Genomic DNA, 40,848 nt, shown 5'->3' on the forward strand with positions numbered 1-40,848 from the left:
CCCGCCGACCTTCCTATCTACCACTATAATTCTTGCGGCCCGGCGCGTAAATCCCATCAGGACTGGGGTCCCCCCCCCTCCCCGACTTCGGGGAGGGGCGGCGACCGTTTGCCGCCGTCAGGGATTGATGTGGGTCAGCTCGCTGCTGATCGGCAGATCGGCCCGGCGGGTGATGTTGAGTTTGCGGTAGGTGTGCGTGAGATGCTGCTCGACCGTGCTCACCGTGATGAACAACTTGGCGGCGATCTCCCGGTTGGCGTAGCCGATGGCGGCCAGCGCGGCGACGCGCCGCTCGGCGTCGCTGAGCACCGCGGTCACCTCCGTGCCGGGGGTCCTGGCGGCGGCATCCTCGGGCGCCGGCTCCTTCGACAGGGACCTGAGCAGCGGCTCCGCCCCGCACTCGCGGGCGTACGCGCTCGCCTTGCGGCCCATCATCCCGGCCCGCCGGAACTCGCCCAGCGCGTGGTATGCCTCGGTGAGGTCGCACAGCGCCCTGGCCAGCTCGTAGCGGTCGCCGCCTGCGGTCTGGAGCACTTCGGAGGCGCGCCGGAGCAGCGCGGGACGCTGCGGCAGCTCACTCGCCGCGGCCTTCAGCCGCAGGGTCATCCCCTGTACGCGGGGCGCGCCGGGGCCGCAGCCGCGCAGTTGCTCATCGATCAGCTCGGCGGCCTGTCCGCGGAAGCCCAGGCGCAGGCAGGCCTCGGCCGCCTCGGCCCGCCAGGGAATGAGGCCCGCGACGTCGAGCCGCCACTCCCCCAGGAGCCGGCCGCACTCCTCGAAGTCGTTGAGCGCCGGTCGCGCGTGCCCGGTCGCCAGGCTGTAGCGGCCCCGCGCGTGCAGGTAGTGCAGGCCGTACCGGGTCCTGAACATCGCGTCGGGTACGGGCTGCTCCAGAAGGTCGTTGGCCTCGGCGAACCGGCCCATGGCCGTGGCCGCGATCACCAGCGTGCTCAGCGGACCGCCGGCGGCCACCCCCCAGCTCGCCAGCGGCATGATCTCCAGTGCGAGCCTGGCGTGCCGCTCCGCGCTGGGCAGGTCGCCCTGACGCAGCGCGATCTCGGCGCGGACCGCGAGCAGCCGGGCCTGGCGGCTGGGCGCGCGGCGGGTGATCGCCTCCTCGATGAACAGGTCGCACCACGGCGCCGCGGCCTCGGGCGAGCCGCCGTAGGTGAGCGCGAGCACCGCGTTCTCCACGGTGTCCAGCGAGATGCCGTCCAGCCTGGAGCTGCGCAGGATGCGCTCGACCGTGGCGATCAGGTCCGCGTCGGGCCCCCGGGTCAGCACGGTCTCCAGCGCGGCGGCGGCCTCCCCGCGCCGGTTGGCCGACACCGAGGAGATCGTCATCCGGCTCGGATCGGCGGCGGGGCCCAGGTGCCCGAGGAAGGACGGGCAGACCGAGCGCAACCAGGAGCGCGCGGTCAGCAGCTCCGCGAGCGCGGCCTGGTCCGGCTCGGCGCCGGAGTCGCTGATGTGGTCGAGCACCTGACGCGCGTCGTCGAACCGGCCGTGCCAGAGCAGCGCCTTGGCCAGCACCACCGCGTCGTAGCCGGGCAGGATGCCCCGGTGCATCGCGTCGGTCAGCTCGGGGAAGTGCCCGGCGGAGGCGCTGGGGTTGATCCGCCACTCGGCCCGTACCAGCGCGGTGGTGATCGCGACGCGCTGCTCCTCGTCGGTGCAGGCCTGCCAGGCCAGCTTGAGGTAGGCGACGGCCGGCTCGACCTGCCCGTCGCGCAGCGCCTGCTTGGCGGCGGCCTCCAGCACGGAGACCGCCCACGGCATGGGCGCCTGCCCGGCCCGCAGCAGGTGCTCGGCGACCACGGCCGCCGGGGCGCCGTTGCCGTGGGTCAGCTCCGCCGCCCGGTGGAACAGGCCGGCGCGCTGCCCCGGCTCCATGCCCTCCAGTACGGCGGCGCGCGCGGCCGGATGGCGGAACCCGTCGCCCGCGAGCAGCCCGGCGACGCCCAGCGCGTGCACGGCCCTGGTCACCTCGCCGTGCGGCAGGTCGAGCAGCTCGGCGACGAGGCCGGCCGAGCCCAGCACCGCCAGCCCGCCGGCCACCTGGAGCATCTGCGGGTCGACGCGATGCAGGAGCGAGAGCACGGCCTGGCCGTACCGGTCGCCGGCGACCAGGCTCGCGGGGGGCTCTTCGGCCATCCGCGCCGCGTCCTGGTAGTCCTCGGTGAGCGCCTGCGCCAGCAGCGGGTTGCCGCCGCTGCCGGCGAACCACCCGGCCGCGAACCGCTCCGCCGTCTCCCGCCCGAGCCGCTCGGCGACCAGGTCCAGCACACCGGTCCTGGACAGCAGGGAGAGCTGGATCTTGCGGCAGTGCGGCTGGCGCAGCAGCTCGGTCTGGAACGGGGTCTCGGTGTACGCGCCGTGGTCGGCGTGGCCGAACACCACGAGCACCTTGGCGAAGCGCACCCGCCGGCACAGGTAGGCCAGGCAGGTCAGCGAGGCCGCGTCCGCGTGCTGGGCGTCGTCGACCACGATCAGCAGCGGGTAGCGCTCGGACAGCTCCAGCAGCACGGTGCACAGGGCGTGCACGATCTGCGCGTCCACGTGCTCCAGCCGCTCTGACGACAACGCCGCGTTCTCGCCCTCGTGCAGCAGGTCGAGCGCGCGCTCGCGCTCCTGCGGCTGGAGCGGGGCGTCGTGGATGAGCTGGCTCAGCACACCGAGGGGCAGGCCGCGCTCGGCGTGGGAGCCGGTGGCCGTGATGGCCAGCGCGCCCAGGTCGATGGCCTGCTCCGTCAGGGTCAGCAGCAGGTCGCTCTTGCCGGTGGCGACGGTGCCGTTGACCGTGGCCAGCCGCCCGCGTCCGCCGACGGCGTCGGCGAGCGACCCCGCAAGGGAGGCCAGTGCCTCGTCGCGTTCGATCAGGGCCATGTCAGCCTCCCTTTTTCCGTAGGGTCCGGTCCTCGGGGCCTAGAACTTCAGCGTCTTGCCGCTTGGAGTGCGAAGGTCCAAGGCCGCCCACTTCGACGATTTCGGCCTCTTGATTCTGATCTGCTTCATCACCGCTCCTCTGGGTGCCGTTTCATGCTGACAATGGGACCGTAGAAGAGCGTGCTTTCGAACGTTTATCCGACGGCTATCGGAGCGGGCCGCCGGACGATGTCCGCGGCGCCGGTCCCGCGGATGACGGCGGAGCGGACCGCGGCGAGCGCGGCGGCCGCCACGTCGGCGTCGATGCCGGCGCCCCACCACCGCCGGCCGCGCACCTGGCACTCCGCGTAGACGGCCACCTTCCGGCCCGGCTCGGCGAAGGGCGTGCGGTACACGGCGCGCACGTCGACGCCGGCCGCCGCCAGGCTCCGCGTGGCCTCGGTGCGCCCGCCGCCGACGTCGAACGGCATCCCGTCGATGTGCAGCTCCGCCGTCACCGGCTCGCCGTCCAGCGTCATGGGGGTCGCGGACACGTACTCGGCGTCGAACAGCTCCTTGACCCGCCCGGGGCCGATCTCGCCGCCGGCCGCGTCGGCGTCGGCCTGGACCGTCTTGGCGAACTCCGCCTGCAGCGGGCGCGGCAGGCGCAGGCCGTGCCAGGCGTCCATGATGTAGGCCACCCCGCCCTTGCCCGACTGGCTGTTGATCCGCACGACGGCCTCGTACGTGCGGCCGACGTCCTCGGGGTCCAGCGGCAGGTACGGCATCGCCCACGGCAGCTCGTCCATGGCGGTCCCGCGCCGCCGGGCCTCGCGCTCCATGGCGTCGAAGCCCTTCTTGATGGCGTCCTGGTGCGAGCCGGAGAAGGCGGTGTAGACGAGGTCGCCGCCGTAGGGGTGACGCGGGTGCACGGGCACCTCGTTGCAGTACTCCACGGTGCGCCTGATCGTGTCGATGCCGGAGAAGTCGATGCCGGGGTCGACGCCCTGGGTCAGCAGGTTCAGCCCCAGGGTGACGAGGTCGACGTTGCCCGCCCGCTCGCCGTTGCCGAACAGGCACCCCTCGACGCGCTCGGCGCCGGCCAGCATCGCCAGCTCGGCGGTGGCCACGCCGGTGCCGCGGTCGTTGTGCGGGTGGATCGACAGGCAGACGTGCTCCCGCCTGCTCAGGTTCCGGTCGAGCCATTCGATCTGGTCGGCGAACACGTTCGGCGACGAGCTCTCGACCGTGGTGGGGAAGTTGAGGATGATCCCGCGGCCGGGCTCGGGCTGCCAGACGTCCATGACGGCCTCGCAGACCTCCAGGGAGAAGTCGAGCTCGGTCTGGTTGAACAGCTCGGGTGAGTACTGGTAGCCGAAGTCGCAGTCGCCGAGCGTCTTCTCGGCGTACTTCATCAGCAGCCGGGTGGCCTGCACCGCCATGTCCTTGCACTCGTCCCTGGTCATGCCGAACACCATCTGGCGGAACATGGGGGACGTGGCGTTGTAGACGTGCACGGTGGCGCGGGCGGCCCCTTCCAGGCTTTCGACCGTGCGGTGGATCAGCTCGTCACGCGCCTGCGTCAGCACCGAGATCCGCACGTCGTCGGGGATCAGGTCCCGCTCGATGAGCAGCCGGACGAAGTCGTGGTCGTCCTGGCTGGCCACGGGGAAACCGACCTCGATCTCCTTGTAGCCCATGTCCAGCAAAAGGGTGAACATCGCCAGCTTGCGTTCCGGGTCCATCGGGTTGACCAGCGCCTGGTTGCCGTCCCGCAGATCCGTGGAGAGCCAGCGCGGCGCGGTGGTGATCGTCCGGCCCGGCCACATCCGGTCGGGGAGGTCGACAGGGGGGAACGCCGAGTAGCGGGCGGCGACTCGTCTGGTCGTTCTCATGCTCTCTCCCTCAACTGGCGGTGCCGAAATATGTGGAGTACGAATGCGGGGCCAGCAGCACCTGGACCTTGCACGCGTCCGCCTCGCTGTGCATCCGGAAGATCACGCAGATCTCGGGGTAGGCGGCCACCACTCCGAGGCCGACGAAATATTGATCGCTGTCGAAGATGATGCGATAGAGCCCGCGAGCCAGGGTCAGCGCGGCCCATTCGCTGATGCGGCCGTCCGTGTCCGTCTCCGAGTTCGCCAGGGGCAGCCACAGTCCGTCCATCGCATGCTCCAGGCTCGCCCGGAGACCGCTCACCGATCGGCCGTAGACCCCGTCCACGGCTTCCGCGACGATGCTCATCAGTGGCTCACCCACCTGCCGGAACGTCCGTGACGGGCTCTGGTGCCCGGACGGCGGAGGGGTCCACGGCGCTCAGGGCGCTTGGCTCAGACGACATGACGGCTTCCGATCTCCAGGCATCGGTCTGCCTCAGCTTCACGCGCCCGGTTATCGATCCGCCTTTGCCCCACTATTGCCGGGGGGAAGGTACGGCGATAGCGAAACGATAGAGATCATCAAGGGTGCGGGCGCCTGTCACTCGTCGGCGGTCGCGTCCGCGTGCGCGTCCATGCGCTCGGCGAGCTGGGCGCGCAGGCGCTGCGCCACCACCGTGTCGATCTTCCAGGTGACCTCGACCGCCCTGGCCCGCGCCTCGCGGGACTCCTCGACGTGCCCGAGTGCGGCGTGCGCGTCGCCCAGCATGCTGAGCACCCGGGCCTCGTCGAGCGGCACGCTCACCATGCCGAACTGCTCCAGCGCCTGCCCGAGACAGGTCACGGCCTCGGCCGGATTCCCCTCGGCCAGGAGCAGCTCGCTCAGCCCGGCCAGCGCACGGCCCTTCGCGAGCCGGTCGCCCGAGGTGTTCGCCAGCAGCAGCGCGTGCCGCAGCCGGCTGCCCGCCTCCTCGAACTCGCCGAGGTTCAGCCAGGCCAGCCCCATGCAGTGCAGCACGTACGCCTCGCCCCGGGGATCGCCGGTCTCCTGGATGGCGGCCAGCGCCTCCTCCAGCACCTCCACGGCCCGGCGCGGCTCGTCCTGGCGCAGGTGCGCCTGGCCCAGGCGGAACAGCACCAGCGACTGCACCCGCGAGCCCACGCCCTGCGGCACCAGCTCCCGCGCCTCCGACAACAACCGGGCGGCGGCTTCGGCGTCGTCGCACTCCAGCTTGACCTGCGCCAGGTTGTTCAGCACGTAGATCGTGATGCTGGGGGACCCGGAGCGGCGCGACAACTCCAGCGCCCGCTCGAAATGGGTGGCGGCCTCCTCGAACCGGCCCGTCATCAGGTCCAGGTAGCCCCGGTTGGCCAGCACCACGCCGAGACCCCGCTCGTCGCCGATCTCGGCGAACAGGTCGATCGCGGACTCGAGATCGTGGCGCGCGTCGTCGTAGCGCTGCTCGGAGCTCGCCAGGCCGCCCGTGTTGTAGAGCATGATCGCCTGGCCGCGGCGGTCTCCGGCCTCGCGGGCGGCGGCCAGCGCGATGCGCTGGGTGTCGCGCCAGTCGTCGAAGTAGACGCGTGACTGGAAGAACGTGGCCGCGCCGATGGCCAGACCCCAGCAGATCTCCGTGAACCCCGCCTGCGCCGCCTGCCTGATGCCGGAGACGAGGTTGGTCCGCTCGCGCTCGAACCAGGCCAGCGGCTCCTCGACCAGCCGCTCGACGAGGGCGTCCGGCAGGGACCAGGCCATCGGCGCGCCCAGCAACATCCAGTCCTCGTACTCGCGGCGGCGGGCCGCGTCCACCAGCGAGAGCAGCCCGCTGAGCACGCGGGCCAGCGCCGCGCCGCGCTCGGCGGCCGTCTCCTCGGCCGCCAGCCGCTCGCGGGCGAAGACCCTGATGAGGTCGTGGAAGCGGTATTGGGTGTGCAGGCCGCGCCCGGTGCCGGTGGTCTCCACGAGCTGCGCGTCGGCGAGCTCGTCCAGCAGGTCCTGGCCCTCGTCGATGCGCCGGTCCAGCAGGGCGACGGCGGTCCAGGCGGAGAAGATCGGCGAGTCCAGGATCGCGAGCCGGCGGAACAGCCGCCTGGCGTCCTCCCCGACGCTCTCGTACGTCAGCGAGATGCTCGCCCTGATGCCCATGTCGCCGTGCTTGAGCTCGTCGAGCCGGCGGGTCTCGTCCAGCAGCCGGTCCACGAGCTGCTCGACGCTCCAGTGCGGCCGGGCGGCCAGGCGCGCGCCGGCGATGCGCAGCGCGAGCGGCAGGTGACCGCAGAGCGTGGCCAGCGCCATCGTGGCCTCCGGCTCCGACTGCACGCGTTCGGCGCCGGCGATGCTGGAGAGCAGATCGAGCGACTGCGCCGAGTCGAAGATCTCGACGTCGATGTGGATCGCGCCGGGCAGGCCGGCCAGCCGGCTGCGGCTGCTGATGATCACGGCCGAGCTGTGGGCGCCGGGCAGGAGCGGCAGGACCTGGCTCTCGGAGCCGACGTCGTCGAGGACGGTCAGGACCCGCCGGTCGGCGAGCAGGGCGCGGTACATCTCGGCCCGCTCCTCCAGGCCCTCCGGCATCGCCTCGCCTCTGACGCCGAGGGCGCGCAGGAAGCGCTCCAGCACGTGCCTGGGGCTGACCGGGCGCGAGGAGCCGGCGTGCAGGTCGGCGAAGAGCTGGCCGTCGGGATAGTGCTCGGCGACGCGGTGCGAGGCGTGCACGGCGATGGTGCTCTTGCCGATGCCCGGCTTGCCGACCAGGGCGATGATGGGCACGGCGTACCCCGAGCGGTCTCCCGCCACCGTCACCAGCCGTTCGAGGATCTCGTCGACCTGCTTGGTGCGGCCGGAGAAGTCGGCGATGTCGGTGGGCAGCAGCCGCGGCACGGCCTGCTGCACGTCGGGCGTGAGCACGACCGAGGGCGCGGGCGCCGGCGGGTTGAGGCTCGGAGCCGAGGTGAGGATGGCGTGCTCAAGCTGCTGCAACTGCTCGTTGGGCTCGATCCCCAGCTCGTCGACGATGGTCTGCCTGGCCCGGCGGTAGGCCTGCAGGGCCTCTGCCTGCCGGCCCGAGCGGTAGAGCGCCAGCATGAGCTGGCCGCGCAGCCGCTCGCGGAGCGGCTGCTCTTCAACCAGCGCGGTGAGCTCGCTCACCAGTTCGTGGTGCCGGCCGAGGTCCAGTTCGAGATCGATGCAGTCCTCGTTGGCGGAGACGCGGTCCTCGTCGAGCCGGAGCGCCATGGATTGCACGAGCCGGCTCTGTATGCCCTCCAGCGCGGGTCCGCGCCATAGGGCGAGAGCTTCGCGATAGCGCGTGACGGCCTCGTCGAGCTTGCGCTCCTTGCGCTTCTTGCGCGCCTGGGCGATGAGAATCTCGAAGCGACGGGCGTCGTACTCGTCGTCGGGCACGCTGACGGCGTAGCCCTGAGGCTGAGTGATGATGATGTCGGGCCTGCCGCGTGAGGCGAACAGGCGTCGCAGCGCGGAGATGCAGATCTGGATCTGTGCGCGGGAGGTCGTGGGCGGATCGTCGCCGTAGACGGCTTCCATCAGCCTGGCCATGCTGACCGCACGACCGGTGTCAAGCAGGAGCAGGGCCATCGCCGTCTGCTGCCTGGTTCCCCCGAGGTCCACCCTCCGGCCGTCCAACGTGACTTCGAGGGGACCTAAGATGCCAAATCCCACTCGCATCTCCCGTCGATGCCAGCGCGACCCTTGAACATTTGCGCTTTGTGCCTAGATGATACTTCTTAACGCTTGTCTCGGCTACCGGAATATTAATTACCATCAGCGACGAGAAGACCACCGATTAGGGATAGGTCGAGCAGCAGGCGAGACGGACGATGGACAGCGAGATCTGCGGACCGTCCGTGCTGTCCGCCGACGCGGGGGTGCTCATGCTGGGGACGACGACCATGGCTACGGCGATGATGGCGGCGAGTCTGGCGACGCGGCTGCGCAGGGTCTTCTTCATTGTGGGCCTCGGCTCTTTCTTTAACTTTCACCCGGTTTGCTGTGCTGTATTGAAGGTAAGAAAGAGCGCCATCGACTCGATATCGATTCGCTTCTCCTTCGCCACTCTCTCCAGCGGAATTCAATAACCGCAGGTCAGCCGGGCAATCTCGGAACGCTTGCCACCAGACGGCGGGTGTACGGATGCTCCGGCGCCCCCAGCACCATCGCCGTGGGCCCCTGCTCGACCACCCGCCCCCGCTCCAGCACCACCGTCTCCTCACACAACGACGCCACCACGGTGAGGTCGTGGGAGACCATCACGACCGTCAGCCCCCACCGTTTCCGCAGCTCGGCGACCAGGTCGATGAGGTGGGTCTTGGTGGTGACGTCGAGGGCGCTGACCGGCTCGTCGGCCAGCAGCACGCGGGGCCCGCACACGATCGCCCGCGCGATGGCGATCCGCTGGCGCTGCCCGCCGGAGAACTCGTGGGGATAGCGGCGCGCCGCGTCCTCCGGCAGCCCGACCCAGCTCAGCGCCTCGGCCACCCGGCGGGCCAGCTCCGCGCGCCGGCCGGGCCCCCGGACCACCCCGAGCGAGCGCAGCGGCTCGGCGACGATGCCGTCCACCCGCTGCCTGGGGTCCAGGGAGGAATAGCAGTCCTGGAAGACCGGCTGGACCGAGCGCCGCAGGTGCCGCTCGCGTCCGCGCAGCGCCGCCCCGTCCAGCAGCACCTCTCCCGAGGTGGGCTTCAGCAGGCCCAGCAGGAGGCGTACCAGGGTGGTCTTGCCCGCTCCCGACTCGCCCACGAGGGCCAGGCTGCGGCCCTGGGCGACGGAGAAGGAGACGCCGCTGAGCACGGCGGGGCCGCGCCGATAGGCGAAACCGGCCTCCCTGACCTCCAGCACCGGGCTGTTCATCCGGCGATCCCGTCGAGTGCGCGGTGCAGCCGCCTGGCGCCGTCCACCAGCTCCCGCGTACGGGGATGGCCGGGCGCGCGCACGAGGTCGGCGACCGCCCCCGTCTCCACGGCCCGGCCGTCGTGCAGCACCAGCAGCCTCCCGGCGATGCCCGCCACGACCGCGAGGTCGTGGCCGATGAACAGCAGCCCCGTGCCCGACTCCGTCACCAGGCCGTCCAGCAAATCGAGGACGCCGGCCTGCACGGTGGTGTCCAGCGCGGTGGTCGGCTCGTCGGCGATCAGCAGCGCGGGCCGGCAGGCCAGGGCCATGGCGATGGCCACCCGCTGCCGCTGACCGCCGGAGATCTCGTGCGGATAAGCATCGGCGACGCGCGCGGGCAGCCGTACCTCCGATAGGGCGTCGATAACCGCACGTCGCAGGGCCTGGCCGCGCAGCCCGCGATGGCGGCGCAGCGGCTCGGCGACCTGCGCGCCGAGCCGGCGCAGCGGGTCGAGCGCGGTCAGCGGCTCCTGGAAGACCGCGGCCACCGCACGGCCGCGCAGCCGGTTCAGCCGCCGTTCCGGCGCCCCCACCACCTCCACGCCGGCCAGGCGCACGCTGCCCGCGGCGCGCATCCCCTGGGGCAGCAGGCCCAGGACCGCCAGCGCGGTCAGCGACTTGCCGGAGCCGGACTCCCCGATCACGCCGAGCCGCTCCCCCGGCTCCAGCGCGAAGGACACCCCGGAGACCAGGGCGCGCCCGTCGGCCGAGCGCACGCTCAGCTCGTCCACCTGGAGCAGGGTCATCGGGACCTCCTCAGGGTCGGATCGGCGCTCTCGCGGACGCCCTCCGCGACCAGGTTCGCGCCGACGACGAGCATCGCCAGGAGCAGGCCGGGCGCGACGACGCTGATCGGCGCGGTGAACACCGTCGACTGGGCCTCCCGCAGCAGGTGCCCCCAGGAGGCGTTCGGCGGCGGCGCGCCCAGGCCGAGATACGACAGGCTCGCCTCGGCGAGCACGGCGAGACCGAGCTGCAGCGCCAGGTTGACCGAGAGCGCGGGCCAGATGTTCGGCAGGACGTGGCCGGTGACGATCCGCGGCCACGAGGTGCCCGACGTGCGGGCGGCGGTGATGTAGTCCTGCGCCAGCACCCGCTTGACCAGCACCCGGGTCAGCCGTGCGACGACGGCCGACATGGCCAGGCCGATCGCCAGCACGGAGGCGAGCAGGGACGCCTCCATGGCGGCGACCACGAGCATGGCCAGCAGCAGGGCGGGGAAGGCGATGAGGAGGTCGAGCACGACGGCCAGGAAGTCGTCCAGCCAGCGCCCGGCGAAGCCGGCCGACAACCCGGCGGCCAGCCCCAGGAGCCCGCCGATGACGATCGCTCCGGCACCCGTCACCAGCGCGACGCGGGCCCCGATCATGACCTGGGTGAGCAGGTCCCGGCCGAGCCGGTCGGTGCCCAGCGGATGCGCGGGCCCCGGCGGCGTGAGCCGGCCTCCCGTGGTGTCGGCCGCATCGAAAGGCGTCCAGACCAGCGTCAGCAGCGCCGGCACGGCGATCAGCGCGACGAGCGCGCAGCCGGTCGCCAGCCTGCGATTCACGCCGGCCGGCCCGTCACGGTACGGCGGAGCCGGGGATCGATGAGCCGCTGGAGGAGATCGGCCAGGAAGCCGACCAGCAGCACCGTGAACGTGCTCAGCGCGAGGACGCCCTGGATCACCGGATAGTCGTGCTGGGCGAACGCCTTGACCAGCATGCTGCCGAGCCCCGGCAGGGCGAAGACGGCCTCCACGACGACCGCGCCGAGGAAGGTCGTGGCCAGCTCGATGCCGAGGATCGACACCACGGGCGCGGCGGCGTTGCGCAGGCCGTGCCGGAGGATCGCCCCGCGCAGCGACGAGCCCAGCGCCCGCGCGGTCCGCAGGTAGTCGCTGTCCAGCACGTCCAGGGCCGCCGAGTGCACGTAGCGGATCAGGCCGGCGGACATGATCAGGGTGATGGTGAGGACGGGCAGCGTCAGCGACGTGAGCGCCGCCGCCGGGTCCGCCCAGCCGTCCGGGGGGAACCCGCCGGCCGGCAGCAGCCGCAGGCGCAGCGCGAACACGGTGATCAGCAACATGCCCGCCCAGAAGACCGGGATGGCCACGCCGAGCTGGGTCAGCCCGCCGAGCAGGGAGCCGTACCAGGTGCCGCGCCGGAACGCCGTCAGGAACCCGGCGGGCACCGAGAGGAGGACCGACAGCGTGAACGCCGCGAGCGTCAGCGGCACCGTGACCGTCAGCCGCGCGGCGATCTCGGCGCCCACGGGCAGCGAGCTGACGAAGGAGTCGCCGAAGTCGAGCGTGGCCAGGCCGCCGAGCCAGGTGGCGAACTGCTCGGACAGCGGCCGGTCCAGGCCGAGCGCGCGCCGCACGGCGGCCGTCTGCCCGGGGGTCGCGTCCAGCGCGAGCATCGAGGCGGCGGCGTCGCCCGGCAGCAGTCTGAGCAGCAGGAACAACACCGCGCTCGCGACCAGGAGCGAGACGGCCAGCAGCAGGGTCCTGCGCAGCAGGTAGGCGGCCACGGGCGGCTATCGCTTGACGATGTCGTAGACGTGGAACTGCGCGTTCAGCCCGTTGACGGCGTAGCCGCTCACCTTCGCCGAGCTGACCACGATCTGCGGGTTGAGATACAGCCAGTCGCTCGCGGCGTCCTCGGCGATCGTGCGCGCGACCCGCCGCAACAGCGCCGCCTGCTCGTCGGCGGTGGCCGCCTCCTCCGACTGCTTGATCCAGGCGGTGACCCGCGGGTTGTCGTAGCCCCAGTAGAAGGCGGGGTCGCCGTACCAGCGGATGTCCCGGTCGTTGACGTGCTCCTGCAGGGTCGCGGCGAAGTCGTGGCGCTGGAAGATCCGGCTGTACCACTCGTCGGCGGTGATGGACCTGATGGTCACCGTGATGCCGACCTTGGCCAGCTCGGACTTGACGAACGTGGCGATGGTGGGATGCGGGTCGTAGCTGGGGGTGTCCAGGGTGAAGGTGAAGCCCGACGGGTATCCGGCCTGGGCGAGCTGTGTCCTGGCCAGCGCCGGGTCGTAGGGGTTCACCCCGGACAGGTCCTCGTACCACGGGTCGGTCGGCGGCACCATCGAGCCGATCAGCGTGCCGTACCCGCCCCAGATCGACTCCAGCAGCTTGCGCTCGTCGATGGCGGAGCTGACGGCCTTGCGGACGAGCACCTTGTCGAAGGGCGGCCTGCGGTCGTTGAAGGCGAGCAGCAGCTTGGTGGTGGACTGCCCCTCGCTGATCCTGAAGTCGGCGCCCTCGGTGAACTGGGCCAGGGCGTCGGGGCTCTGCTCGCTGGTCACCACGTCGACGGCGCCGGTGAGCAGCGCGTTGTTCAGCGCGCTGGCGTCGGTGAAGTAGTGGAAGACCACCTGGTCGCTCTTGGCCGGGGCGCCCCAATAGCCGCCGAACCGGTCCAGGCTCAGCGAGGAGCCGCGCCGCCACTCGCCCAGCTTGTACGGGCCGGTGCCGTCCTCGGTGGTGGTCGGCCGCTTGACCTCGTCGTTGACGATCCAGACCTGGCTCAGGTTGTACACCAGCGAGATCGACCTGCTGGACAGCTTGATCACGACGGTGCCGGCGTCCGGGGTCCGGACGTCGCGGATCATGCTGAGCAGGCTCGTGCGCGAGGACTTGGAGCCCGCGGCGAGGATGCGCTCGATGCTGTACGCGACGTCGTCGCCGGTGAGCGGGTCGCCGGAGTGGAAGCGCACGCCCTCGCGCAACGTGAAGGTGTAGGTGAGGCCGTCGTCGCTGACCTGGTAGCCCGCCGCGAGCAGGTTGTTCACCTTGCCGTCGTCGGTCAGCCGGAAGAGGCCCTCGTAGACGTTGCCGGCCAGCGCCTCGGTCACGCCCTGGCCGCCGCCGCCCGCGTTGTCGAGGTTCTGCGGCTCGTAGAGCGAGCCGACGTTGATCACGACGGCTCCGGCGGAGGGCTCGTCCACCGGTGTCGTGCAGGCTCCGAGTGCCACGGCGAGCACGGTTCCGGCGCAGGCGAACGCGGCGAGCCGCCTCTTGACGATGTGATCGGGCATCAGGATCTGTTCCCACTTCCCTCGAACGCCTGAGCGTCCGGCCTTGCCCCGCGTAATCGGATCAGGCCGACGCGGCGCGCGGCCACGAGGCCCAGCCCGGCCAGTGCGGCGCCCCGTGCGTCGCCGGCCTCCTCGAACGCCACGACGGCGGCCCTGGCCAGCCGCCGCGCCTCCTCCGGCCGCTGCTCCCGCCGGCACAGCGCGCTCAGCGAGGTGAGCACCGCGCCCTCGCCCCTGCGGTCGCCCGCGCGCCGGGCGGCGGCCAGGGCGATGTCATGGGTCTCCCGCCAGCCGGTGAAGGAGAGCCTGGCCTCGAAGATCGGGACCAGGCTGACGGCCAGGTCCCAGCAGAGCTCGGTGAGGCCCGCCCGCGCCGCCTGGCCGACGCCGGAGATCAGCAGGTGGCGTTCGTGCGGCGGCCACTCGGCCGGCGTGGCGGCGAGCCGGCCGACCAGCCTCTCCGGCAGCGCCCAGCGCGGGGCGTCTCCGTGGATGGCGGCGTAGCGGCCGAGGTGACGGTCGTGCACGGCCTCGGCGACGTGCAGCAGGGCGCCCAGCAGCCGGGCGAGCGCGGCGCTCCGCTCGGCGGGCGGTTCCTCGCGGGCCAGGCGTTCCTTGGCGTAGACCCTGATGAGGTCGTGGAAGCGGTAGCGGATCCCGGCGCTCCTGCCCACGCCGGCCGTCTCGACGAGCTGGGCGTCGGCGAGCTCGTCCAGCAGGTCCGCGGTGTCGGCCGGCGACCGGTTCAGCAGCGCGGCGCCCGCCCAGACGGGGAAGGCCGGGACGTCGAGGATGGCCAGGCGGCGGAAGAGGCGGCGGGCGCCCTCGGTCAGGCCGTCGTGGATCACGGAGAGGCCGGCCCGGATCCCCACGTCTCCGAAGCGCAGCTCGTCCAGGCGGCGGGTCTCGTCCCGCAGGCGTTCGACGAGGTGCCGCAGGCCGAGCTCCGGCCGGGCGGCCAGGCGCGCGCCGGCGACGCGCAACGCCAGCGGCAGGTGCCCGCACAGACCGGCGAGCGCGGCGGCGGCCTCGGGCTCGGCCCGCGCCCGCTCGGCGCCCACGATGCGGGCGAGCAGCTCGGCCGATTGCCCGGCCGCGAAGAGCGGCACCTCGACGTGGACCGCGCCGGCCAGCCCCGGCAGCCGCCGGCGGCTGGTGACCATGACGGCCGAGCCGGGGGTGCCGGGCAGCAGCGGGAGCACCTGGCTCTCGTTCGCCGCGTCGTCCAGCACGACCAGCGCCCGGCGGCCGGCGAGCAGGTCGCGGTACCTCTCCGCGCGCTCCTCCAGCCCTTCCGGCAGCGCGGCGGCGGACATGCCGAGCACGACGAGGAACTGCTCCAGCACCTGCTCGGCGCTCGCCCGGTGGGCTGAGCTGCCATGCAGGGCGGCGTAGAGGCGGCCGTCGGGATACCGCTCGGCGCTGCCGTGCGCGACCTGCAGGGCGAGGCTCGTCTTGCCGACCCCGGCCTGGCCGACGAGCACGGTGACGGGGACGGCGAGGCCCGCGCTCTCGCCGGACAGGCGGGCGCCGAGGATCGCCAGCAGTCCGGCGCGGCCGGTGAAGTCCTCGACGCCGGGCGGCAGCATGACCGGCCCGCCGCGGCGCAGCAGCACGCCCGGCGGCGCTTCCCTGCTCTCCCGGTGGTCCAGGATGTCATGGTGATCCAGGATGTCCTGGTGGAGCCGGCGCAGGTCCGCGTTGGGCTCGATGCCGAACTCCGCGGCCCAGGTCTGCCGCGTCCGCCGGTAGACCTCCAGCGCCTCCATCCGCCGGCCCGACCGGTAGAGAGCGGTCATGAGCTGGGCGCGGAAGCGCTCGCGGGCCGGGTGCTCCTCGACCAGCCGGCCGAGCTCGGAGACGAGCCCGCGGTGCGCGCCGATGTCCAGCTCCAGTTGCACGCACTCCTCGATGGTGCTGATCCGCGTCTCGGTGAGCCGGCTCGCGGCGGAGCGCACCTGCTCGCTCCTGATGCCGTCGAAAGGCGGGCCGCGCCACAGGGACAGCGCCGCGCGGAAGAGCCTGGCCGCCTCCGCGTGCCGCCGGAGCTCCCTGAGCCGCCTGGCCCGGACCACGGTCGCCGCGAACCGCTCGGCGTCCACCCATTCGCCGGGGATCCGCAGGGCGTAGCCCCCGGGGGTGGTGACGATGAGGCGGGGGTGGCCGTGCGAGCCGAACAGCCGGCGCAGGGCGGACACGCAGGACTGCACCTGGGCCCGCGACGTGGCCGGGGAGTTGCGGCCGTACACCGCCTCCATCAGGCGAGCGACTATGACCGGCCGGTTGACATCCAGCAAGAGCGCGGCTAACACTATCTGTTGCCGGGCGCTCCCCAGGTCCAGTGGCTCATCGCGCACCTCGGCCCGCAGGGGGCCGAGCATGAAGAACTCCACCCGAATCTCTCCCTGTCGAGAGCCTGTGCGTCGCGAGGCGATCGGCATTCCTGCCAGCAAAGGGCATGAGCAGTACCCCACAGCTTCCGGGCGGTGTCAACGCATGATTGCCAGAAGGGCCGCCCCAAATGGGCGTTTCCGTCCGCCCGGCGGATCGGGCTGCTCTGCTCAGCGGGTGTGGGTGGCGGAGCTGCGGTAGTCGGTGTACGTGTAGGGGTTGTCGAGGATCTTCGCCTCGGGGACGTCCGGGTTCATGCCCTTCTCCCACGCCTCCTCGCCCATCGCGGCCCGCAGGTGCTCGACCGTGCTCTCCACCTGACGGCGGGCCGCGGCCAGGTCGACGCCGAGCAGGCGGTGCTCGTGCTTGACGACGCGCCCGCCGACCAGGACGGTGTGCACGTCGCCGCGCTGAGCCTGGAACGCCACGTGGCCGAACGGGTTGAGCAGCGGGAACGACACCGGTGACGTGTCGTTCTTGATGAGCACGAGGTCGGCCTTCTTGCCGGGCTCGACGGCCCCCAGGTCATCGCGGCCGAGCGCGCGGGCGCCGCCCCGGGTGGCCCACTCGACGACCTGGTCGGCCCGCAGGCCGCAGTGCGTGATGGTGTCGCCCTTGGCGTGCGCCTCCAGGTGCTCGCGGGAGCGGTCGGCGCCGAGCGTGGCGCGCATGGCGGAGAACAGGTCGCCGCTCCACCAGACGCTGGTGTCCATGGACAGCGAGACCGGGATGCCGTGGGCGCGCACCGCCCACGTGGGCGGGTAACCCTGGCCCGCGCTCTGCTCGCTCTCCGTCGAGACCGAGATCGAGCCGCCGGTGGCCGCGATGCGGTGGTAGGAGTCGGCCGACAACGAGGCGGCGTGCACGTAGATCGTCTCAGGGGTCATGAAGCCGTGCTCGTACATGAGCCGCAGGCCCTCGTCGCTGGTGGCGCCCCACACCCCGGCGTGCGTGGTGACGGCCACCCCCAGCTCCCGCGCCACCTCGAACGCCGCCTTCTCCGGGAAGGCCGGATCGCCGAGCACGTCGAAGGCGATCTGGAAGCCGAACAGGTCGTCGCCGGTGACCCGCCGGCTGACGAAGTCGCGGAACTCCGGCGCGGTCGTCCACGCGGCCGGCGGTTGCTGGATGTTGCCGTACGCGAGCACGTGGCGGCCTGGCACGGCCTGGAGCGCGTCGGCGGCGGCGTCGGCGTGGTCGACCGTCTGGAGGCCGTGTGACCAGTCGACGACCGTGGTGACGCCGGCGTCGACGGCCTCGATCGCGGCGAGCGTGTTGCCCGCGTGCACGTCCTCGGGCCGGAACAACTTGCCGTGCTCCAGGTAGTACCAGACGAAGTACTGCGTGAGCGTCCAGTCGGCGCCGTAGCCGCGCATCGCCGTCTGCCACATGTGCCGGTGCGTGTCGATCATGCCCGGCATGACGATGCCGTCCGTGGCGTCGATCTCGACCGCGTCCTGAGGCGCCGCCAGCCCGGGCCCGACGGCCGCGATGGTGTCGCCGATGACGAGCACGTCCGTGCGGGGCAGCACCCGCCTGCCGTCCATCGGCAGCACCGTGCCGCCGCGCAGCACCACGGGCCGTCCAGCCTCGAACTCGCTCATCGCCGTACTCCGATCTGCCGAACGGCTGTCCGGTCAACGGTCACTCTGTTCGCCGTAACTCTACGATCGGCGTCGTGCCTGTCAAGGGCTTGGGCCGCGCCAGTGAGCTGTGCCAGAATCGCGATTACGGACATACGTCCGCTGGGCGAACATGGAGGTGGGGCGTGAGCGAAGGCCCGCTGTCCGGCGTGCTGGTGGCCGACTTCTCCAGAGTCCTGGCCGGGCCCTACGCCACGATGTTGCTGGCGGACCTCGGCGCCGACGTCATCAAGGTCGAGGGGCCTGCGGGGGACGACACTCGCAACTGGACGCCGCCGGCGCGCGAGGAGGTCTCCACCTACTATCTCGGCGTCAACCGGGGCAAGCGCTCCATCGCGCTCGACCTACGCGACGACGGCGACGCCGGGCTGGCCAGGGAGCTGGCCAGCCGCGCGGACGTGCTGATCGAGAACTTCCGGCCCGGCGGGCTGGCCAGGTTCGGGCTCGGGTTCGACGCCGTGCGGGCGGCGAACCCCAGCGTCGTGTACGCCTCCATCAGCGGGTTCGGCTCGGGCGCCGGAGCCGGGGTGCCGGGCTACGACCTGATGGTGCAGGCCATGTCGGGGTTGATGAGCCTCACCGGAGACGCCGATGGGCCGCCGTACCGGGCCGGGATCTCGGTGTTCGACGTGATGGCCGGCAACCACGCGGTCATCGGCATCCTCGCCGCGCTGCGCCACCGCGAGGCCACCGGGCAGGGCCAGCACGTCGAGGTGAACCTGCTGTCGTCGGCGCTGACCGGGCTGGTCAACCACAGCTCCGCCTATGTCGCGGGCGGCGTCGTGCCTTACCGGATGGGCAACGCGCATCCGAGCGTGTTCCCGTACGAGCCGCTGCCGACCGCCGACAACGACCTCATCGTCACCGCCGCCAACGACGGCCAGTTCCGTAAGCTCTGCGCGGTCCTGGGCATCCCCGAGGTCGCCGACGACCCGCGTTTCGCCCGCAACGCCGATCGCACCGCGCACCGCGACGAGCTGCGCCCGATCCTGGTCGGGCGGCTGGCCCTGCGGGGGGCGGTGGAGTGGTTCGAGCTGCTGGTCGAGGCCGGGGTGCCGAGCGGGCCGATCAACACGATCGACGGCGGGTTCGCCATGGCCGAGCGGTTCGGGCTCGACCCCGTCGTGGAGGTGGGGAAGGGTGATCGGGCGGTGCCGACGACCCGGCATCCGATCCGGTTCTCGGAGACACCCGTCAGCTATGCGCTGCCGCCACCGGAGCTCGACGAGCACGGCGCGGAGCTGCGCGCGTGGCTCACCGCGCCCGCGAAAGGAGAGCGGCCGTGACGGAGGAGAACCGGACACCGAAGGTGTATCCGACGGCGCTCGGGGCGTCTACGCGGGAGTCGATCACGCTGCTCGGGCACGACCTGGCCGCCGAGGTGATGGGCGAGGTCGGGTTCGGGGAGCTGGCGTTCTGGCTGGCCACGCAGCGCCGTCCCACGCCGGGCGAGACGCGCGTGTTCGAGGCGGTGCTGGCCGCGCTGGCCGACCACGGGTTCACGCCCACCGCGATCGTGACGCGGCTGACGTACCTGTCGGCGCCCGACTCCGTACAGGGGGCTCTGGCCGCCGGGCTGCTCGGCGGCGGCTCGCGCTTCCTCGGCGTCACCGAGGACTGCGGGCGTTTCCTGCACGACGTGCTCGCCACGCACGACCCGCCGCCGGCGGACGACGCCGGCTGGGACGCCCTCGCCCTGGAGACCGTGCGCGCCCGGCGCGCGGCGCGCGGGCTGATCCCCGGCCTCGGCCACCACGTGCACAAGGACGTCGATCCGCGCACCCCCCGCCTGTTCCAGATCGCCACCGAAGAGGGGCTGTACGGGCCGCACCTGTCGTTGTTCGCCGCCATCGGCCGCGTGCATCCGCAGGTCCTGGGCAGAACGTTGCCGCTCAACGGCGCCGGCGTCTGCGGCGCGGCGCTGGCCGACCTGGGCCTGCCGCTGGAGCTGCTGCGCGCCTTCGCGCTGCTGGCCAGGACCGCCGGGCTGATCGGGCAGCTCGCCGAGGAGCTGCGCAGTCCGGTGGCCGGCGACATCTTCCTGTCGGTGGACCTCAACAACCGCTCCATCCCGCCCGAGCCGCTCGCCAACGGAGGCACGCATGGCTGAACTCGTCGCGGTCATCGCATCCACCCACCACCCCTTCTACTACCGGGCCAGCACCTCCACCGGCGCGGACCGCCCGCCGTTCGCCGACGAGTGGGTGCGCAAGGTCGAGGCGTTCCGCGAGACCCTGACCAGGGCCAGACCGGACGTGCTGGTCATGGTCGGGTCCGACCACTTCCACCAGCTCTGGCTGGACAACATGCCGCAGTTCCTGATCGGCAAGGCGCCCTTCTACGACGGCAACTGGCACAACGAGGAGCGCGAGTTCGGCCTGCCCAGGATGGTGTTCACCGGGCAGGAGGACCTGTCGGCGCACCTCCTGCGCGAAGGCCTGGACGCCGGCTTCGACCTGGCCTTCTCCAACGAGTTGCGGATCGACCACTCGATCACCTGCCCGATCATCACCCTGCGCCCGCAGAGCGACCTGCCGATCGTGCCGATCTACACCAACATCTTCGCCCCGCCGCTGCCGCGGCCGAAGCGGTTCGTGCAGCTCGGGCGGCTGATCAGGGAGCTGGTGGAGTCGTGGCCGGCGGACCGGCGCGTCGCGGTCATCGGCACCGGCCACCTGTCGCTGGAGCTCGGCGGGCCCCGCCAGTTCGGGCCGCACGGGCCCGACCCCGCGTTCGACCGCAAGGCCGTCGAGTGGATCTCCTCCGGGGACATCGAGGGCAGCCTGGCGGAGGTCACCCTGGACAGCCTGTGGGAGCCCGGCAACGCCACCCACGGGTTCATGGACTTCATGCTGATGATGGGCGTGGCGGGCGAGGGCCAGAAGGCCGACTACGTCGACACCTACGACCTGTTCCACACCATGGAGGCGTACTTCACCTGGTATCCGAACGGAGGCGGCAAATGAGCAGATACCTGGTGAACAAGTTCCTCTTCACCGTCGACCGTGACCCCGCGCTGGTCGAGCGCTACCGCGAGCAGCCCCGCGCGACCGTGGCCTGGTGGGAGGCCGAGCGGGCCAACGCGCTGCTGAACTGCCACGACGCCGAGGCGAGCACCTGGTTGCGGTTCGCCGACGACGAGCGCGAGGCGCTGGCCGGCCACGACTATCCCAAGCTGTTCGAGCTGGGCGCGCATCCGTTCCTGACGCTGACGCTGTTCATCGCCATGTTCGAGCGCGACCACGCCGAGCCGCTGGGTTTCCAGAAGGAGTATGCCCAGCGGCTGGCGCACTTCGCGCTGCCTTATCCGGACATCGCCACCTGAGCACGCGCGCCACCCACATCGAGACCCGCATCCGGCCACCCGGATCGCCGTCCGGGCGCCGTCCGGATCGCCGTCCGGATCGAGACCCACGGCCGGCGGCTCCGGGTCGCCGACCTGCGCCGCGCCGCTCCGTGCTCGTCAGGACACGGTCGCGTGCGGGACCGCCTCGTACATCGCCCAGTCGGCACTGATCGCGCCCGCCGTCCTGAGCAGCAGCGGCAGGTGCTCATCGGCGAGCCGGGCCACCGACGTCTCGGCGGCGTGCGCGTTGACGTTGATCGCCGCGATCACGTTGCCGAGGCCGTCGCGGAGTGGCGCCGCCACGCTGCGGATCCCCAGGGCGAGCTCCTCGTCCGTCATCGCCCACCCCTTCGCCCTGACCTCGCGCAGCGCCGCCTCCCGCTCGTCCGGCTCGGGCCGCCAGCGCGGATCGACCCCGGAGCGGCTCGGCTCGGCGAGCACCCGGTCCACCTCGGCGGGCGGCAGCGCGGCCAGCAGCACCTTGCCGAGAGAGGTCTGCAGCGCCGGGAACCGTGTCCCGATCTGCACCGACAGGGTGACGATCTTGGGCACGGCCACCCGGGCGACGTAGACGATGTCGGAGCCGTCGAGCTGGGCGATGGAGGAGGACTCGTTGGTCCGCGCCACCAGCCACTCCATGTGCGGCCGGGCCACCTCCCACAACCCCATCGACCGCACGTACGTCACGCCCAGCTCCAGCACTCGCGGGGTGAGCGCGTAGCCGCCCTGCTCGCTCCTGGCGTAGCCGAGCTCCTGCAGCGTGAGCAGGATGCGGCGGGCCGTGGGCCGGGCCAGGCCGGCAGCGGTCGCCACCTCCGTCAGGGACATGACGGGACGGCCCGGCTGGAACGCCCTGATCACATCGAGGCCGCGGGCCAGCGCCTCGATGAAATCGGGTCCGGTCTCAGCACGTGCCATGAACGCCTCCCAGCTCGGTATCCGCCGATCCGACTCTAGACCGTGACGGCCCGCTGTCCGCACAGCGGCGCTCAGGCACCACCCGCGCGACTCGCACCTATGCCCGGCGACGATCCTCCCGACGGTATTGCTGATCGGCAGACGGACTACTGTCCGCTTACCAGCGCGGGGGCTGAGGGCACGTGCGAGACGGTCCAGCCACTCGGGCCACTCGGCGGCATCCGTTTTTCCGCCGGGCCGGCCCGGCGCCGTTTCGCCCTCATGTCGACCTGGTTACAGATCACGTCTATACACCAAACCAAGCGCTTGCTACGCTCCGCCCATGATGTCCACGGTGGTCTGGGGCACGGGCAACGTCGGACGCGCGGCCATCCGCGCCGTCGAGGCCCATCCGCAGCTGAAGCTCACGGCCGTGCTCGTTCACGACCCGGCCAAGACCGGCCGCGACGCCGGCGAGCTCGCCGGGCTCGGCCACGACCTGGGCGTCACGGCGACCGACGACGTCGGCGCGGTGCTGGCGGCGAGCCCGCGCGCCGTCGTCTACGCCGCCTCCGGCGACATCCGCCCCGACGAGGCCCTCGCCGACGTCATCCGGGCCGTCCGGGCCGGGGCCGTGGTCGTCACCCCCTCCCTGTACGCGCTCTACGACCAGCGCGGCGCCCCGCCCGAGCTGCGGGATCAGGTGCTGGCGGCCATCGGCGACGGCGGCGGCTCCCTGTTCGTCTCGGGCGTCGACCCCGGCTGGGGCAACGACGTGCTGCCCCTGCTGATCAGCGGGCTCGGCACCATCGTCGAGGCCGTCCGCTGCCAGGAGATCTTCGACTACTCCACCTACGACCAGCCCGACTCGGTGCGCTACCTGGTCGGCATGGGCCAGCCGATGGACTACGAGCCCCCGATGATCGCCCCGACGGTCCCGTCCATGGTCTGGGGCGGCCAGGTACGCCTGATGGCCAGGGCACTCGGCGTCGAGCTGGACGAGATCCGCGAGAGTGTGCAGCGGCGCCCGCTCGACGCCACGGTGGGCACCGCGACGATGGGCGAGTTCGAGGCGGGCACGCAGGGCGCGGTGCGGTTCGAGGTGCAGGGCGTCGTCGAGGGCGTGCCGCGCATCATCGTCGAGCACGTCACCCGCATCCACCCGTCGTGCGCGCCGGACTGGCCGAGCCCGCCCGGCGGCGGCGACGGCGCGCACCGGGTGATCATCGAGGGCGACCCGCGCATCGAGGTGACGGTCGAGGCCACCGACGAGCACGGCAACCACTCCGCGGGCGGGAACGCCACCGCCGCCGGCCGCCTGGTGAGCGCCATCGACTGGCTCGCGGACGCCGAGCCGGGGCTCTACGACGCGCTCGACGTGCCCCTGCGCCCCGCGACCGGCCGGCTCGGAAGGAAGAACCCCGCGTGAACATCGACGTCCCCGAGGGCAAGGACCCGATCGAGTACGTGTGGGGCGAGATGGTCCCCGGCATCGGGATCGCCGCCTCGAAGTTCTCCATGGCGGTGTACGCCCACACGACCCTCGGCCTGCGCGAGTTCGAGGCCGCCCGGTTGCGGATCGCGCAGCTCAACGGCTGCGCCTTCTGCCTGGACTGGCGCACGGAGCGGGACGGGCAGCGGGTCGAGGACGGCTTCGCCGACGCGGTGACGGAGTGGCGCACCACCGGCGTCTTCGACGAGCGCACCCGCCTGGCCGCCGAGTACGCCGAACGCTACACCCTGGACCACCACGGCCTCGACGAGGAGTTCTGGTCCCGGATGACGGCCTGCTACAGCCAACTGGAGATCGTCGAGCTGAGCATGAGCATCGGCTCGTGGCTGGCGTTCGGCCGGCTCAACCATGTGCTGGGCCTCGACACCACGTGCCGGCTGCCCAGCGGCCCATCCCCCGCCCCCGGGCGGGCCCGTCCGTAGGAGTGGCTTCATGCGTCACGACATCGGCATCTCACGCCGCGGATTCATCGCGGGAGCCGGCGCCCTCGGGGTCGCCGCGCTCACCAGCCCGCAACCCGCCGCCGCGGCCCCGTCGGCACCGATCGCCGACGGCGCCCGCGTCCCCGTCCTGGTGATCGGCACCGGCTACGGCGGCGCGGTCGCCGCGCTGCGCCTCGGCCAGGCGGGCGTGGACGTGCACATGGTCGAGATGGGCATGGCCTGGGACACCCCCGGCACCGACGGCAAGATCTTCTGCAACACGCGCGAGCCGGACTACCGCTCCTACTGGCTGCGCACCAGGACCAAGGCTCCGCTCAACTACTTCCTCGGCTTCCCGATCGACCGGGACATCCCGCGCCACACCGGCATCCTGGACGCGGAGGACTTCGCCGGCATCACGGTCTACCAGGGCCGCGGCGTCGGCGGCGGCTCGCTGGTGAACGGCGGCATGGCGGTCACCCCCAAACGCGAGAACTTCGCCTCCGTCCTCCCCTCGGTCGACGCCGCCGAGATGTACGACGTCTACTACCCGCGCGCCAACGCCGGCCTGGGGGTCGGCCTGATCGACCCGGCCTGGTTCGACACCACCGCCGCCTACCAGTACGCCCGGGTCGGCCGCAAACACGCCCAGCGCTCCGGCTTCCCGTTCGTCTTCGTGCCCGACGTGTACGACTGGAACTACATGAAGCAGGAGGCGGCCGGCACCGCCCCCAAGTCGGCGCTGGCCGGCGAGATCCTCTACGGCAACAACTACGGCAAGAAGTCCCTGCAGAAGACCTACCTCGCCCAGGCCAAGGCCACCGGCAGGGTCGCCATCTCCCCGCTGCACCGGGTCACCACGGTCGCGCCCGCCACCGGCGGCGGCTACACGGTCGTCATCGAGCAGCTCGACACGACCGGCGCCGTCACGGCCACCAAGCGGGTGACCGCGCAGCGGGTGTTCTTCGCCGCGGGCAGCGTCGGCACCAGCAAGCTGCTGGTCAAGCTGAAGGCCACCGGCTCACTGCCCAGCCTGAACGGCGAGGTCGGCAAGGGCTGGGGCGACAACGGCAACGTCATGTGCGGCCGGGCCAACCACCTGTGGGACCCGACGGGCAGCCTCCAGTCGTCCATCCCCTGCTCCGGCATCGACAACTGGGCCGCCGGAGGCGCGTTCGCCGAGGTCGCGCCGCTGCCCACCGGCATCGAGACGTTCGCCTCGTTCTACCTGTCGATCACCAGGAACCCGAACCGCGCCCAGTTCTCCTGGAACGCCGCGACGGGCAAGGTGGACCTGAGCTGGCAGACGGCCTGGAAGCAGCCGTCCATCGACATGGCCAAGACGATCTTCGACAAGATCAACGCCAAGGAGGGGACGATCTACCGCACCGACCTCTTCGGCATCTACAAGATCTGGGGCGACCACCTCACCTACCATCCGCTCGGCGGCGCGGTCCTGAACCGGGCCACCGACAACTACGGCCGCCTGGCCGCCTATCCCGGCCTGTACGTCATCGACGGCGCGCTGATCCCCGGCAACACCACCGTCAACCCCTTCGTCACCATCACGGCACTCGCCGAGCGGAACATCGAGAAGATCATCGCCACCGACCTGTAGTGGCCCTCTGCCGCCCTCGGAAGGCTGGCACATCTCACATCGGTGGTTCACGATGGTGAGCCGGATCTGCCATCACAAGGAAGGTCGATGCCATGCGTTCACGTGCTTGGGCGGCGTTATCCGCCGTGGCCGCCGTCTGCCTGCTCGCTTCTCAGCCGGCGGCGGCGCAGGCGGCGGTGAAGTTCTACGCCGACTCGGGGGACTCGTGCGTCCGCGGGATCACCGAGGGAATCCTGGAACAGGTGCAGGGCCCCGTCATCCGGCCGACCGTCCGGGTCAGCGGCTACCTGGCCGACGAGACGTCCAGCTCGCCGTGCGCCCTCGACAACCTGCACTCCCGGGCCACCTTCAACGGCTACAACGGCACCACCCTCGTCGACACGGAGACGGTCAAGGCCGACAACGCGACGGTCCCGCTCTCCTTCACGCTGTCCGACGCCGCGGGGGTCACGGTCATCGAGCGCGTGGTCGTGACCGTGTGCCGCCACCCCAACTCCCCCATCGGGATCAGCTACTGCGGCAAGGCCGCGACGTACAAGCTGCCCTGAGCCCGCGAGCGGTACCTGAGGATGACGGGAGGTTCCTCCCGGAGCCGGATGGCGTCGCCGGGTGATCTGGCCGACGATCGTGTCCCCCGATGATGGGACGCGACATGCGACGACCAGTCCTCGTTCTCACCCTCTTGCTCGGGCTCGTCCTGCCTCTCACGCCCGTGGCCCCGGCCGCCGGAGCCACGGGCGCCATCTCCTGGACACCGTGTGCGGACAATCCCGCGGTCGAGTGCGGCACGCTCACCGTGCCCGTCGATTGGCACACCCCTGGCGGCGCGACGCGATGAGGTGATCAACGACGCGCTCCCCGTCTTCTGCCAGGACTTCCGGCTGCCCGTCCGCGACTACCGCGAATGGGCGGGCCACCTGCGCAGGTCGGCGAAGATCGCGCCGGACATGCTGATCAGCGCGCTCGCCCATCCACTCACGCTCGCCTGTCTCGGGTCGGTCACCACCGACCCGCAACACCGCCTGCGTGTGTCGGGCACGCCGACGCTGCTGCTGGGCAACGCCCTGCACGACCCGGCCACGGCCTACCCGTGGGCGGTCGAAGCGGCGCGGCAGATCGGAAACGAGGCCCGGCTGCTCACCTATGAGGGGTGGGGGCACGGCGTCTACGGCCGCGGCGAGTGCCCGACGGCGGCGTTCGACCGCTATCTGATCTCGCTCGACGTGCCGGCCAAGGGCGCCAGGTGCCCGGCGGTGCCGCCGGACGAGGTGGGCACGCTCCGGACCCGCCCGTTCCCCGGTCCCCTCCCCGGCCTCCCCGGGTGGACGGCCTCGTAGATCTCATCGGGGGCTCCGGCGGCGTGCCCGGCCAGCTACCTGCGCGCCGCCGAACCGCTCGGCTGCCAGCCGAGCGCGGGCGCCACCTCGGCGGCCAGCAGCTCGATCGACCGCAGGACGAGCGGATGCGGCGGGTCCACCGAGTGCACCTGGAAGACCAGGTCGGTGACGCGTTCGAGGGTCGGATCGGCGCGCAGGCTCTCGATGACGTCCTGCGGGGTGCCCACGTGCACGTCGAACGCGGCGATGCGGCTGTCGAGGTCGCCGTCGGGCAGCTCCCACGGCAGCCGCCCCCGGCCCAGGCCCTGCTCGGCGCAGCGCAGCGCCTCGGCCCTGCTGTCGGCCACGAACGCGGTGCGCGAGGCCATGATGCGGGGGGCCACCCCGGCCGGCAGGTTCTCGTAGTAGGCGTCCACGATCGGCCGCTGGATGGCGGCCAGCGTGGCCTGCGGATCGTCGGCCGGTCGCGGCTGGGTGCGCGACAACATCAGCCCGTTGCCGGCCCGCCCGGCGCGGGCGCCGCCCGACACCGAGAACGTCGCCTCCCAGATCGCCCCGAGCAGCCGGGGCGCCGGCGGATAGAGCCGGCTGCCGCCGGCCAGCGGCTCTCCCGACCAGGCCTGGCGCACGACGGCCAGATGCTCGGCGTAGACGGCCGCGCGGGCGGCGCTGTCGTGCCCGAACGGCGCGAACGACGACGGCGTGCCGCCGCTGCCCACGCCCACCTCCAGCCGCCCGCCGGCCAGCAGGTCGAGCACGGCGGCGTCCTCGGCCACCCGCACCGGCTGTTCGAGCGGCAGGGTGATGATGCCGGTGCCGAGCCGGATGCGGCTGGTCCTGGCGGCGACGTGGGCGAGGAACACCAGCGGCGCGGGCAACCCGCCCTCGGCGCCGTCGAAGTGGTGCTGCGCCACCCACGCGGTGTCGAACCCGCAGGCTTCCGCGTGCTCGATCTGCTCGGCGGCCAGCCGGTAGCGCTCACCCGCCGGCACGTCGTCCAGCAGCCGGGTGAAGAAGCCGATTCTTGGGCTATGGGTCGTTCCTGATTCCACGATGTCGCGTCCTTTGCGAAGTGCTCGGTTGCCGGAGATCGTTCCCGACGCGGGCCCGGCGAAGCGCAGGTTACCTGGGCAGCCTGGGCACGGACGCGACCAGGGCCTGCGTATACGCGTGCCGGGGCCGGGCGAACACCTCGCGCACGTCCCCCTCCTCCACGACCCGGCCGTCCTTCATGACCAGCACCCGGTCGCTGACATGGTGGACGACGCCCAGGTCGTGGCTGATGAAGAGCATCGCGGTGCCGTACTCGGCCTGGATCTCGGCGAGCAGGTCGAGCACCTGCGCCTGGATCGAGACGTCCAGCGCCGAGACCGGCTCGTCGCAGACGAGCACGTCGGGGCGGGGGCCGAGGGCGCGGGCGATGGCCACGCGCTGGCGCTGGCCGCCGGACAGCTCGCGCGGATGCCGGGCGGCCAGGTCCGGGGTGAGTCCGACGCGGGCCAGCAGGTCCAGCACGCGGGCACGGCGCTCGCCCCTGGGCAGCCGCAGCGGCTCGGCGACCAGGCGGCCGACGGTGTGGCGGGGGTCGAAGGAGTCCAGGGGGTTCTGGGAGATGACCTGGATCCTGCGCCGCAGCGGGCGGCGCCGGTGCTCCGGCAGGCCGCTCCACTGGCGCTGGTGCAGTGTGACCCGGCCCTGGTCGGGTTCGAGCAGGCCGAGGGCGAGGCGGGCCAGGGTGGTCTTGCCCGAGCCCGACTCGCCGACGACGCCCAGCGTCTCGCCTTCGTGCAGGGTGAAGGAGACGTCGTCGACCACGCGGCGCGGCCCGTACGAGCGGCTCAGGCCCGTGCCGGCGAGCACCTGGGCAGACCGGTTCGGCTCTGGGCGGGTGAACGGCGCGCCGCCGGACAGCCGGGTGCCGCGCGAGGCGGCGGACGGCACGGCGGCCAGCAGCGAGCGCGTGTAGTCGTGCGCGGGCGCGGTCAGCACGTCGAGGGCGGGCCCCTCCTCGACGACGCGGCCGTCCCGCATGACCAGGATGCGGTCGGCGATCGAGGCCACGACGGCGAGGTCATGGCTGATCAGCAGCAGTGCGCTGCCCGCGGCCTTGCGCGCGGCGAGCAGGCGCAGGATCTGGGCCTGCACGGTGACGTCCAGCGCGGTGGTCGGCTCGTCGGCGATGATCAGCTCGGGGTCGGCGGCGATGGCCGAGGCGATCAGCACCCGCTGCCGCAGCCCGCCGGAGAGCTGGTGCGGATGCTGGCCGGCGCGGAGCTCGGGCTCCGGCACACCCGCCGCTTCGAGCAGCTCCAGCACCCGGGCCGCCCGCCAGGACCTGGGCACGACGTCGTGCACGGCCAGCACCTCGGTGATCTCCGCGCCCACGGTGCGCAGCGGGTCGAGCGAGACGAGCGCGTCCTGCAGCACCAGCCCGGCGAAGCGGCCGCGCAGCCGCCGCCAGTCCTTCGGCCCGAAGGCCAGCGCGTCCCGGCCGCCGAGCGTGAACGCGGCCGCCCGCACCGTGGAGCCGGGCCCGGCCAGGCCGAGCAGCGTCCTGGCCGTGACGCTCTTGCCGGAGCCGGACTCGCCGACGACGGCCACGCACTCACCGGGCGCGACCGACAACGAGATGCCGCGCACGACCTCGGTCCCGCCGAAGCTCACCCGCAGGTCCGCGACGGCCACCAGCGCAGCGGCCGGATCCACGTCGGCGACGCCGGCGGCCTCGCCCCGGACTGCGTGGGCGGCGCCGGTGGCCTCGCCCCGGACGACGGTCATGGCGTTCTCCCCTCGAAGCGGCGTTGCAGCCGCCGTCCGACGACGGTCAGGCAGACGACGGTCAGCGTGATCGCGGCGCCCGGGAACAGCGCCTCCCACCAGGCCACCCGCAGGTAGTTGCGCGCCTCGGAGAGCATCGCGCCCCACTCGGCGGCCGGGGGTTGCGGCCCCATGCCGAGGAAGCTGAGCCCCGAGCTGGCGATCACGGCCGTGCCCAGCCCGATGGTGGCCAGCACGGGGATGGGGCCGAGCACGTTCGGCAGCACGTGCCCGGTGGTGATCGCCAGGCGGGAGCGGCCGAACGTGACGGCCTGCTCGACGTAGCCGGAGCGGCGGACCACGAAGGTCTGGGCGCGTACCACGCGGGCGTAGTTGGGGACCTGGGCGACGGCGATGGCCAGGATCACGTTGACGATGCCCGGCCCGGTGATCGCCACGACGAGGAGCGCGAGCAGCAGCTCGGGCAGCGTGGACAGCACGTCGAACGAGCGGGCCAGCGCCTCGTCCAGCCACTTCGGCGACAACCCGGCCGCCAGGCCGAGCAGCACGCCGCAGGTGACGCCCAGGGCGGTGGCGGCCAGGCCGATGCTGATCGAGTGCCGCGCGCCGTGCACGACCCTGGCCAGCACGTCGCGGCCGAGGTGGTCGCTGCCGAACCAGTGGCCGCCGCCGGGCGCGGCGAGGGCGCCGAGCGGGTCGGCGGCCAGCGGGTCCACGCCGGTGAGCAGTCCGGGCGCGGCCACGGCCAGCGCGAGCAGCACGAGGAAGGCCGCGGGGGCCAGCAGGCGCACGGTCATCCCCTGATCCGCGGATCGATGACCCGGTAGGCCAGGTCGAGCACGGTGCTGATGAGCACGTACGCGATGGCCGACAACAACACGACGGCCATCACCACGGGCATGTCCCGTCCGGTCACCGCCTGCATCGCCACCTGGCCGAGCCCCGGCCGCCCGAACAGCACCTCGGTGATCACCGCCCCGCCCAGCAGCGTGCCGGTGAACCAGCCGGCCAGCGTCACGGCGGGGATGAGGGCGTGCCGCAGCGCGTGCCGGGCGACCAGCGCGCGCTCGGTGAGCCCGCGCGCCCTGGCCGTGACCGCGAACGGCTGCTCCAGCGCGCGTTCGAGCCCGCCGCGCAGCACCTGGCCGAGCACGCCGGCCATCGGCAGCCCCAGCGCCAGCGCGGGCAGCACCAGCGCCTGCGGCCCTTGCGCCCCCGAGACGGGGAACCAGCCGAGCGTGAACGAGAACACCGCCAGCAGCACGAGCCCGATCAGGAACGGCGGCACCGACACCGACACGAGCTCCGCCGCCGAGGCGGCGCCGCGCGACCACCGGCCGCGCCCGGCCGTGACGAGCGCGATGATCCCGGCCAGCGCCACGCCGGTGCCCGCCGCCGCGAGCGTGAGCTGCGCGGTGGGCGCCACCTGCGTGGCCAGGATCTCGCCGACGCTGCGCTGGAGCAGGTAGGAGCGGCCGAGGTCGCCGTGCAGCAGCCGCCACAGGTAGGCGAGGTACTGCGCGATCTGCGGCCGGTCGAGCCCCCACTCCTGGGTGATCACGGCCCGGATCTCCGGGGTGTCGGGGCCTTCGGCCACCAGGATGTCCACGGTGTCGCCGGGCGCGAGCAGCAGCGCGACGTAGGAGGCCGTGGCCGCCGCCCATAAGACGGCGAGCCCGGTCCCGAGCCGCTTGATCATGTGCCGATCCGCACGTCGTACGCGCCGGCGGGCGTGCCGGACGCGGGGTCGAAGCCGAGCCCCTGCACGCTCTTGTTCGCCGCGATCTGGTCGGCGGGCACGTAGACGGGGAACACGATCGCCTTCTCCCGCACCGCCGCCTGCTGCACCTTGGTGTACAGCTCCTTGCGCTCGGCCTGGTCGGAGGTGGCCGTGGCGGCGGCGAGCCACTTGTCCACGCGGGGATCTGCGAAGCGGGTGCGGTTGATGGCGCCCTTGGCCGGCAGGATGAGGTTGAGTGCGGCGCCGACGTCGGAGTCGCCCCGGGAGTTGCCGAAAAGCTCGTACTCGTTGTCGTCGAGCGCCTTCTGCGCGCTGCCCTGGTCCACGATCTTGACCTGGAAGTCGATGCCGGCGCGCTGCTTGACCTGCGCCTGGACGGCCTGGGAGAGGACGTCGCGGCGGTCGCGGATGTAGGGCGCCGAGGCGACCTCGCGCACGGTGAGCCGCTTGCCGTCCTTGACCCGGAAGCCCTCGGCGTCGCGCTCCTTCCAGCCGGCCGCGTCGAGCAGCGCGTTGGCCTTGGCCGCGTCGCCGCCGTAGGCGCCTTCCAGGCTCGCGTCGTAGAAGGGGCTCCTCTTGCCGGCGACGCTCCACGCCCTGGTGGCGGTGCCCTGGTAGACCGAGGTGAGGACGGCGTCCACGTCCACGGCCTCGCGGAAGGCCTCCCGTACGCGCTGGTCGTCGAAGGGGGGATGCGAGGTGTTGAAGTAGTAGGAGTAGGCGGTGCCGGAGTTCAGCGACGTCCGCAGGGTGAGGCTCGGGTCCTTCTTGATCAGGCTGACCTCGGTGGCCGGAACGCCCTCGATGACCTGCACCTGGCCGGAGGTGAGCGCGCCCACGCGGACCGCCGCCTCCGGCAGGAACCGGTAGGTGATCTCCGACAGGTGTGCGGGGCCCTGGTGCCCGGCTCCGGCGGGCGGCCACGCGTAGGCGGGGTTGCGGCGGTAGTGGATCTCCTGGCCGGGGACGTACCGGTCGAGGATGAACGGCCCGGTGCCGACCAGGTCGAGCCCGCCGAACTTGAGGTCCTTGGCGCCCTTCAGCGACTTCGGCGAGACCTGCCCGGCGTAGGGCGAGGCGAGGAAGTCCAGGAAGAGCGCGTCCGGCTCCTTGAGCGTGATCTCCAGCGTGTCCGGCGACACGACCTCGGCCCGGTCGAACGCGCGTAACTGGATGGCGGCCACCGCCGCGTTGTAGCCCTCGACCTTGAACTGGTCCAGGTTGGCCTTGACGGAGGCCGCGTCGAACTTCGTGCCGTCGTGGAAGGTCACGTCGTCCCGCAGGGCGAGGGTGTAGGTCAGCCCGTCCTCCGACACCTTCCACGACTTGGCCAGCCACGGCTGGAAGGAGCCGTCCTCGCCGCGCGAGACGAGCGCGTCGAACTGGTTGAACACCAGCAGCCTGACCTTGTTCTGCGACCACTGCTGCGGGTTGAGCGTGATCGGCTGCGACTCGATGGCCCAGGTCAGCGCGGCGGTCTGGGCGTGCTGGGCGGCGGGTTGCGCACCGCACGCGACCAGCGCGAAGGCGAGCAGGAGGGGGGCGGCACGCTTCACGGGCGGTCCCAGGCTCTGGCGAGCAGCTCGTACGAGCGCACGCGGTCGTCATGATCGTGGGTGATGGTCGTGACCAGCAGCTCGTCGGCCCCGGTCACCCGGCGCAACACGCGCAGCCGCTCGGCCACGGCGTCCGGCGTGCCGACGAACTGCGTGTCGACGCGGTCCTTGACCAGCTCGCGGTCGGCGTCGGTCCAGACGTGCGCGGCGGCCTCCTCCGGCGTCGGGTACGGGATCGCGCCGGACCCGGTCCTGATGCTGCGCACCCAGAGCGCGTACGGCTCGGCCAGCCTGCGCGCCGTCGCCTCGTCCTCGGCGACGACCGCGTCGGCCGACACGACCACGTACGGATCGGACAGCTCGGCCGACGGCTTGAACGCCTCCCGGTAGGCCGCGACCGCCTCCAGCACGCTGGACGGGCTGACGTGGTAGTTGGCCGCGAACGGCAACCCCCGCTCCCCCGCCACCTGCGCGCTCTGCCCGCCGCTGCTGCCGAGGATCCACACCTCGACCTCGGCCCCCTCGCCGGGCACCGCGCGGGCCTCGTGCGTGCCGCCCAGGAAGGCGAGCACGTCGTCGATCTGGCCGGCGAAGTCCGGCGTCTGGGCGCCCGGCTGCTGCAGCAGCGTGGCGTAGTAGGCGAGCTGCGGATGCTTGACCAGGCTCGACCAGTTGAAGGGCGCCGGGATGAGCAGCCCGTCCACGGTGTGCTCGACGGCGTCGGCGTCCGGCCTGGCGGTCGCGAGCTCGGCCCGGCGCTGCCCCGAGCGGCCGATCCCGAGGTCGATCCGGCCCGGATACAGCGCGTCGATGAGCCCGAACTGCTCGACCGCCGACAGCGGCGTCTGGTGCCCGAGTTGCACGGCCCCGGATCCGACGCGGATCGTGCTCGTGGCCGCCGCCACCAGTGCGATCAGCACGGCCGGGGCCGAGCTCGCCACGCCGGGCGCGAAGTGGTGCTCGGCCAGCCAGTAGCGGCGGTAGCCGAACGCCTCGGCCTTCTGGGCGAGGTCGATGGTGTTGCGCAGGGCGTCGGCGGTGGTGTGGCCCGAGGTGATGGGGGCGAGGTCGAGAATGGACAGCGTCACAAGGCTCCTCCGGCGGTGGCTGCGGGTAACGGCCGGCTGGGGATCTCGGCCCGCAACACGGGCGCGATCTCGGCCTGGAACAACTCCAGCGCGTCCCGGTGCTGCTTCGGCGTCAGCCCGTCGGCGTCGGCGTGCAGGTGCATGACCTCGTGCCCGAGACGTTTGTGATAGCGCAGCACCTTGTCGATGATCTGCTCCGGGCTGCCGACCAGGATGGAGCTGCGCTCGATGGCGTCCTCCAGCGTGGCGAAGACCACCGGCAGGCCGAGCCGCCGCTGGAACGCCACCCGGGCGTCGAACACCGGCCGGTACGTGGCGATCGCCTCCTGCGAGGTGCGGGCCGCGTAGTAGCCCGCCGTCCCCGCGCCCACGAGCGCGTCCGCCGGATCGTGCCCGTAGTGCGCCCAGCGCTCCCGGTAGTGCTCGATCAGCTCGGCGTAGGGGCCGATGGGGTTGGTGACGTTCGCGGAGAACAGCGGATCGCCGTAACGGGCGGCCAGGTCCACCGACTCCTTGCTGGTGGCGCTGCCGTGCCAGACCCTGATGGGCTGCTGCAACGGCCGCGGCCAGGTCTCGGCGTCGGTGAGCGAGGGGCGGAAGCGGCCCTCCCAGGTGACCTTGTCCTCCCGCCAGAGGCGGCGGAACAGCTCGTACGACTCCCGGTTGCGCTCCCACTGGTCCTCGGCGGTGACGTGGAAGAGCTGGGCCTGCGCGGCCCCGTTGCCCTTGCCGATGATCAGCTCCAGCCGGCCGCCCGACAGGTGGTCGAGCGTGGCGTAGTCCTCGTACGCCCGGACCGGGTCCAGCAGGCTCAGCGTCGTGACGGCGGTGAACAGGCGGATGCTGGTGGTCTTGGCCGCGATGTGGCTGAGCACCACCGGCGGCGAGGAGGAGATGAACGGCCGCTCGTGCCGCTCCCCGACGCCGAAGCCGTCGAAGCCGAGCTCCTCGGCCAGCACCGCGTTGTCGACGACCTCGCGGAAGCGCTCGGTGGGCGACCTGTCGTCGTTATGCACAATCAGCGTGATGGCAAGAAATTTCACGACACCTCCGCGTAGCGGCTGGCCGGGCGCGGCAGGCCGAGCAGCCCGCGCAACGTCCCGGCTTCGTACTCGTGCCGGAACGCGCCGCGCTCCCGCAACTCCGCCGTCAGTCCCCTGGTGATCTGCTCCAGGTCGTACGGCACCGCCCCCGGCCGCAGCCGGAACCCCTCGATCCCGGCCCGCCGCCACTCCAGCAGCACCTCGGCCAGTTCGGCCGGGGTGCCGGTGAAGACGGCCGCGTCGGAGGTGAGCTCGGCGCCGTCGAGCTCGTCGAGCCGCGCCTTGCGCCGGGCCGCGTCCTCGCCCAGGAAGACGACCAGGTCGGCGAAGATCTTCAGCTCGGCGGACAACCCTCTGACCTCCGCCACGATCTCGCGGGCCTGCTCGGCCGATTGCGGCGTGACGTACACGACGTCGGCGCTGCTCGCGGCGAACTCGTACGGCAGGCGGGCGTGCGCGAGCGCGGTCACCACCGGCTGACCCTGCGGCGACCTGGGCGTGATCGACGGCCCGCGGACCGAGAAGAACCGCCCGGCGAAGTCGGCGTAGTGCAGCCGGTCCCGGTCGATGAACCTGCCGGTGGGCACGTCGCGGATCTCGGCGTCGTCCTCCCAGGTGTCCCAGAGCCGCCGCGCCACCTCCACCGCGTCGGCGGCCTCGGCGAACAGGTCGTTCACGTGCGGATCCGCGGACAGGTCCACGCCGCCGGGCCGGTTCAGGACCTGGTCGATCGGCGGGAACTCCCTGCGGCCGAAGTGCCGTGCCTCGGCGGACCGCGCCGAGATCTGCGGCCGCCAGCCGGCCCGGCCGCCGCTGACGTGGTCGAGGGTGGCGATGCCGATCGCCACGTGGAACGGCTCGGTGTGCGTGGTCGTCGCCGTCGGCACCAGCCCGATCCGCGTGGTGAGCGGCGCCAGCGCGGCGGCGAGCAGCACGGCGTCGAACCGGCCGCGCACCTGGTCGGTGCGCTCGTCGGGGCCGTCGGGGCGGGTGGACTGCAGGCCCAGCGCGTCCTCGATGGTGACGAAGTCGAGCAGCCCGCGCTCGGCCTCGGCGACCAGGCCCGCCCAGTGGCGGATCGAGAAGAGCGCCCCGGGCGCGGCGGCCGGCTCGCGCCAGGCGGCGGGGTGCCAGCCCGCGCCGTCCAGCGCCACGGCCAGATGCAACGTCATGAGAGCTCCAGATGGTCGCGGAGGGTGACGCCGGTGTAGTCGGTACGGAAGACGCCGCGCTCCTGCAGCACCGGCACCACCCGGTCCACGAACTCGTCCAGCCCGCCGGGGGTGAGGTGCGGCACGAGGATGAAACCGTCGGCGGCGTCGGCCTGCACGTGCTCGTCGATCTGCCGCGCCACGCTCTCCGGGGTGCCGACGAACGTCTGGCGTCCGGTCACCTCGATGACCAGGTCGCGGATCGACAACCCCTTCTCCTCCGCCAGCGCCCGCCACTTGGCGGCCACGGCGGCGCGGTCCTTGATCGGCACCCGGCCCTGCGAGACGCCCTCGGACAGATCGGGCTCGGCCTCCGGCAACGGCCCCTCCGGGTCGTAGGCCGACATGTCACGACCCCACACCTGCTCCAGGAACGCCAGCGCGGTCTGCGGCCCGACCTGCTGGCGGCGGATGGCGGCGGCGTTCTCCGCGGCCTCGGCCTCGGTGTCGCCGAGCGCGAACGTCACGCCGGGCATGATCTTGAGCTGGTGCGGCTCGCGGCCGTACCTGGCCAGGCGGCCCTTGACGTCGGCGTAGAAGCGCCGGCCGTCCTCCAGCCGGCCGTGCGGGGTGAAGATCACATCGGCGTTCGCGGCGGCGAACTCGCGGCCCTCGCCGGAGTCGCCCGCCTGGATGATGACGGGATGCCCCTGCGGGCTGCGGGGCAGGGTGAAGCGGCCCTCGACCGAGAAGTGCGTGCCCCGGTGCTCGACGGCGCCGATGGCCCCCTCTTCGACGAACCGGCCTTCGTCGGGGTCGGCGATGATCGCGTCCGGTTGCCAGGAGTCCCACCACCGGCGCGCCAGGCCGACGAACTCGGCGGCCCGCTCGTACCGGTCGGCGCGGTCGAGGAAGCCGCCACGGCGGAAGTTCTCGCCGGTGAAGGCGTCGGAGGTGGTCACCACGTTCCACGCCGCCCGGCCGGCGCTCAGGTGGTCGAGCGTGGACAACCGCCTGGCCAGCTCGTACGGCTCGTTGAAGGTGACGTTGACGGTCCCGGCCAGGCCGAGCCGGTCGGTCAGGGCGGCCAGGGCGCTGAGTACGGTCAGCGCCTCCGGCCGCCCGACCACGTCGAGGTCGTGGACACGGCCCTTGAGCTCGCGCAGCCGCAAGCCCTCGGCGAGGAAGAAGAAGTCGAACTTGCCACGTTCGGCCGTCCTGGCGAGATGGGCGAAGGAGGCGAAGTCGATCTGACTGCCGGAACGGGGGTCGGCCCAGACGGTGGTGTTGTTCACACCGGGGAAGTGGGCCGCCAGGTGTACCTGCTTACGCGTCACACCGGGCTCCGGCTCACGATTCGGGACGGATCTCGGGCCGGGCGGCCGGACGGGCTCCCGGCCGCGCCTCTGGACGTGCGCCCGGCCGCGCCTCCGCTTCCGGATGGGGCAGGAAGCGGCCGAACCGTCCCTGGTGGTAGAGCAGCGGGCGGCCGTGCCCGTTCACCTCGGCCTGCGCCACCAGCCCGGCGACCAGGATGTGGTCGCCGATCTCGACGGTGTCGTACGGCAGGCAGATGAGGTGCGCGGACACGTCCCGCAGCAGCGGCGCGCCGAGCGGCCCCTCCTCCCACCGGGTGGGGGCGGCGAAGCGGTCGACGCCCTTGCGGGCGAACCGCGCCGCCAGCTCGGCCTGGTCGCTGGCCAGGATGTTGACCGCGAAATGGTCCGCGCTGCGCAACCAGGGCCACGTGGTCGAGGAACGATCCACATAGAAGGACACGAGAGGCGGGTCGAGGCTGACCGAGGAGAAGGAGGTGGCGGTGAGCCCGACGGGGCCCTCCTCGCACTGGGCGGTGATCACGACGACCCCGCTGGCGTGCACGGAGAGCGCCCGCCGGAACAGGTCGGCCGCCACGACGCGGTCAGGCAGCGTGTCGGTCATGCCGCCGTCCTCGCCGGGTGCTTGCCATGGTCCTGGACATGTTCGACTGAGATCACGAGAGGGTTCCTCACGAGAGATGACGTGCTCGGGCGGCGCTTTCGGGCCGTCCGGGAGCGCGGGAAGGGGTTCGTCAGCACGAGCGTGGGCGGCGTCGGCCACGCTGGAGCGCGGGGGGAAGGCGGGCGGTCCGGGGGGCCGCGCCGCTCGGCTGCTAGTCCGTGATCAACGACACTGTGCGCTGGCAACGTGGCAGAAGTCCACATGCGAGCGCCTGGTCAGGTGAAGTCCCTGGCTCATACCCACGACGCTAGGCCGCCGTTCCGGACAAGTCAATATTTCCTACTGGTTTTACCTGAAAAAGGACGCGCCACCCCCGCTGCGGGGATGCGGGCATGGCGGGACGGCCGTCTCACGGCTGTCCCGCCGGGTCAGAGCAGCAGATCAGCTCGCGGACGTCAGATGTCGAGGTCCTCGACCACGGGACCGCCGGCCGCGTCGGCGATCAGGTCGTAGAACTCGTCCGGGATCTTGCCCTTCAGCTCCTCGATGTTGTCCACCACGTCGAGGGTGGACTCGCCCTGAACGAAACCCCAGGTCGTGTCGCCGAGACCGAGATAGCCGCGCCAGGTGTCGACCCAGTCGCCCGACTGCTTGCCGTCCACCCAGTTGGGCGAACGGTCCACGTGCAGGACGAACTTGTCCCTGCGCGAGCGGTAGACCCGGAACATCTCGACCCGGTTGCTCGTGGTGCGACCCCACTCGCCGAGCAGGACTCCGAGGAAGCGCTGCTTACGACCCGCGCCCTGACCGACCTGTACGACGATCTCCTCGTAGCCGCTCTTCCGCCCCTCCTCGGCCTCGACATAACGCCGTAGCGCCGAGCTGATCGCGGCCGACAGCTTGCCTCCGGCCAGTTCCTGGGCCCGCTGGAAGACCGCGAGATCGTCATCGGAGACGTAGATCGTCTTGTTGGGCATCCCACCACCTCGTTCGCCTATACGTACAAGTCTACGTATAGGCAGGTGGCCTGGCAAGGGTACCCCCTATGCATACCCCCTACGAGACGGCGAACCCCCCTACGAAACCGGAAACACGCCCCCGGACGTGTGCCATGCTCGGCGGATGCCCATTCCCCGAGCGGTCGCGGTGGTCGTCGACGGCGCGCGAGCCCTCGTCATCAAGCGCTACTACCGGCGCGAGTCCCCCGGCGTCTGCGGCCTCTGCCGCAGGACCGGCCAGGAAGGGCCACGCTGCCCGGGGCATCACTACGCCCTCCTGCCCGGCGGGCACGTCGAGGACGGCGAGAGCGCGGAGACCGCGGCGCTGCGTGAACTGCGCGAGGAGACGACGCTCGACGCGCGGATCGACCGGTTGTTGTGGACCGGACAGCACTACGAGCGCCCGGCCACCTACTTCCTCATGACCGACGTCACCGGCACCGCCGTGCTCTCCGGCGAGGAGGCCGTGGAGCACGGGCCCGCCAACAGCTTCGAACTCCGGTGGGCGACGGCCGCCGAGTTCGACGAGCTCAACCTGATCCCGCCCGACATCCGCGAGCCCCTCACCCGCCTCCTGAACCCCTGAAGGCAAGCACCCACCCGCCTGCTCAGCCCCCCGAGAGCAAGCCGCCCACCGCGCCTACTCGGCCCGCGAGAGCAAGCCGCCCACCCGCTTTCTGCACCCTGAGCGGACTACTCCGCCCGGATGTTGTCGTAGGCCACACCGCCGATGGTGATCAGGTTGCCGTCGTTCTCGGTCGGGCCGCCGTTGCTCTGGTCGGCCTCCACCTGGCCGGTCGCGTTGGCGAAGTCGACGGGCGCGATCGTGCTCAGATGCCGCCGCCCGTCCGCCGGCGCGGTCACGACCACGGCGACGGCCTCACTGGTCGTGGTGGCGGACCGGCGCCCGGGACCCCAGTCGTAAGCGGCGGTGACGGCGATCGGTTGACGCGCTCCCGCCACCGCCGCCGCCCGCCTCAACGCGCTGGCCGTGGCCGCCGAATCGCACTCCAGCACCTACGACCGCGACCTGTTCCCGCACTGGATCACCGTCACCGGCGCCTGCAACACCCGCGAGCAGGTCCTCAAGCGAGACGGCACCAACGTGGTGACCAACTCCTCCTGCGCGGCCACCTCCGGCTCCTGGTACAGCCCGTACGACGGCGCGACCTGGACCGCCGCCTCGGACGTCGACATCGACCACATGGTGCCCCTCGCCGAGTCGTGGGCCTCGGGCGCCTGGTCCTGGACCACCGCGCGCCGCCAGCAGTTCGCCAACGACCTCGGAGGCCCGCAACTGTGGGCGGTGACGGACAACGTCAATCAGTCGAAGTCGGACCGGGACCCGGCCGAGTGGCAGCCGCCGCGCACCGCCGAGCACTGCCGCTACGCCCGGGCCTGGATTCAGGTGAAGTGGTATTGGGGGCTGAGCGTGGACAACGACGAGAAGGACGCGCTGGGCGACATGCTCTCCGCCTGCTGACCCGGCAGCCCCTCCACCTCCCCGGGAAAGAACCCTTCCCGGGGAGGCCGGACCCCGGCCCCGGCCACCGCCCAGGCAGGGCAATCGACCGGCGTGACCGACCATCGGCAGGCGGTCGCCGGTGAACGGGTCAGCGGTAGGCGGTGGCTTGGAGGGTGTAGAGCTCGGCGTAGAGGCCGTCGAGGGTCATGAGGGTGTCGTGGTCGCCCTGTTCGGTGATCTTGC

General features: G+C 72.1%; 37 protein-coding genes. 12 read left to right on the forward strand and 25 right to left on the reverse strand.

Annotated elements, in window-relative coordinates:
- Positions 1 to 117: 117 nt before the first annotated feature.
- The 12 genes from ACWD0F_RS48735 to ACWD0F_RS48790 form a co-directional block, all read right to left on the reverse strand.
- Complete coding sequence (locus tag ACWD0F_RS48735) at positions 118 to 2,886, reverse strand: AAA family ATPase (RefSeq protein WP_449889500.1); 2,769 nt, start codon at positions 2,884 to 2,886, stop codon at positions 118 to 120.
- Positions 2,887 to 3,080: 194 nt separating this feature from the next.
- Positions 3,081 to 4,760 carry a 2-isopropylmalate synthase gene (locus ACWD0F_RS48740; protein ID WP_449889501.1) on the reverse strand — a complete coding sequence of 560 codons (1,680 nt, stop codon included), beginning with the start codon at positions 4,758 to 4,760 and terminating at the stop codon, positions 3,081 to 3,083.
- A 10-nt stretch (positions 4,761 to 4,770) separates the two neighbouring features.
- Positions 4,771 to 5,109 (reverse strand): hydroxyisourate hydrolase, encoded by a 339-nt coding sequence (locus tag ACWD0F_RS48745; RefSeq protein WP_449889502.1) that lies wholly within the window; start codon positions 5,107 to 5,109, stop codon positions 4,771 to 4,773.
- A gap of 234 nt (positions 5,110 to 5,343) precedes the next feature.
- Complete coding sequence (locus ACWD0F_RS48750) at positions 5,344 to 8,370, reverse strand: BTAD domain-containing putative transcriptional regulator (RefSeq protein ID WP_449889504.1); 3,027 nt, start codon at positions 8,368 to 8,370, stop codon at positions 5,344 to 5,346.
- A 175-nt stretch (positions 8,371 to 8,545) separates the two neighbouring features.
- Positions 8,546 to 8,710, reverse strand: coding sequence for a hypothetical protein (locus tag ACWD0F_RS48755; protein ID WP_449889505.1), 165 nt, complete (start codon positions 8,708 to 8,710; stop codon positions 8,546 to 8,548).
- A 134-nt stretch (positions 8,711 to 8,844) separates the two neighbouring features.
- A complete protein-coding gene (locus ACWD0F_RS48760; protein ID WP_449889507.1) occupies positions 8,845 to 9,609 on the reverse strand; it encodes an ABC transporter ATP-binding protein in 765 nt (254 codons plus the stop codon).
- Positions 9,606 to 10,397: an ATP-binding cassette domain-containing protein gene (locus tag ACWD0F_RS48765; RefSeq protein ID WP_449889508.1), complete on the reverse strand. Its 792-nt coding sequence runs from the start codon at positions 10,395 to 10,397 to the stop codon at positions 9,606 to 9,608. Before ACWD0F_RS48765 ends, ACWD0F_RS48760 begins: the two co-directional genes overlap by 4 nt.
- Positions 10,394 to 11,200, reverse strand: a complete 807-nt coding sequence (locus ACWD0F_RS48770) for an ABC transporter permease (RefSeq protein WP_449889510.1) — start codon at positions 11,198 to 11,200, stop codon at positions 10,394 to 10,396. Before ACWD0F_RS48770 ends, ACWD0F_RS48765 begins: the two co-directional genes overlap by 4 nt.
- Positions 11,197 to 12,162 carry an ABC transporter permease gene (locus ACWD0F_RS48775; protein WP_449889511.1) on the reverse strand — a complete coding sequence of 322 codons (966 nt, stop codon included), beginning with the start codon at positions 12,160 to 12,162 and terminating at the stop codon, positions 11,197 to 11,199. Before ACWD0F_RS48775 ends, ACWD0F_RS48770 begins: the two co-directional genes overlap by 4 nt.
- Before the next feature lie 6 nt (positions 12,163 to 12,168).
- Complete coding sequence (locus ACWD0F_RS48780; RefSeq protein ID WP_449889512.1) at positions 12,169 to 13,677, reverse strand: ABC transporter substrate-binding protein; 1,509 nt, start codon at positions 13,675 to 13,677, stop codon at positions 12,169 to 12,171.
- Positions 13,677 to 16,070 (reverse strand): BTAD domain-containing putative transcriptional regulator, encoded by a 2,394-nt coding sequence (locus ACWD0F_RS48785; protein ID WP_449889514.1) that lies wholly within the window; start codon positions 16,068 to 16,070, stop codon positions 13,677 to 13,679. Before ACWD0F_RS48785 ends, ACWD0F_RS48780 begins: the two co-directional genes overlap by 1 nt.
- Positions 16,071 to 16,238: 168 nt before the next feature.
- The gene (locus ACWD0F_RS48790; RefSeq protein ID WP_449889517.1) at positions 16,239 to 17,672 is read right to left on the reverse strand and encodes an amidohydrolase family protein; all 1,434 of its coding nucleotides are present in this window, start codon (positions 17,670 to 17,672) and stop codon (positions 16,239 to 16,241) included.
- Positions 17,673 to 17,836: 164 nt separating this feature from the next.
- Here ACWD0F_RS48790 and ACWD0F_RS48795 point away from each other — a divergent pair, with 164 nt between their 5' ends.
- The 4 genes from ACWD0F_RS48795 to ACWD0F_RS48810 are packed head-to-tail and all read left to right on the forward strand — an operon-like array spanning position 17,837 to position 21,036.
- Positions 17,837 to 18,997: a CaiB/BaiF CoA transferase family protein gene (locus ACWD0F_RS48795; protein ID WP_449889519.1), complete on the forward strand. Its 1,161-nt coding sequence runs from the start codon at positions 17,837 to 17,839 to the stop codon at positions 18,995 to 18,997.
- The gene (locus tag ACWD0F_RS48800) at positions 18,994 to 19,821 is read left to right on the forward strand and encodes a citryl-CoA lyase (RefSeq protein WP_449889521.1); all 828 of its coding nucleotides are present in this window, start codon (positions 18,994 to 18,996) and stop codon (positions 19,819 to 19,821) included. Before ACWD0F_RS48795 ends, ACWD0F_RS48800 begins: the two co-directional genes overlap by 4 nt.
- A complete protein-coding gene (locus ACWD0F_RS48805; RefSeq protein ID WP_449889522.1) occupies positions 19,814 to 20,677 on the forward strand; it encodes a DODA-type extradiol aromatic ring-opening family dioxygenase in 864 nt (287 codons plus the stop codon). The genes ACWD0F_RS48800 and ACWD0F_RS48805 overlap by 8 nt, the downstream gene beginning before the upstream one ends.
- Positions 20,674 to 21,036: a hypothetical protein gene (locus ACWD0F_RS48810; protein ID WP_449889524.1), complete on the forward strand. Its 363-nt coding sequence runs from the start codon at positions 20,674 to 20,676 to the stop codon at positions 21,034 to 21,036. Before ACWD0F_RS48805 ends, ACWD0F_RS48810 begins: the two co-directional genes overlap by 4 nt.
- A 138-nt stretch (positions 21,037 to 21,174) precedes the next feature.
- Here ACWD0F_RS48810 and ACWD0F_RS48815 read toward each other — a convergent pair whose 3' ends face one another.
- Positions 21,175 to 21,975, reverse strand: a complete 801-nt coding sequence (locus tag ACWD0F_RS48815) for an IclR family transcriptional regulator domain-containing protein (RefSeq protein ID WP_449889526.1) — start codon at positions 21,973 to 21,975, stop codon at positions 21,175 to 21,177.
- A 322-nt stretch (positions 21,976 to 22,297) separates the two neighbouring features.
- On the opposite strand from ACWD0F_RS48815, the gene ACWD0F_RS48820 reads away from it, so the two are divergent.
- From ACWD0F_RS48820 to ACWD0F_RS48845, 6 genes are all read left to right on the forward strand, one after another.
- Positions 22,298 to 23,383 carry an NAD(P)H-dependent amine dehydrogenase family protein gene (locus ACWD0F_RS48820; protein ID WP_449889528.1) on the forward strand — a complete coding sequence of 362 codons (1,086 nt, stop codon included), beginning with the start codon at positions 22,298 to 22,300 and terminating at the stop codon, positions 23,381 to 23,383.
- On the forward strand, positions 23,380 to 23,889 hold the full coding sequence (locus ACWD0F_RS48825; protein ID WP_449889529.1) for a carboxymuconolactone decarboxylase family protein: 510 nt from the start codon (positions 23,380 to 23,382) through the stop codon (positions 23,887 to 23,889). Before ACWD0F_RS48820 ends, ACWD0F_RS48825 begins: the two co-directional genes overlap by 4 nt.
- A 10-nt stretch (positions 23,890 to 23,899) precedes the next feature.
- Positions 23,900 to 25,507, forward strand: a complete 1,608-nt coding sequence (locus ACWD0F_RS48830) for a GMC oxidoreductase (RefSeq protein WP_449889530.1) — start codon at positions 23,900 to 23,902, stop codon at positions 25,505 to 25,507.
- Positions 25,508 to 25,599: 92 nt separating this feature from the next.
- A complete protein-coding gene (locus tag ACWD0F_RS48835) occupies positions 25,600 to 26,055 on the forward strand; it encodes a hypothetical protein (protein WP_449889531.1) in 456 nt (151 codons plus the stop codon).
- Between the two features lie 104 nt (positions 26,056 to 26,159).
- Positions 26,160 to 26,345 (forward strand): hypothetical protein, encoded by a 186-nt coding sequence (locus ACWD0F_RS48840; protein ID WP_449889534.1) that lies wholly within the window; start codon positions 26,160 to 26,162, stop codon positions 26,343 to 26,345.
- Between the two features lies 1 nt (position 26,346).
- Positions 26,347 to 26,844, forward strand: coding sequence for an alpha/beta hydrolase (locus ACWD0F_RS48845; RefSeq protein WP_449889536.1), 498 nt, complete (start codon positions 26,347 to 26,349; stop codon positions 26,842 to 26,844).
- 35 nt (positions 26,845 to 26,879) lie between these two features.
- Here the strand turns inward: ACWD0F_RS48845 and ACWD0F_RS48850 are convergent, their stop codons facing one another.
- The 11 genes from ACWD0F_RS48850 to ACWD0F_RS48900 form a co-directional block, all read right to left on the reverse strand.
- A complete protein-coding gene (locus tag ACWD0F_RS48850; protein WP_449889538.1) occupies positions 26,880 to 27,896 on the reverse strand; it encodes a putative FMN-dependent luciferase-like monooxygenase in 1,017 nt (338 codons plus the stop codon).
- Positions 27,897 to 27,966: 70 nt separating this feature from the next.
- Positions 27,967 to 29,622, reverse strand: coding sequence for a dipeptide ABC transporter ATP-binding protein (locus tag ACWD0F_RS48855; RefSeq protein WP_449889540.1), 1,656 nt, complete (start codon positions 29,620 to 29,622; stop codon positions 27,967 to 27,969).
- Complete coding sequence (locus tag ACWD0F_RS48860) at positions 29,619 to 30,419, reverse strand: ABC transporter permease (RefSeq protein WP_449889542.1); 801 nt, start codon at positions 30,417 to 30,419, stop codon at positions 29,619 to 29,621. Before ACWD0F_RS48860 ends, ACWD0F_RS48855 begins: the two co-directional genes overlap by 4 nt.
- Positions 30,416 to 31,321 carry an ABC transporter permease gene (locus ACWD0F_RS48865; protein WP_449889544.1) on the reverse strand — a complete coding sequence of 302 codons (906 nt, stop codon included), beginning with the start codon at positions 31,319 to 31,321 and terminating at the stop codon, positions 30,416 to 30,418. Before ACWD0F_RS48865 ends, ACWD0F_RS48860 begins: the two co-directional genes overlap by 4 nt.
- Positions 31,318 to 32,919, reverse strand: a complete 1,602-nt coding sequence (locus ACWD0F_RS48870) for an ABC transporter substrate-binding protein (protein WP_449889546.1) — start codon at positions 32,917 to 32,919, stop codon at positions 31,318 to 31,320. Before ACWD0F_RS48870 ends, ACWD0F_RS48865 begins: the two co-directional genes overlap by 4 nt.
- Positions 32,916 to 34,007 carry an MsnO8 family LLM class oxidoreductase gene (locus ACWD0F_RS48875; RefSeq protein WP_449889549.1) on the reverse strand — a complete coding sequence of 364 codons (1,092 nt, stop codon included), beginning with the start codon at positions 34,005 to 34,007 and terminating at the stop codon, positions 32,916 to 32,918. Before ACWD0F_RS48875 ends, ACWD0F_RS48870 begins: the two co-directional genes overlap by 4 nt.
- Entirely contained in the window at positions 34,004 to 35,050 is a 1,047-nt protein-coding gene (locus ACWD0F_RS48880; RefSeq protein ID WP_449889551.1) for an LLM class flavin-dependent oxidoreductase, read from the reverse strand. The genes ACWD0F_RS48875 and ACWD0F_RS48880 overlap by 4 nt, the downstream gene beginning before the upstream one ends.
- Entirely contained in the window at positions 35,047 to 36,222 is a 1,176-nt protein-coding gene (locus ACWD0F_RS48885) for an LLM class flavin-dependent oxidoreductase (protein ID WP_449889553.1), read from the reverse strand. Before ACWD0F_RS48885 ends, ACWD0F_RS48880 begins: the two co-directional genes overlap by 4 nt.
- Positions 36,219 to 37,538, reverse strand: coding sequence for an NtaA/DmoA family FMN-dependent monooxygenase (locus ACWD0F_RS48890; RefSeq protein ID WP_449889556.1), 1,320 nt, complete (start codon positions 37,536 to 37,538; stop codon positions 36,219 to 36,221). Before ACWD0F_RS48890 ends, ACWD0F_RS48885 begins: the two co-directional genes overlap by 4 nt.
- A 13-nt stretch (positions 37,539 to 37,551) precedes the next feature.
- Positions 37,552 to 38,142, reverse strand: coding sequence for a flavin reductase family protein (locus ACWD0F_RS48895; protein WP_449889557.1), 591 nt, complete (start codon positions 38,140 to 38,142; stop codon positions 37,552 to 37,554).
- A gap of 455 nt (positions 38,143 to 38,597) precedes the next feature.
- A complete protein-coding gene (locus ACWD0F_RS48900) occupies positions 38,598 to 39,119 on the reverse strand; it encodes an EXLDI protein (RefSeq protein WP_449889560.1) in 522 nt (173 codons plus the stop codon).
- A gap of 145 nt (positions 39,120 to 39,264) precedes the next feature.
- Here ACWD0F_RS48900 and ACWD0F_RS48905 point away from each other — a divergent pair, with 145 nt between their 5' ends.
- Positions 39,265 to 39,726 carry an NUDIX hydrolase gene (locus ACWD0F_RS48905; protein ID WP_449889562.1) on the forward strand — a complete coding sequence of 154 codons (462 nt, stop codon included), beginning with the start codon at positions 39,265 to 39,267 and terminating at the stop codon, positions 39,724 to 39,726.
- 107 nt (positions 39,727 to 39,833) lie between these two features.
- On the opposite strand, the gene ACWD0F_RS48910 is transcribed toward ACWD0F_RS48905, so the two are convergent.
- Positions 39,834 to 40,157, reverse strand: coding sequence for a hypothetical protein (locus tag ACWD0F_RS48910; RefSeq protein ID WP_449889563.1), 324 nt, complete (start codon positions 40,155 to 40,157; stop codon positions 39,834 to 39,836).
- On the opposite strand from ACWD0F_RS48910, the gene ACWD0F_RS48915 reads away from it, so the two are divergent.
- The gene (locus ACWD0F_RS48915; RefSeq protein WP_449889565.1) at positions 40,132 to 40,623 is read left to right on the forward strand and encodes an HNH endonuclease family protein; all 492 of its coding nucleotides are present in this window, start codon (positions 40,132 to 40,134) and stop codon (positions 40,621 to 40,623) included. The genes ACWD0F_RS48910 and ACWD0F_RS48915 overlap by 26 nt on opposite strands.
- The last annotated feature ends 225 nt before the right edge of the window (positions 40,624 to 40,848 follow it).

This window comes from Nonomuraea sp. NPDC002799, from assembly GCF_053592075.1.

Coding starts and splice junctions, on each gene's coding strand:
- ACWD0F_RS48735 (WP_449889500.1), bottom strand. CDS start 2,886: ATGGCCCTGATCGAACGCGACGAGGCACTGGCCTCCCTTGCGGGGTCG.
- ACWD0F_RS48740 (WP_449889501.1), bottom strand. CDS start 4,760: ATGAGAACGACCAGACGAGTCGCCGCCCGCTACTCGGCGTTCCCCCCT.
- ACWD0F_RS48745 (WP_449889502.1), bottom strand. CDS start 5,109: ATGAGCATCGTCGCGGAAGCCGTGGACGGGGTCTACGGCCGATCGGTG.
- ACWD0F_RS48755 (WP_449889505.1), bottom strand. CDS start 8,710: ATGAAGAAGACCCTGCGCAGCCGCGTCGCCAGACTCGCCGCCATCATC.
- ACWD0F_RS48760 (WP_449889507.1), bottom strand. CDS start 9,609: ATGAACAGCCCGGTGCTGGAGGTCAGGGAGGCCGGTTTCGCCTATCGG.
- ACWD0F_RS48765 (WP_449889508.1), bottom strand. CDS start 10,397: ATGACCCTGCTCCAGGTGGACGAGCTGAGCGTGCGCTCGGCCGACGGG.
- ACWD0F_RS48780 (WP_449889512.1), bottom strand. CDS start 13,677: ATGCCCGATCACATCGTCAAGAGGCGGCTCGCCGCGTTCGCCTGCGCC.
- ACWD0F_RS48790 (WP_449889517.1), bottom strand. CDS start 17,672: ATGAGCGAGTTCGAGGCTGGACGGCCCGTGGTGCTGCGCGGCGGCACG.
- ACWD0F_RS48805 (WP_449889522.1), top strand. CDS start 19,814: ATGGCTGAACTCGTCGCGGTCATCGCATCCACCCACCACCCCTTCTAC.
- ACWD0F_RS48810 (WP_449889524.1), top strand. CDS start 20,674: ATGAGCAGATACCTGGTGAACAAGTTCCTCTTCACCGTCGACCGTGAC.
- ACWD0F_RS48815 (WP_449889526.1), bottom strand. CDS start 21,975: ATGGCACGTGCTGAGACCGGACCCGATTTCATCGAGGCGCTGGCCCGC.
- ACWD0F_RS48820 (WP_449889528.1), top strand. CDS start 22,298: ATGATGTCCACGGTGGTCTGGGGCACGGGCAACGTCGGACGCGCGGCC.
- ACWD0F_RS48830 (WP_449889530.1), top strand. CDS start 23,900: ATGCGTCACGACATCGGCATCTCACGCCGCGGATTCATCGCGGGAGCC.
- ACWD0F_RS48835 (WP_449889531.1), top strand. CDS start 25,600: ATGCGTTCACGTGCTTGGGCGGCGTTATCCGCCGTGGCCGCCGTCTGC.
- ACWD0F_RS48840 (WP_449889534.1), top strand. CDS start 26,160: ATGCGACGACCAGTCCTCGTTCTCACCCTCTTGCTCGGGCTCGTCCTG.
- ACWD0F_RS48855 (WP_449889540.1), bottom strand. CDS start 29,622: ATGACCGTCGTCCGGGGCGAGGCCACCGGCGCCGCCCACGCAGTCCGG.
- ACWD0F_RS48860 (WP_449889542.1), bottom strand. CDS start 30,419: ATGACCGTGCGCCTGCTGGCCCCCGCGGCCTTCCTCGTGCTGCTCGCG.
- ACWD0F_RS48865 (WP_449889544.1), bottom strand. CDS start 31,321: ATGATCAAGCGGCTCGGGACCGGGCTCGCCGTCTTATGGGCGGCGGCC.
- ACWD0F_RS48885 (WP_449889553.1), bottom strand. CDS start 36,222: ATGACGTTGCATCTGGCCGTGGCGCTGGACGGCGCGGGCTGGCACCCC.
- ACWD0F_RS48895 (WP_449889557.1), bottom strand. CDS start 38,142: ATGACCGACACGCTGCCTGACCGCGTCGTGGCGGCCGACCTGTTCCGG.
- ACWD0F_RS48900 (WP_449889560.1), bottom strand. CDS start 39,119: ATGCCCAACAAGACGATCTACGTCTCCGATGACGATCTCGCGGTCTTC.
- ACWD0F_RS48905 (WP_449889562.1), top strand. CDS start 39,265: ATGCCCATTCCCCGAGCGGTCGCGGTGGTCGTCGACGGCGCGCGAGCC.